The organism is uncultured Allobaculum sp., from assembly GCF_948576815.1.
Classification (GTDB): domain Bacteria; phylum Bacillota_I; class Bacilli_A; order Erysipelotrichales; family Erysipelotrichaceae; genus Allobaculum; species Allobaculum fili.
Genome location: NZ_CAPAEZ010000012.1, coordinates 1 through 43,079, shown reverse-complemented (window position 1 = coordinate 43,079; position 43,079 = coordinate 1). Strand labels below are relative to the sequence as shown.

33 protein-coding genes, 4 tRNA genes, 1 CRISPR repeat array, 1 riboswitch and 1 other annotated feature are annotated in these 43,079 nt (G+C 50.6%); of the genes, 32 read left to right on the top strand and 5 right to left on the bottom strand.

Annotated elements, in window-relative coordinates:
• Positions 1 to 175 precede the first annotated feature (175 nt).
• From rbr to Q2J39_RS02895, 5 genes are all read left to right on the top strand, one after another.
• Complete coding sequence (gene rbr / locus Q2J39_RS02915) at positions 176 to 739, top strand: rubrerythrin (RefSeq protein ID WP_230268499.1); 564 nt, start codon at positions 176 to 178, stop codon at positions 737 to 739.
• Between the two features lie 181 nt (positions 740 to 920).
• Positions 921 to 1,187, top strand: a complete 267-nt coding sequence (locus Q2J39_RS02910) for a hypothetical protein (protein WP_230268500.1) — start codon at positions 921 to 923, stop codon at positions 1,185 to 1,187.
• Complete coding sequence (locus Q2J39_RS02905; protein WP_230268501.1) at positions 1,184 to 1,780, top strand: hypothetical protein; 597 nt, start codon at positions 1,184 to 1,186, stop codon at positions 1,778 to 1,780. Before Q2J39_RS02910 ends, Q2J39_RS02905 begins: the two co-directional genes overlap by 4 nt.
• 151 nt (positions 1,781 to 1,931) lie before the next feature.
• Positions 1,932 to 3,062 carry an exonuclease SbcCD subunit D gene (locus Q2J39_RS02900; protein ID WP_230268502.1) on the top strand — a complete coding sequence of 377 codons (1,131 nt, stop codon included), beginning with the start codon at positions 1,932 to 1,934 and terminating at the stop codon, positions 3,060 to 3,062.
• A complete protein-coding gene (locus Q2J39_RS02895; protein WP_288338725.1) occupies positions 3,049 to 5,688 on the top strand; it encodes an SMC family ATPase in 2,640 nt (879 codons plus the stop codon). Before Q2J39_RS02900 ends, Q2J39_RS02895 begins: the two co-directional genes overlap by 14 nt.
• A 1,516-nt stretch (positions 5,689 to 7,204) precedes the next feature.
• On the opposite strand, the gene Q2J39_RS02890 is transcribed toward Q2J39_RS02895, so the two are convergent.
• The 3 genes from Q2J39_RS02890 to Q2J39_RS02880 all read right to left on the bottom strand — a co-directional run bounded on the left by Q2J39_RS02890 (position 7,205) and on the right by Q2J39_RS02880 (position 8,154).
• Positions 7,205 to 7,280 (bottom strand) — tRNA-Ala (locus tag Q2J39_RS02890).
• 27 nt (positions 7,281 to 7,307) lie between these two features.
• Positions 7,308 to 7,384: transfer RNA gene (locus tag Q2J39_RS02885), tRNA-Ile, on the bottom strand.
• 203 nt (positions 7,385 to 7,587) lie between these two features.
• The gene (locus tag Q2J39_RS02880) at positions 7,588 to 8,154 is read right to left on the bottom strand and encodes a hypothetical protein (protein ID WP_288338726.1); all 567 of its coding nucleotides are present in this window, start codon (positions 8,152 to 8,154) and stop codon (positions 7,588 to 7,590) included.
• A gap of 275 nt (positions 8,155 to 8,429) precedes the next feature.
• On the opposite strand from Q2J39_RS02880, the gene Q2J39_RS02875 reads away from it, so the two are divergent.
• The 6 genes from Q2J39_RS02875 to Q2J39_RS02850 all read left to right on the top strand — a co-directional run bounded on the left by Q2J39_RS02875 (position 8,430) and on the right by Q2J39_RS02850 (position 12,919).
• Positions 8,430 to 8,506: transfer RNA gene (locus Q2J39_RS02875), tRNA-Ile, on the top strand.
• A gap of 27 nt (positions 8,507 to 8,533) precedes the next feature.
• A tRNA-Ala gene (locus Q2J39_RS02870) sits at positions 8,534 to 8,609 on the top strand.
• Between the two features lie 420 nt (positions 8,610 to 9,029).
• Complete coding sequence (locus Q2J39_RS02865; RefSeq protein WP_230268114.1) at positions 9,030 to 9,275, top strand: helix-turn-helix transcriptional regulator; 246 nt, start codon at positions 9,030 to 9,032, stop codon at positions 9,273 to 9,275.
• 159 nt (positions 9,276 to 9,434) lie between these two features.
• Positions 9,435 to 10,484 carry a CorA family divalent cation transporter gene (locus tag Q2J39_RS02860; protein ID WP_288338727.1) on the top strand — a complete coding sequence of 350 codons (1,050 nt, stop codon included), beginning with the start codon at positions 9,435 to 9,437 and terminating at the stop codon, positions 10,482 to 10,484.
• Between the two features lie 138 nt (positions 10,485 to 10,622).
• Positions 10,623 to 12,065 carry a S41 family peptidase gene (locus Q2J39_RS02855; RefSeq protein WP_288338728.1) on the top strand — a complete coding sequence of 481 codons (1,443 nt, stop codon included), beginning with the start codon at positions 10,623 to 10,625 and terminating at the stop codon, positions 12,063 to 12,065.
• 144 nt (positions 12,066 to 12,209) lie between these two features.
• Positions 12,210 to 12,309, top strand: a riboswitch (THF riboswitch).
• A gap of 49 nt (positions 12,310 to 12,358) precedes the next feature.
• Positions 12,359 to 12,919: a folate family ECF transporter S component gene (locus Q2J39_RS02850; RefSeq protein ID WP_230268111.1), complete on the top strand. Its 561-nt coding sequence runs from the start codon at positions 12,359 to 12,361 to the stop codon at positions 12,917 to 12,919.
• A 218-nt stretch (positions 12,920 to 13,137) separates the two neighbouring features.
• Here Q2J39_RS02850 and Q2J39_RS02845 read toward each other — a convergent pair whose 3' ends face one another.
• Entirely contained in the window at positions 13,138 to 14,334 is a 1,197-nt protein-coding gene (locus Q2J39_RS02845) for a folylpolyglutamate synthase/dihydrofolate synthase family protein (protein WP_230268110.1), read from the bottom strand.
• A gap of 104 nt (positions 14,335 to 14,438) precedes the next feature.
• Here Q2J39_RS02845 and ung point away from each other — a divergent pair, with 104 nt between their 5' ends.
• Entirely contained in the window at positions 14,439 to 15,110 is a 672-nt protein-coding gene (ung, locus tag Q2J39_RS02840) for a uracil-DNA glycosylase (protein WP_230268109.1), read from the top strand.
• A 479-nt stretch (positions 15,111 to 15,589) separates the two neighbouring features.
• Here the strand turns inward: ung and uvrB are convergent, their stop codons facing one another.
• Positions 15,590 to 17,566, bottom strand: coding sequence for an excinuclease ABC subunit UvrB (uvrB, locus tag Q2J39_RS02835; RefSeq protein WP_288338729.1), 1,977 nt, complete (start codon positions 17,564 to 17,566; stop codon positions 15,590 to 15,592).
• 483 nt (positions 17,567 to 18,049) lie between these two features.
• Here uvrB and ispG point away from each other — a divergent pair, with 483 nt between their 5' ends.
• The 20 genes from ispG to cas2e all read left to right on the top strand — a co-directional run bounded on the left by ispG (position 18,050) and on the right by cas2e (position 42,638).
• On the top strand, positions 18,050 to 19,099 hold the full coding sequence (gene ispG / locus Q2J39_RS02830) for a flavodoxin-dependent (E)-4-hydroxy-3-methylbut-2-enyl-diphosphate synthase (RefSeq protein WP_230268107.1): 1,050 nt from the start codon (positions 18,050 to 18,052) through the stop codon (positions 19,097 to 19,099).
• Between the two features lie 120 nt (positions 19,100 to 19,219).
• On the top strand, positions 19,220 to 20,194 hold the full coding sequence (gene pta, locus Q2J39_RS02825; protein ID WP_288338730.1) for a phosphate acetyltransferase: 975 nt from the start codon (positions 19,220 to 19,222) through the stop codon (positions 20,192 to 20,194).
• A 162-nt stretch (positions 20,195 to 20,356) separates the two neighbouring features.
• On the top strand, positions 20,357 to 20,845 hold the full coding sequence (locus Q2J39_RS02820) for a hypothetical protein (RefSeq protein WP_288338731.1): 489 nt from the start codon (positions 20,357 to 20,359) through the stop codon (positions 20,843 to 20,845).
• 208 nt (positions 20,846 to 21,053) lie between these two features.
• On the top strand, positions 21,054 to 21,323 hold the full coding sequence (locus Q2J39_RS02815) for an ACT domain-containing protein (protein ID WP_230268104.1): 270 nt from the start codon (positions 21,054 to 21,056) through the stop codon (positions 21,321 to 21,323).
• A gap of 8 nt (positions 21,324 to 21,331) precedes the next feature.
• Positions 21,332 to 22,687, top strand: coding sequence for a PFL family protein (locus tag Q2J39_RS02810; RefSeq protein WP_230268103.1), 1,356 nt, complete (start codon positions 21,332 to 21,334; stop codon positions 22,685 to 22,687).
• A gap of 123 nt (positions 22,688 to 22,810) precedes the next feature.
• Positions 22,811 to 23,006, top strand: a binding site (T-box leader).
• 87 nt (positions 23,007 to 23,093) lie between these two features.
• Entirely contained in the window at positions 23,094 to 23,900 is an 807-nt protein-coding gene (locus tag Q2J39_RS02805) for a transporter substrate-binding domain-containing protein (protein WP_230268102.1), read from the top strand.
• Between the two features lie 20 nt (positions 23,901 to 23,920).
• Positions 23,921 to 24,592, top strand: coding sequence for an amino acid ABC transporter permease (locus Q2J39_RS02800; protein WP_230268101.1), 672 nt, complete (start codon positions 23,921 to 23,923; stop codon positions 24,590 to 24,592).
• A 34-nt stretch (positions 24,593 to 24,626) separates the two neighbouring features.
• Positions 24,627 to 25,358: an amino acid ABC transporter ATP-binding protein gene (locus tag Q2J39_RS02795; RefSeq protein WP_230268116.1), complete on the top strand. Its 732-nt coding sequence runs from the start codon at positions 24,627 to 24,629 to the stop codon at positions 25,356 to 25,358.
• A 30-nt stretch (positions 25,359 to 25,388) separates the two neighbouring features.
• Positions 25,389 to 26,513, top strand: coding sequence for an aminotransferase class I/II-fold pyridoxal phosphate-dependent enzyme (locus tag Q2J39_RS02790; RefSeq protein ID WP_288338736.1), 1,125 nt, complete (start codon positions 25,389 to 25,391; stop codon positions 26,511 to 26,513).
• Positions 26,514 to 26,924: 411 nt separating this feature from the next.
• Positions 26,925 to 27,590, top strand: coding sequence for a metallophosphoesterase (locus Q2J39_RS02785; RefSeq protein ID WP_230268099.1), 666 nt, complete (start codon positions 26,925 to 26,927; stop codon positions 27,588 to 27,590).
• Between the two features lie 98 nt (positions 27,591 to 27,688).
• Positions 27,689 to 28,579, top strand: coding sequence for a hypothetical protein (locus Q2J39_RS02780; protein ID WP_288338739.1), 891 nt, complete (start codon positions 27,689 to 27,691; stop codon positions 28,577 to 28,579).
• Between the two features lie 157 nt (positions 28,580 to 28,736).
• Complete coding sequence (locus tag Q2J39_RS02775; RefSeq protein WP_288338741.1) at positions 28,737 to 32,501, top strand: beta-N-acetylglucosaminidase domain-containing protein; 3,765 nt, start codon at positions 28,737 to 28,739, stop codon at positions 32,499 to 32,501.
• A 284-nt stretch (positions 32,502 to 32,785) separates the two neighbouring features.
• A complete protein-coding gene (cas3, locus tag Q2J39_RS02770) occupies positions 32,786 to 35,578 on the top strand; it encodes a CRISPR-associated helicase Cas3' (RefSeq protein ID WP_288338743.1) in 2,793 nt (930 codons plus the stop codon).
• Between the two features lie 504 nt (positions 35,579 to 36,082).
• Positions 36,083 to 37,765 (top strand): type I-E CRISPR-associated protein Cse1/CasA, encoded by a 1,683-nt coding sequence (gene casA / locus Q2J39_RS02765; RefSeq protein ID WP_288338745.1) that lies wholly within the window; start codon positions 36,083 to 36,085, stop codon positions 37,763 to 37,765.
• On the top strand, positions 37,743 to 38,354 hold the full coding sequence (gene casB / locus Q2J39_RS02760) for a type I-E CRISPR-associated protein Cse2/CasB (protein ID WP_288338747.1): 612 nt from the start codon (positions 37,743 to 37,745) through the stop codon (positions 38,352 to 38,354). The genes casA and casB overlap by 23 nt, the downstream gene beginning before the upstream one ends.
• 42 nt (positions 38,355 to 38,396) lie before the next feature.
• Positions 38,397 to 39,479 carry a type I-E CRISPR-associated protein Cas7/Cse4/CasC gene (cas7e, locus tag Q2J39_RS02755; RefSeq protein WP_288338749.1) on the top strand — a complete coding sequence of 361 codons (1,083 nt, stop codon included), beginning with the start codon at positions 38,397 to 38,399 and terminating at the stop codon, positions 39,477 to 39,479.
• The gene (gene cas5e, locus Q2J39_RS02750) at positions 39,479 to 40,174 is read left to right on the top strand and encodes a type I-E CRISPR-associated protein Cas5/CasD (protein WP_288338751.1); all 696 of its coding nucleotides are present in this window, start codon (positions 39,479 to 39,481) and stop codon (positions 40,172 to 40,174) included. The genes cas7e and cas5e overlap by 1 nt, the downstream gene beginning before the upstream one ends.
• Complete coding sequence (cas6e, locus tag Q2J39_RS02745; RefSeq protein WP_288338753.1) at positions 40,171 to 40,806, top strand: type I-E CRISPR-associated protein Cas6/Cse3/CasE; 636 nt, start codon at positions 40,171 to 40,173, stop codon at positions 40,804 to 40,806. The genes cas5e and cas6e overlap by 4 nt, the downstream gene beginning before the upstream one ends.
• Complete coding sequence (cas1e, locus tag Q2J39_RS02740; RefSeq protein ID WP_288338755.1) at positions 40,799 to 41,767, top strand: type I-E CRISPR-associated endonuclease Cas1e; 969 nt, start codon at positions 40,799 to 40,801, stop codon at positions 41,765 to 41,767. The genes cas6e and cas1e overlap by 8 nt, the downstream gene beginning before the upstream one ends.
• A gap of 4 nt (positions 41,768 to 41,771) precedes the next feature.
• A complete protein-coding gene (gene cas2e / locus Q2J39_RS02735) occupies positions 41,772 to 42,638 on the top strand; it encodes a type I-E CRISPR-associated endoribonuclease Cas2e (protein ID WP_288338757.1) in 867 nt (288 codons plus the stop codon).
• 23 nt (positions 42,639 to 42,661) lie between these two features.
• Positions 42,662 to 43,055: direct repeats of the CRISPR family, unit length 28 nt; unit sequence GTTGTCCCCGCATCCGCGGGGGTGATCC.
• Positions 43,056 to 43,079: the final 24 nt, after the last annotated feature.

The window sequence follows — 43,079 nt, the reverse complement described above, 5'->3', positions numbered from 1 at the left end:
AAACTAGAAAGGCAAGGCACTGCTCACTTGTGAAGCTTAAGTGAACAGCATTGCTGAGAATCCTTTAAAAAGAGTGTGAAAAAGACGTATGAAAACGCGAATCTTTTTTCCTGAAGGTCAGAGGAAGTGCGGTGGGGGTTTGGTGTTATACTGGAACAAATGGAGGTAATTCCCAATGGAACTGAAAGATTCTCAGACCTGGAAAAATCTCGAAGCTGCGCTCGCAGGTGAGTCCCAGGCATACACCAAGTACCAGTGGTTCGCAGCCCAGGCGAAAAAAGAAGGCTACAACTACATCTCTAACATTTTCACAGAAACATCCGGCAACGAAAAAGCTCATGCGAAAGTATGGTTCAAGTATCTGCACGAAGGACAGGTACCAGATACGCTGACCTGCCTGCAGATGGCTTGGGATGGTGAAGACTACGAAACCACAACCATGTACGCAGACTTCGCTAAAGTCGCTCGTGAAGAAGGCTTTACCGAAATCGCACGCAAAATGGAACTGATCGGTGAAATCGAAGCCCATCACAGAGACAGATACGGCGACATGATGAACCTGATCAAGAACAACCTCGTGTTCGAGAAACCGGAAGAAGTAAACTGGATCTGTCTCAACTGCGGCTATGTAACAAAAGCAAAAGCTGCACCGAAAGTATGCCCAGTCTGCAAACATCCGCAGGGCTGGTTCGAAGCTGTTGTTGACTACAACCAGAACCTTGCTAATCCTTCCCACTAGTTCGGTTTAACCCGAAAGAAAATACAATCGGAAGACACAAAGCCGCTTGCGCAAAACGCTGGCGGCTTTTTCTATGGAAAGAGAGATTGAATTTTTCATCCTTTTCGTGCAGTAAGCACGACGGGGGCAGTATTGAAAAAGTGGCTGATTCTTTTGGCATGGGTTTTGGTACAATAGCCGTATGACTCAGGATATTGTTCGACAGGCCGAGCGGACGATGCGATGGCTGGAAGAAGGCCATACGCTCGTCTTTTCCAATCCGCGCCTTCTGGCTCGAAAAAACGGCGATACGATTGCGATCAGTGCACCCGGCTATACGCTTCGTCTGCGTACTGAGGACTTTGTTTCGCTTTACGGCCATCTGGAATGCGCCGTGCTGAACGAAAAGGAAGGCATCGACGAGCAGAAGGATGAAGAATACTATGCCTGGAGGAGAATCAAGCAATGAAAAAAGAGAAAAAACCAGTACCTGTTATTTATACGACGACCGCGCGCGGCTCGCTGTTTCGCTCCGGATCCGTCAATTCGACGCTTTATTTTGCGATCAATCCGGATCCCGAACTCTTGGAGTCGGAGCCGGAGTACAGAGAATACTTTGAGGAAATGAAGACGAAGGAAATCCCGCAGGCCATCGTCAACAAATTTGTGGTCAGCCAGCCGTTATACATTACCAACGATCGGATTCCGTTTGTGATCTTCAAATCCAACATCGACGAATACAGCCTGAAGGAATTCTGCAAAGCCATCCTGCAGGAATTCAGCTTCCATACCGGAAAGGCGCATACCGGCGTATACGGCTTTGACAAAACGATGTTCCTGGAAATTGGCAAGGAACCGCGTTTCTCGTTTACCCAGCATGGCGACAAGCTGACCCGCAGCGAAGAGATGGAACGCTTTAAAAATCCGCTTGCCTTTGAAGGCGACATGCAGGATCAGGGCATCATGGTGCCGTTTTATGCCTGGAAGGAAGAAAAGAGACGTCTGGCCATTCAGGAGCAGGAAAAAGCAGCCAGCGAAGAGGAAGAAGTCGTTTCCTGGTAAGGCTTTTTCAGACAGAATCAAAACGGCGAACCCGGCGCGGTCCGCCGTTTTTTTACAGGACGGTTTTCGTTTTTAGCCCAGTAAAATCCGAACAGGGAAACGTCCCTGTATCGTAAAGACAGGTTTTACTGGACAGGAGAGGAATGGAATTATGCGAATCATTCATCTGGCCGACCTTCATTTAGGCAAGAAGGTGTTCGGCTACAATCTCGAAGAAGAACAGCGCGACATGCTTGCGCAGGTTTTAGCGCTCGTGGAAGAGAAAAAGACGCATGCGGTACTCCTTTGCGGCGACATTTACGATACCGCCATGCCGCCCGTCAGTGCCGTCGAGCTGCTGGACTGGTTTTTAAACGAGCTGCACAAACGGGGGCAGAGCGTGCTGATGATCAGCGGAAACCACGATTCCGCCGGCCGTCTGAGCTTTGGCTCGCAGCTGCTCGAAGCCTCCGATCTGCATATTGCCTCGGTGTATGACGGATCTGTCCCGTTTGTGGATCTGGAAGAAGGCGAAGAGCGGGTGCGCGTCCATATGCTTCCGTTTATTAAGCCCGTTACCATTCGGGCGGTCCACGAAAGAGAGTGCGCGAGCTGGGATGAAGCAATGGCGATCGCGATGGAAACTGTCGAGCTCGATTCGAGCGTGTCCAATATTCTGATGAGCCATCAGTTTTACATGGGCAGTGAAACGAGCGACAGCGAAACTCATTCGGTCGGTACGCTCGATCAGATTTCGACTTCTTTTCTCGAGCCGTTTGACTATGCGGCGCTCGGTCACCTGCATAAGCCGCAGGCAGTCGGCGATGAGCGCTTTCGCTATCCGGGAAGCCTGCTCAAGTATTCCGCTTCGGAACTGGACTGGCCGCGCGCGTTTACCGTACTGGAAACGCAGCCCGATCACTCGGTGAAAATTGAGCGGATTCCTGCGGTGCCCAAACGGGATTTTGTGCGTCTGCAGGGGACGTTTGATGAAATCGTCAGCCGGGAATTTCGACAGAGCGTCAATCCGGAAGACTACGTCTATATCGTTCTCGAAGATGAGCAGGAAGTGTTCCAGGCGTTTGAAAAGCTCTCCAGCATTTACGAGCGCCTGCTGAAAATAGAATATTCCCATCTTCATAAAGGCATCAGCGAGCAGGATCTTCAAAACGTTCAGACGAAAATGAAATCCTTTGAAGAAATCGCCTGCGAATTTTTTGAACTTCAAAACGGCATCGAACCGTCGCCCCAGCAGAAAGAGGCGCTGTTCGATGCCTGGGAGGCTGTCCATGAAACCGATTAATCTGAAAATGAGCGCGTTTGGTCCGTACGCCCGTACGGAAGAGATCGATTTTCGCGTGTTCGAAAACAAGGGACTCTTTCTGATCAGCGGCGATACCGGTGCCGGCAAAACGACAATTTTTGACGGAATCGTCTACGCGCTTTACGGCGAACTGTCCGGGGATGTACGCAAACCGGGCATGCTTCGTTCCAAATACGCCGATCCGTCCACGGAAACGTATGTAGAACTGGTGTTTGAAGTCGGCGATCAGACGTATACGATCCGCCGTTCGCCAGAATACGAACGCCCAAAAACGCGCGGAACCGGCATGACCAAGCGGCCTTCCAGCGTGGAAATGATTCTTCCTGACCACAAAGCCCTGACCAAGCAGATGGAAGTCAGCGCCAAGGTGCAGGATCTGCTCGGGCTGGATATGAAACAGTTCAAGCAGGTCGCCATTCTGGCGCAGGGCGAATTTCTGAAACTGCTGCTGGCCGGGACGCAGGAGCGTACGGTAATTTTCCGGGAACTGTTCAATACGGTTGAGTACGACCGGCTTCAGAAGGAAATCGCCGAACAGGCCAAAGCGTCCGCCCAGACGTGCACGGGCATGGAAGACGACCTTCGGCGCGCCCGTCAGGCGCTTGAAGGGGTGGATGAGGAAACCCGCGAAGATACGGCCTTGTTAAAAGCCTGGCTCATCCAGCAAAATGCCCGCATGGACCAGCTGGCACAGCGCTTTGAAAAGACCACCAATGAAAATGATGCCCTTCAGAAAAAGGCAGGACGTCTGGAAAGCCAGTCTCTGGAGTACCAGAAATGGAAAAAGGCACGCAGTGCCTGGCAGAGTGCAAAGCCGCAGTTTGACCGGCTGCAGGAAGAAGCACAGAAACTCGAAAGCCAGAAGGAGAAATTCGAGCGCCAGAAAACCGAAGAGAAAAAGCTGGAAGAACAGATCACCCGCTATGATGAAGCCCAGACGGCCAGTACCCAGGCTGCTCAGGCGCAGGCGAAAACGAGACAGGCGGCCCAGCTGGCGGAACAGATGCAAAAGCAGCTCGAAGAACGCACTGGACAGATCCAGGACACAAGAAAATCGCTAGAAGCCTTTTCGCAAAGCGAAGTGGAGCTGGAAAAAGTCAAAGTTCTCTTCGATCAGTTTGAAGAAATCCAGAGTCTGGAAAAGAAGCGTCGGACCGAACAGAAAACGCTGGAACAGGAAGAAGGAAACTGCGGCCGCCTTCTTCGCGAAGCCGATCAGGCTATGGAAAGCTACCGGCAGGCCAGTTCTCTGTTTTTAGCCGGGCAGGCCGGCATTCTCGCCAGTCATCTCGAAGACAGTCACCCATGCCCCGTCTGCGGTTCTCTTTCTCATCCATCGCCGGCTGTTTTGCCGGACAATGTCCCGGATGAAAAAACGGTGCAGAAACTGGAGAAGGCCTCTTCGGCAAGCCGCAATGCGGCAGTGCAGGCCTCTCAGACATGCGCGGTACTGCGCAGCCGGATCGGCCAGTCGGATACGCAGATCGCGGCGCTCAAGGAAAAAATCCCTGCTGAGGAAAGTGCAGAGAAAATTACAGCGCGCAAGGCGGAACTCGAAAAAGAAATTCAGCAGAAAGCCAGACTGAAAAAGCAGCTCGATCAGCTGGAAGCTGCGCAGGAAAAAGAGCAGAAGCAGCTCGAAAGCCAGAAAACACAGCTTGCTTCCCTGCAAAGTCAGGAAGCAGCGGCCGTGCAGAAAGCCAAAGTCCTTCGGGAGCAGCTGAGCATTGAAGATCCGCAGAAAGCGAAGGAAGCTCTGGACAGCCTGCGAAAAGAGCGTGCAGTCTATGAAAAAAATGTGAAGGAAAACCAGGCCCAGCTGCAGCTGGCCCGTCGAGAGATCGACCAGGCGCAGGGCGTGCTGTCCACCTTTGAAAAAGAACCGGAAGATCCTGCCAAAGAGCTGGAGAAAACCAGCTTGCAAAAAGAAGAACTTCGAACCCAGCTGTCCGCCTTGCGAAAAGAGCAGCTCAATCTGCAGGCTCTGGTGCAAAACAACCAGCGCCAGCTGAAAATCTGCGAAAAGATCGAAGCCGATCTGCCGGCCGCACGCAAGGAAGCCGGCATGCTGAAAAATCTGTCCGATACGGTAAACGGTTCGCTGAAGGGCGTGCAGAGAATCAATCTGGAAACGTATGTGCAGACTGCTTTTTTTGAACAGATCATCAACCGCGCCAATACACGGCTTTTCACCATGACCAGCGGACAGTATGAATTGAAACGCGCACAGGACGAAGGCGGCCGTGCCAAGTCCGGTCTGGGCCTGGATGTCTGCGACCATTTCAACGATTCCGTACGGCCGGTACGAAGTCTGTCCGGCGGCGAACAGTTCCTGGCTTCTCTCTGTCTCGCATTGGGTCTCTCGGAAGAGATTCAGGCAAGCGCTGGCGGAGTTCGTCTCGAAACGCTGTTTGTCGACGAAGGCTTTGGATCGCTGGACGAAGAATGCCTCAGCAAAGCAATCGACGCGCTGGGCCAGATTGCATCTTCCCGAATGGTCGGCATCATTTCCCACGTCGAATCTCTGATGAACCGGATCGACAATCAGATTATGGTGCGCAAGGATCCGTCCAAAGGCAGCTATGTGACCATTCAGACAGCCTGAATCTGTTCGTAAAGCGAGGAAAGAAAAAGTACCTCGCCGGGCGGCTGCATAAACTTTCGAAAAACGATAAAGCTTTTGGCCAAAGATAAAGCCAAAGGCTTTTTGTCTGCCAGACTGAAGGGTTATCCCAAAACGACATAGAAGCTTTAGACGCTGCGGGGATTGTTTTCCTCCCTTCGAAAGAAGGTTTCGACGATGAAGCTAAGGAATTTCTCGAACAAGTCAGAAATTTAGAGGTTGAATATGCGCAGGATTATGACAGCCCGCGAGAGAAATTGTTCTGAATATGCGGTGATCTAGCCGATAAAATCCAAGATCAAATCGCCCCATAACGGATCAAAGTCAGAAAAATGTGGCAGCTCTGGTGAAATAGAACTTAACAAGTTTAGGGCTCCAGTCGAATCTCTCGAGCATGCAGCGGTACGAACGTCATTAAAGACAGACGGTTTTAGCTCTTTTATGTTCAGTGCACTTCTCCCGGCATTTTACTGCCGGTCGATTTAGATGTAGACATTTTTATGAAAAGTAAAGTTTCGTAGAATGGATTTGTTCTGTCCGTTCGCTGACAAAAGCTTTATTCACCGCGTTTCTGGCAATAAAGTAAGGCAAGATCAAAAGCGGCTCTCAGAAAAAAACTCTCTACGGGGAGAAATTTGAAAAACGAATGCACTGTATGGCGTTAAGTTCGTTGTTATGGCTTTAACCAGTACGAACCGGGTTGAGACGCCTCCTGGGAGTACCGGTTAGCATGCCGCTCCATTCTTTTGCAGAAAGGGGAATAATCTTGGAATCTTTTGATTAGGATTTGGTTGAAAGATACGTACGATTGTTTTTACCAACGGCGATGCTCGGCGGGTATGGATCGGAAATGTGACAAAAGCTGGCGATCATCCTATCGAAACGGATGACACGATAGGTGTCACGGAAGCTGATGAGAGCTTTAATGCTTATTTCCCTGATGAAATAGAATCCATTGAATTTGTGGACCCCTAACCGGGTCTTTTTCTTTCGGTAGAGGCTGTCTGTTTATGTGCAACAGAACCAATTCGATCCGACAGTCCCTGAATAAGTGCGCTTTGATGGAGCCATAGAATTTGAGGGGAATTGAAATTCTGAGTGCTTTAAAGGATGGGTATACAGTTGGTTGAAAACTGCTCATAGTTCTGTCTCTGCGGTTTCCAAAAGATCTATTTCTTTTGAGTAACAGACCGAACAAACCGTTCGCAGTCTTGCTTGTTCCCCGGTCTTAAGGCATGAACTTGAAATTTTGGGTAACCCCCGTAAGAAACGAAACCGTTCTGGAAAAGCCGTCTTCTTAAGGCCAAAACGGGCCGGGTTTTACCGGCAGAAATAAGCATCGCGTTCGGCAGAGATAACTATCGACGAGAAGGATAAAAAGAATTTTATGCTTCAGAAGATTCTGCATTTCTGTTTCCGTTCATCCAAAATGAAGCCTTCTACGATCAAATGGGTATAAAAAAACCTTCAGGCAGTTACCTGAAGGTAAATTTACGAATGGTGGAGCGTAGGAGGATCGAACTCCTGACCCCCTGCGTGCAAAGCAGGTGCTCTCCCAGCTGAGCTAACACCCCACATAGAGTAAGAAAAAATAAATAAAATGGTGGGCCTGAATGGACTCGAACCAGCGACCTCATCCTTATCAGGGATGCGCTCTAACCACCTGAGCTACAGGCCCAATTGCTTAACGCCTGATTAGAATATCATCGCCTTAAGAAAAGGTCAAACATTTTATTTCATTTTCCATAATTGTTTTGAATGAGGCGAGCGATGAAAACCGTCCATGCCGCTGCTCCCCCGGCACACCATGGATACCGCAGGTGCACCCGGAGGCGTATCAGGAGGCTGCATCGAACGCAACGAAACATCTAGAAAAGCGCATCAGTGACGGAAGGCATCCAGATCGATCGCGGCACCGATCGCGTCCAGAATCCAGCCCAGCGACACTTCTACCCGGCTCAGCAATTCTGCAGCGACGATTCCTTTATAGCCGTACGTGTAAAAGTCGCCGCCAAACGTAGTGGAAGACAGCGGAGAGCCGGCGGTTCCGATTCGAAAAATGCCGATCACGATAATAATCGTTCCCACGATCAGGCGGATCCGTCTGTACCGGGCCTTAGAATCGTTATCGGTTGTCTGTTCGGCTGGATCCTGTACATTCTTTTCCAGACTGGGATTGGGATCTTTGGAATCGGATGAATCCGCCGCCTGCTGATCCGGAACAGACGGCATTTTGGACTCCGACTGTGCAGAAGCAGGATGGTCTAAAGTGACATCCGCCGTGCAGGGCTGTTCCGGGCTTTCGGACACGTCTTTCTTCTGTTCTGCAGGTGCCATTTCCTGCGGAAGGGAGGATCTGGCTTCTTCCTGGTTTTTAAAAGAAGCAGTGCAGGAGAGGCAAAACGAAGAATTGTCTTCAGCGACAGCACCGCATCTTGGGCATTTCATATTTTTTCTTTCGCTTTGATCGCGCACAGAAAAGCAGAACTGCCCGCCGCAATCGACAGCAACTATTCTATATTGATCGGAATCCCATCTTATAAGAATTACGAAACATAGATTATTGCGTATTTCACGGAAAGCGAAAGAACGGACACCGTTTTCCCTCCGCCCTGCGCTGTTCTCCGTTTCCATTCCCCTCATTCGATTTTTTTAGATTTTTGAAGCATTTTTGTTTGACCCGCATGGGAGCTTTTGTTAATATGATTGAGCAATCGGGAAACGGGCCTGTAGCTCAGGTGGTTAGAGCGCATCCCTGATAAGGATGAGGTCGCTGGTTCGAGTCCATTCAGGCCCACCATTTTATTTATTTTTTCTTACTCTATGTGGGGTGTTAGCTCAGCTGGGAGAGCACCTGCTTTGCACGCAGGGGGTCAGGAGTTCGATCCTCCTACGCTCCACCATTTTTAGAAACTATACGGATACCTTTCTCGGTTCATGGAATTAAAGAGGTATCCGCTTTTTTACGATCAGGTATTCGTTTTATTTTTTTAACTGGCGATTTTCTTCGAATCCACAGATCGAAATCGGAAAGTGCACGTTTTGTTCGCTTTTTTGAATGTTCGGTCTGGTCCGAATCCGACTGGAACTTGTAAAAATCGGCAGAAAAAAGTGTCGGGAAAGATTTACCGGATTCCTTTCAATGTATCCGAAATCGTTGCTTCTTTTGTCCGTTTTGCTTGTTTCAGTCAAGTTCAGACGTACTGTCGATGATTGGCACGATTGTATTAATATGATTGAACTCAACTTATTTGTGGAAAAAATAATATTCAAATCAGATGAAAACTGTATAATTCATATCATAAGGACAGGAGAAGTTGATCATGATACGGAACAATCTGGAGGTTGACATTAAAGTCAAGTGCGTGGAAGCAGGGCTTGTTCAGCGTACACTCGCCGAGAAACTGGGCGTGACGTCGCAGTACGTCAATCACATCATTAAGAAAAAAGACGGGCTGGTGAATAAGACATTTATTCAGATCATGGAAGGTCTCGGGTATGATGTCGAACTTCGATATGTTCCCAAGAGTGAACGAACCGAAGAGGAAGAAAGCAGGAACGGAGGATGAATTTCCTCCGATTTTTTTTGCTTATTTTTCTTTGGAAAAGACAGAGAAGGTACAGCCTGAATCTGTATCGATTGGAACGGCGATCTGCTTTTTCGGTTTTCACAGCCTTCGCGCCGCTAAAAGACAGGTAGAGTGGACTTAAAAAGAGGTGTGCATTTTATGAATATCTGCTGGAACAGGGCGCATCCCGATCAGGCGCTGCTGATTTTGAGCAGCGAGGAAGCCTGCAAGAGAAATCCGGAATATTTCACCGGCGAAACGCTGCCGGATCTGAGTCATCCGATTCGCTTCTGCCGCATTCTGTACGATCGCGGCGTGCTTTCGGGTACGTTTGTCATTCCGCGCAAGGAACAGCCGATCGCGGATCGCATGAGCTTTGCGTTTGTTCTGGAAAATGACAGTCTTTGCTTTATCAGCGACGAAAAGGCGTTTCACAGCTATTTGCAGGCGTTTATGGACGAATACACGCTCGATATCTGCAGCGCCTTTCAGTTTCTGCTGCGCTTCATGAACTACATGATTCAGGAAGATGTGTACTTTCTTGAGGATTACAACGAAAAGCTCGAAACGATTGAGGAAAACATTTTCGAAAACAAGGAATCGGGCATGGAACGCTACATCATGATGACACGGCGTGACATGAACATTCTCGGCAACTACTACCTGCAGCTGACCGCGGTCGGCCATACGATGCAGGAGACGATCATCCCGCAGGATCAGCCCAATGAAAACGCGATGATCTCGCTGTTTCTGGCCAACAGTACGCAGCTCGAAAATCTGGCAAGCACGATCAAGGACTATACGTCCCAGATCTGGAATCTGCGGCAGACGCAGCTGTCGGACCGCCAGAACAAAGTCAGTACGCTGCTGACGATCATTTCGACGGTTTTCCTGCCGCTGACGTTCCTGACCGGCTGGTACGGCATGAACTTCCAGGACATGCCGCTGATCAAATACAGCCATGGATATGCGGTCATTATTGTAGTGATGCTGGTGATTGCGGCCGGCGAAATTCTGTATCTGCGCAAGCGGCGCTGGCTCGGATCGGACAAGGCGAAAAAGGAAAACGTCTTCCATCATGACAAAAGCCTGGATAAGAAGCTTCACAAAGCGATTCGTGAAGATCATAAGCAGGCGCGCAAGGATGAAAAAGCCGACGAGGCGCAGGCAAAGGCGTTCCATCCCAAAGACGACCGTCCCGGCGAGTAAACCGAATTGAATTTACCAAGCGTGCCCTTTCGGGCACGTTTTGTTTGAAATACGGGCGTGGTATAGTGCATACGGGCTTTTGCCTGTGCGCATGGATCGGCGCCCTGAAAGCGCAAATCCGTGCCAAGGAGGTCTATTTTGAAGAAAACGATGCATTCAATCGTAAATCGAAGCCTTTCTCTGACACTTGGCGTGCTGATGAGCTTCTCTCTGGCGGGCTGTTCCGGCTATCGCTTCATGGGAGCGGCCAGCGAGGCACAGGCGGTTAAGGATACCACCAAGTATGAAGAAGTGAAGAACATTCTGGAAAACGAATGGTACTACGGCGCCGACAACCCGAATCTCGACAGCGAGCTGACGGAAAAGGCGCTCGAGGGCATGACGAGTTTCGAAAACGATCCGCATACGATGTACCTGCCGCTCGATCGTTCGACCGACTACAGCCAGCAGCTCGCTGGAAACAATGTCGGCCTGGGAGTGGTCTGCTATCAGAACGCCGGGCAGCCGATGCGGCTGAAATCGATTTTTATCAATTCGCCGGCGGATGAAGCCGGACTGAAAGCCGGCGATGAAATTTTGAAAATCGATGATCTTGACGGAACGGGAACGCCGCTCGATCAGATCATCGAATACATTAAGGGCAAGCCGAATACATCGGTGCACCTTACGGTGCGCCGCGACGGCCAGACGCTGGAAATGGATCTTACCCCGGCCCAATACGATTCCACAGTCGCGTTTGATGTCGAAGACGGCTATGGTCTGGTGAATCTTTCGTCCTTTTCCCAGAATTCGGGAAAAGACGCGGTTGAGGCGTTCAAGCGCCTGGAAGAAGCCGGCACGAAAAATCTGATCCTCGATCTGCGCGGCAATACCGGCGGCTATCTGCACGCCATGCAGACGATCGCTTCCGCGTTTCTGCCTGCCGACAGCGTGCTGTTCAAGGAAAAGCTGCGTGACGGCACCGTGCGCGAAATTACCGTCGCCGATGACAGCTATCAGGCGAACTTTGATCACGTGTACATTTTGCAGAACGGGCTGACGGCCAGTTCCTCGGAAGTGCTGATCGGCGCTCTGAAAGATCAGATCCCGGACAAGGTCACGACGATCGGATCGAAAACGTACGGCAAGGGCACGGAACAGCTGAACAAAGTCTTTGATGACGGAACTACGCTCAAATACACCGTCGCCGAATGGCTGACGCCAAACGGAACGTCGGTCAACATGGTCGGCATCGAACCGGACGTACCGGTTGAAGTCGAAGAATACCAGAGCGTCGGCTACCGGCTGATGAACGAAGACGAAGAGCCGATCCGGCCGGATACGGTGAACGACAACGCCGCGGCGCTGCAGATTTTCCTGCGCGAGCTCGGCTATCCGGCGGTACGCGGCGACAATTACTATTCGCCCGAAAGCGAAGCGGCTCTGCGCCAGTTCCAGAGCGATAACGATCTGGAAACGACCGGCGAAGCGGATGCGAAAACGTTCGCGCTGCTCGTCCAGAAAGTCTCGGAAAAGATCAATACCGAAGGCTACGACAGCGATACGGTGTTCCAGAAAGCGCTCGAGCTGATGAATTCCTGAAAAAATAACGCTTTGTTCCTGTACAGGCGGTCTATTCGGAGTCTTTCGAAAGGCCGCCTGTTTTTTGATACAAAGCGAGTCGGAACTTGCACGGTCCGGCGGGCTTCGTTGACAGAGTGGAGAGCCTCTGGCTATAGTGCATGCGACAGAGTAAGGAAACAGGCGTCAAGTGTGCCGGAAATGGGGAGTCGGTCCGGCAACGAAAAGGGTTACCCTTGCGGTTTGTTTCCTGCATCCCGCTGCACAAGAAGGAACCCTCCTTTTTTCTGCAACGAGGAAAGGAGGAATATGTCATGAAAATCAAATCGCTTTTCGAATGGAAAAGCGCCCGTCTGTCCGTCCGTTCCATCGCGGGCATGGCGATGCTTTGCGCCCTGTATGTGGTGCTCAATATGTTTTCGATTTCCCTGAGTGCGACGCTTGAGATTCGCTTCTCGTTCATCGCGCTCGCGCTGAGCTGCGCGCTCTACGGGTTCTTGCCCAATCTGATCTTCTGCTTCGTGGCGGATCTTCTCGGCTTTCTCGCCCATCCGACCGGACCGTACATGCCGTTTTATGCGATGGTGCTCATGGTCAAGGCGCTCATTTACACCCTGTTCTTTTACGGACAGAAAAATGTGAGCGTATGGCGCATCGTTCTCGGGGAGGCGGTGGCCATTCTGGTCTGCAACGTGATTCTTACCCCCCTGGTGCTGACCATGCTTTACGGCACGCCGTACTGGATTCTGGTGACTGGCCGCCTGCTGAAAAACCTGATCGCCTGGCCGCTCAACTCCATTATGCTGTTCTTGAGCATGCGTCTGCTTCCAGCGCTCAGTGCCCGCACGCAGCTGCGCTCCTCGCATGCAGCCTGAAGCCGATCCCCAAAGCGAGTACATAAACCGAAAACAAAGCGGAAAGTATACGAAAAATACAAATAAAACCGATAAAAAAGACGCCTCTTCGAACCGACCTCGAAGAGGCGTCTTTGCCTAGAAACAGCAAGTCACCCGGGATGCAGCAACGCAGAATTGCAGAATCGCGGAAATGCCGGAATGAGGGGAAGCCGGATCCGCGCAAGTCCGGCTTTGACTCAGGCAGAGGGGGCCTGGTCAATGGCCGCATGCAGAGCCTGAAGAACTTCTCCTGCAAAATAGAGCGAACCGCATACGAGAGTATTTTTATTCGTGCTTTTCAGGCGCTCAAGCAGCGTATCGAAGGAAAGAACATCGAGGTTTTCCTTTTGCGCGAGCGTATCGAGCCGGGCCAGACGCTGCGATTCGAAATGGACAAGATGAATGTCCGGCGCAATCGTTTGCAGCCTTGCGATCATTTCGCGGGCCTGCTTGTCGGCAAGAACGGAAAAGAAAATCTGATCGATGCTCCAGCCGCCTTCCTGAAGACTTTTGCAGAGGGCGTCTATGCCGTTGGCGTTGTGGGCGCCATCTACAAAAAGCAGCGGATGGCTGCGGACGATCTGAAAGCGGGCGGGCCAGAAAAAGCGATCGATGGCCTGTTTCTGCTCGTCTGGCGTGAAAGAGAAGCCGGCCTGTTCGAGCAGCGTTCGCGCGCAAAGATAGTTTTCTTTCTGATAGGCGGGAAGTGCCGGATTCCACAGGGGATCAAGCGGGGAAAAATCGCGCGAAATTTCGATCAGAGTCGCGTGCTTCGTTTTGGCGGCGTCCTGAAATACGCGCAGGCAGGCGGGATCCTGCTCCGCGGTAACTAGAGTCATGCCTTCCTGAATGATGCCCGCTTTGGCCTGGGCAATCTCGGTTTTGGTCGAACCGAGCAGCCCCATGTGATCCAGGCCGATCGATGTGATGATGCCCCACGGATAGTCGAGAGCCGTGGTGGCGTCGCGCGTTCCGCCAAGACCGGTTTCCATGAGGACAAAATCGGGGCGGACTTCCTGAAAGAGGGCGCAGGCCATGAAGAGATCCATTTCAAACATCGTCATGTCGCGCGCTTTAAACGTTCTGGCGTACCGGTCGTAAAGTTCTTCCCATCGATCCATGGAAATCGGCTTCTGATTCAGACGGAACCGCTCGCTGTGAACCACTAGGTGCGGGGAAATGAAAGCGCCGGTGCCCAAGCCTTTCTGGGCGAGCAGCAGTTCCAGCCAGGTGATGACGGAACCTTTTCCGTTGGTGCCGGCGACGTGAATCGAATGGGGGAAAGGGGAGGGGCCAAAGTCTTCGGCCAGCCATCCTCTCAGCTGATCGAGAGAATGGTTCAGGCCTTTGTGCCGTTCCATTTCCTCGACTTTCTGCATGCATGTATTCGTCATGGCTATAATGATAAGACGAGGCACAGAAAACAGCCAGCCGGCAAAGCCCCCCCCTTCCAAATCGAAGGGGCGTGTACAGACGTGCTGGAGAAGGGAGAAACTGCATGGAATGGAAAGATGTCATGGAAGAAGAACTTCAAAACGGAACGTTAGGACCGATTCGGGCGTTTCTCGAACAGGCGTACGCGTCTTCTCCCGTCTACCCCGCAAAGGAAAACATTTTTAAGGCACTGGAAATGACTCCGCTCGATCAGGTCAAAGTCGTGATTCTCGGTCAGGATCCGTATCACGAACCGGGTCAGGCGCAGGGATATTCCTTTTCGGTGCCTTCACAGGTGCGCATTCCGCCTTCCCTGCAGAACATTTACAAGGAACTGAGCGCGGAATATCAGGTTCCGGTGTATCGCACGGGCAATCTGTCCGACTGGGCGGCGCAGGGCGTGCTGCTGCTCAACTCGATTATGACGGTGGAGCAGGGCAAGCCGCTTTCCCATTCAAAAATCGGCTGGCAGAAATTTACGGACGATCTGATCCGGGTGCTCAACAAACAGGATCAGCCGATCGTCTTTCTGCTCTGGGGCGGTCACGCCCGCAAGGCGAAGGCGCTGCTTGACAATCCGAATCATCTGGTGCTGGAAGCCGCGCATCCTTCGCCGCTTTCGGCCAACCGCGGCTTTTTCGGGTGCAATCATTTCGTGAAAGCCAACCAGTTTTTGCAGGAACACGGAAAGGAACCCATTTTCTGGACTGAGGATAACAGGCAAATGGCCGACTGACGGCAAGCCCTCTTTTTACAATGAAGACAGAAATGCAAACGCCTGTCTGAAAGAGAGGGAGACCTATGAAAAAGAAAACGCCGTATGGCAAATGGATTTTCTGGACTGTGATCGGCATTGCCGCCCTGATCGGTCTGTATTTCAGCCTGATGCCTCATTAAGAAAGAAACTGTCCCTTCGCAGCAGTTTTGCGAAAGGAAACAAGGACATAAAAAGAAACAGAAAAATGGTGCACGCTCCATGGTTTGGAGAATGCACCATTTTTTAACGGGAAATCGAGGAACTTGGCCGGATTCCTGCCGGCACGTTCCTGCGGGATCCTTTTTTGCGGGCTGTGTTCTGCAGGTCTGGCTGTCGGACGGATTTTCCGTGTTTTCTGTTTTTGGATTTTCCGGCTTTTCGTTTATTGCTTATTGCTTATTGCTTGCTGCTTATCGCTTTTTGCTTTTCTGATTTTTGGATGCAGGCTTCGTCTGATATCAGGCGTCGGCCTTGAGCTCGAGAATCATGTCGCGCAGTTCGGCTGCGCGTTCGAATTCGAGATTGCTGGCGGCCTGCCGCATTTCGGCTTCGAGTTCCTGAATGTATTTGGCCGTATCCTTTTTGGAAAGCTTCTGCTTTCTTCGCAGGTAGCGGGCCGTCATTTCCTTCGTTTCCTTGGAATGAACGACTTCGCGGATCGGCTTGATGATCGTTTTCGGCACGATGCCATGCTCTTCGTTGTACGCCATCTGAATGGAACGGCGACGGGCGGTTTCGTCGATCGCGTAGCGCATGGATTCGGTAATGGAATCGCCGTACAAAATGACTTTGCCTTCGGCGTTTCGCGCGGCACGGCCGATGATCTGAACGAGCGAGCGCTTGGAGCGCAGGAAGCCTTCCTTGTCCGCGTCGAGAATGGCGATCAGGGAAACTTCCGGAATGTCGAGGCCTTCTCGAAGCAGGTTGATGCCGACGAGCACATCGTACTTGCCGCGGCGCAGATCCTGAATGATCTCGGTTCGTTCGATCGTTTTGACTTCGTGATGCAGCCAGGCCACCTTAATGTCGAGATTTTTCAGATACTCGGTGAGGTCTTCGGCCATGCGTACCGTAAGGGTGGTAATGAGCGTGCGCTCGCCTTTGGCGATGCGGTCGCGGATTTCGCCGACGAGGTCGTCGATCTGTCCTTCGGTCGGGCGGACTTCAACGATGGGATCGAGAAGACCGGTCGGACGAATGATCTGTTCGACGATTTCGCCTTCGGTCTGTTCGAGTTCATAGTCGCCGGGCGTGGCGGATACGTAAATGGACTGCGGGGCCTTTTCTTCAAATTCCGAAAACGTCAGCGGACGGTTGTCGAGAGCGGACGGCAGACGGAACCCGTAGTCGACCAGCGTCTGCTTGCGGGCGCGGTCGCCGTTGAACATGCCGCGGATCTGCGGCAGGGAAACGTGGGATTCATCGACGATCATCAGAAAGTCGTCGGGGAAATAGTCAAAAAGGGTGTACGGCGTTTCGCCCGCTTTGCGGCCGTCGATGTGCCGGGAATAGTTTTCAATGCCCGGGCACACGCCGAATTCGCGCAGTGCTTCGATGTCGTAGCGGCAGCGCTGTTCGAGGCGCTCCTTTTCCAGCGGCTTGCCGGCGTCTTCAAAATATTCCAGACGGTCTTCAAGTTCCGCCTCGATGGAATTGGCGGCGCGTTCCATGATGTCCATGCTCGTGGCGTAGCCGCTGGCCGGATACAGGTTATAGAGGTTGTACGCCTGAATGAGCTGGCCGGTGAGCGGGTTGACTTCGCAGATCCGCTCGATTTCATCGCCGAACATTTCGATGCGGATTAAAAAGCGGTCCGTATAGCCCGGGGAAATTTCGATGACATCGCCCCGCACGCGAAACGTACCGCGCGCCGGTTCCATGTCGTTGCGCTTGTACTGCTGGGCGATCAGACGGGAGAGCAGGCTCTGACGGTCAATCTGCTCGCCGACACGGATCGTGTCGATCATGTTTTCGTACTGGGCCGGGTCCGAAGCACCGTAAATGCAGGCGACCGAAGCGACGATGATCGTATCGCGCCGGTGCAGAACGGAGTTGACCGCGGCCATGCGAAGCATGTCGAGCTCTTCGTTAGTTTTCGTGTTTTTATCGATGTACGTATCGGTTTTGGGCATGTACGCTTCCGGCTGGTAATAATCGAAGTAGGAAACGAAGTATTCCACCCGGTTGTTCGGGAAAAATTCCTTCAGCTCGGCGTACAGCTGGCTGGCGAGCGTTTTATTGTGGGCGAATACAAGCGTGGGCTTGTTGACCGCCGCGATGACGTTGGAAATGGTGTAGGTCTTGCCGGTACCGGTGGCGCCAAGCAGAACCTGATGCTTCTTGCCGGCCTGGATGCCTTCGACCAGCTCGGCAATGGCCTGCGGCTGATCACCGGCAGGGGGATAAGGAGAAACAAGTTCAAATTTTTCGTCCATAGTTCATCCTTTCTAGTCAGGCAGACCGCCATAGGCAAAAAACGCGTCTGGACCGATGCCTCTTTTCTGGATGGCGGGCTTTTCGCGGCTGCACTTGCGATCTGCAGGATTCGAAGAAAAAGTCTGTCTCTGTCTGCACGGCGTCGTTTTGTCCGGCAAGCCGAAGGCGCAGAAAGGAATGCGCCCCCAGACAGGCTATACTTAATTTTAGCAGAGCCGTCAAAGGCGCCCGCCTGCGGCCCTTTCTTAAACTGCGCATAGAGGCAGGCTATGGAGTTTCCAGCAGATTTTGCCGGTTCCCTTGCGGAACGGCCGAAAAAATACTGCTTTTGCGGCCAGCTGTTTTAGCCAGTGCAGGAAATTTTATGCGCCAAAGAAGACTTTGCGAAAACCAGAGGAAAAAATAGAAGACAAAGTGATTTTCCAAGAGGAATGCCTGCCCTGCAGGCCGTAAAATAGATTCAGGAAAGGCGATGATACCCTGTGCACAGAACGAAAACAAGACCGGTATTTGCGGGAAATGTGCAGATCGGCGGAAACAATCATGTGGTGGTGCAGTCGATGTGCTCCATCAAGACCGATCATACTGACGAAGTCATTTCCCAGATTCTCGAACTTGAAAAAATGGGCTGCGAGCTCATTCGCGTTTCGGTGATGGATTTCTCCGATGCGCGCGCGATCGAAACGATCCGCAAGGCGATTCACATTCCGCTTTGCGCCGACATCCATTTCGACTACAGACTGGCGCTGGCCGCCATTGAAGCCGGCGCGGACAAAATCCGGCTCAATCCAGGCAACATCGGCAGCCGCGCGAACGTGGAAGCCGTCGTAAAAGCCTGCAAGGAAAAACACATCCCGATTCGAATCGGCATCAACTCCGGTTCGCTCGAAAAGGACATTCACGACAAGTATGGCAAGCCGACTGCCGAAGGCATGATTGAATCGGCGCGCCGCCACGTGGATATTCTGGAAGATCTCGGCTTTTACGATATTGTGCTTTCCTTCAAGTCGAGCGATCCGCTGCTCTGCATGGAAGTGTACCGGCTGGCGAGCGAAACGTTCGACTATCCGCTTCATCTTGGCGTAACGGAAGCCGGCACGCAGATGACGTCGGCGATCAAATCGACGCTCGCGCTTGGCCCGCTTCTGCTTGAAGGCATCGGCAGCACGATTCGCATTTCGGTCAACGGCGACGCGCAGAAGGAACTGCCGATCGTGCGCGAACTGCTCAAGGACTGCCGGCTGCTCGCCGACGTGCCCAATCTGATCGCATGCCCGAGCTGCGGCCGGACGGCGTGGGACATGAAACCGGTCGTCGATGAAATGGAACAGTGGCTGCAGACGCTACGCAAACCCGTTACCGTAGCCATCATGGGCTGCGCGGTTAACGGACCTGGCGAAGCGCGTCACGCGGACATTGCAATCGCGGGCGGAAAAGGCGAAGGACTCTTGATCCGCAAGGGAGAAATTATTGAAAAAATCCCGGCCGATCAGATGGTCGAACGCCTGAAAGAAGAGGTCCTCAAGTTCTGAAACCATCCTGTTTTTCGGGGAAAATAAAGCAGTTTGTGAAAGAATGGACCAATTAGGCAAATCAACAGCACAATGGTATATTGGTGGATGGAAATCCATACACACAGAGGTAAACAGAACATGATTATTTCAAAATTAGCTGAACGGATCCGCGGCAAGGATGTCCGGATCGTATTTACAGAAGGCTGGGACAAACGCGTTATGGGCGCTGCCGTTCGTCTTGCGAAAGAAAACATCCTGAAGCCGGTCCTGCTCGGTGAAAAAGAGCAGATTGAAGCCTGCGCAAAGGGAAACGGTTTTGATCTCACCGGCATCGAAATGATCGCTCCAAGCGAATTTGCGGACAAGGAAGCCATGATCACAAAAATGGTTGAACTCCGTCGAGGAAAAATGTCCCGTGAAGCCGTTGCGGAAGCGCTGAGCCACACCAACTACTTCGGCACGATGCTCGTTAAAATGGGCTATGCGGACGGTCTGCTTGGCGGTGCGACCTATTCCACAGCCGATACCGTACGTCCGGCTCTCCAGCTGGTAAAGACGGCTCCAGGTCAGTCCATCGTTTCTTCCACATTTATTCTGGTTAAAGGCAACGAACAGCTGTTCATGGCTGACTGCGCCATCAACCGCGACCCGAACCCGGATGAACTCGTAGAAATCGCCATTCAGACAGCAGACACTGCCCGCAAGTTTGGCGTAGAACCAAAAGTGGCCATGCTTTCCTACTCTTCCTTCGGCTCCGCTACCGGTCACTGCGTAGCCAAGATGGACGAGGCGACGACTCGTCTGAAACGTATGCCGCTCGACTTTGACGTAGACGGCGAAATGCAGTTTGACTGCGCCGTTGTACCGGAAGTCGCTGCACTGAAAGCACCGGAATCCAAAGTTGCCGGTCATGCCAACACCTTCATCTTCCCGAACCTTTCTTCCGGAAACATCGGCTACAAGATCGCTGCCCGTCTGGGCGGATGGGAAGCTTTAGGCCCAATTCTGCAGGGTCTGAATGCGCCGATCAACGACCTTTCCCGCGGTGCCAACGAAGAAGAAATCTACAAGATGGCGATCGTTACCGCTGCGCAGAAAGCCCTCGGTATCTAGTCGATTCTTCCCCCGTTTTTCATGGAGAAACTCCATGGATCGAATTTAAAAAGTATATCCATAAGGCTGCGGCTCGAAAAGCTGCGGCCTTTTTCTTTGCTCTGCAGAGAACGGGCGGTATGAACGGTACGAAATGAAGCGGGGCGCCGTATACTGAATAGTATGAAAAAACTGGAAAAATTCCCCTGGCCGATTGAAGAAGGCGCCGTTGCGGATTTCGCGGACGGCGAACTGATTCTGGCGGTCAAGGATGACGAATGGAACGATGCCCAGCTTGAGCGGGCGGCCGAACCGTTTACGGTCGAAGTGTGCGAGACCAATGGCATTGTGATTTTCTTGATGGAAGGCGGACCGCTCGATACGTGCGACTTCTATTTCAACATTCAGGACTGTGAAGCCAAAGACGAATTCCTGGCGCAGAAAAATCTGAAAGTGCAGGCCGTCCTCATGGACAAGGAGGATATTATCCGCATTATTAAAACGGCTTCGCTTTCCGAAGAAAAAACAAAAGAAGTAATCGATCTGCTGAAAAAACAGGAAAACTTTGAATTCATGCCCGGTGAGTACGACTGCAATGTGGAAGGGCTTCAAAGCGCTTACGAACCGACGGAACTGGCAAAATACGCGAAAACTTCATTTGAACTTCGTTGATTGCCTGTACATTCGGTAAACTTGAACCTGAACGAGAGCATCCAGACGATGCTCTTTTTTAACCCGGCTGTCCGCTTTGGAACAGCCGTCGCGGCGGTCTGGAAATCGGATCGCTAGGAAAGGGAAATCGAAAAGGCCGCAGCCGGCTTCTTTCCATAAGAGCGGCTGGCGGCCAGAACCCGAGAGAGAAAAATAAGGAGACAACGAGATGAAAGCAGTTATCAGTGTAGTCGGCACGGACCGCGTAGGCATTCTGGCGCTGGCCGCCAATGCCTGTGCCGATCATGGCGTCAACATTCTGGAAGTCGCGCAGACCATTCTGGACGGCATCTTTTCCATGACCATGATCGTGGACATGGATCGCATGGATACTACCTTTGATGAGTTTACACAGGGCATGGAAGCGATCGGACTGGAAAATGAACTGGTCATCCGCGTCATGAACCAGGAAATCTTTGAAGCGATGCATACGATTTAGAGGCCGCCATGCAGACAAAAAATATTCTTGAAACCATCAAAATGATCGACGAGGAATGCCTGGATATCCGAACCATTACCATGGGCATTTCTCTGCTCGACTGTGCGGACGCGGACATTCACGCCTCCTGCGCGAAAATTGAAGAAAAAATCTGCCGTCTGGCCAAGAATCTGGTCAAAGTCGGCGACGATATCAGCCGAGAATACGGCATTCCGGTCGTCAACAAGCGCATTTCGGTTACCCCGATCGCAATGCTTGTGGCCGCTTCCGGCGGCGATCCGGTCGAATACGCTCTGACACTCGAGCGCTGTGCGCAGAAGCTAGGCGTCAATTTCATCGGCGGCTATTCCGCTCTGGTGCAGAAAGGCTATTCGCACGGGGACAACGAACTGATTGAAAGCATTCCCCGCGCGCTGTCGCAGACGGAGCACGTGTGCTCTTCCGTTAATATCGGCTCCACCAAGGCTGGCATCAATATGGACGCGGTCAAGCAGATGGGCCGCATCATCCGCAGCTGCTCGGAAATCAGCGCGGATAACAGCTGCATCGCCGCAGCCAAGCTCGTTGTCTTCTGCAACGCGCCGGAAGACAACCCGTTCATGGCCGGCGCCTTCCATGGCGCAGGCGAAGGCGACTGCGTCATTAACGTCGGCGTATCCGGCCCGGGCGTCGTCCGTGCCGTTCTGGCCAAGGCCAGCAAGCACGCCACGATGGATGAGCTTGCCAACCTGATCAAGCGCACCGCGTTTAAAATTACCCGCATGGGCCAGATGGTCGGCAAGGAAGCCAGCCGCCGTCTGGGCGTTCCGTTTGGCATTGTCGATCTTTCGCTGGCGCCGACTCCGGCTGTCGGGGATTCGGTTGCCTATATTCTCGAAGAAATGGGTCTGGAAACGTGCGGCGCGTACGGCACCACCGCCTGCCTGGCCATGCTGAACGATGCCGTGAAAAAAGGCGGCGTCATGGCGACCAGCCACGTCGGCGGTCTGTCCGGCGCCTTCATTCCGGTTTCGGAAGATGCCGGCATGATTCACGCAGCCAGCACCGGCTGCCTGCGTCTGGAAAAACTGGAAGCCATGACCGCAGTCTGCTCCGTCGGCCTCGACATGATCGTCGTGCCGGGCGATACGAGCGCGGACGTGCTGTCCGGCATGATCGCGGATGAAGCCGCGATCGGCATGGTCAACACGAAAACGACCGCTGTACGCATCATTCCGGCCATCGGCAAGGAAGTCGGCGACGTTCTCGATTTTGGCGGACTGCTGGGCAGCGGCCCGGTTATGCCGGTCAATCAGGAGAAAAACAGCGTGTTTGTCAACCGCGGCGGCCGTATCCCGGCTCCGCTGCAGGCCCTGAAAAACTAAAATGGGAAACCAGTCCTGAAAATCAAGAAAAAAAACGATGAAAAAAACGCTTAAACGCTCTTTTCCGATAAAAAGCCGCTCGTCCGGGTTTGCCTTTTGAAGGGCCTTGTGTTTAAATCGTTGCATAAAACGAAGAAGAGAAGTAGTAAAAGCCGGAACCTTGCAGAGAGACCGCGGCTGGTGAAAGCGGTCAGGGATAAAGCTTTGAACGTGTCTTGGAGTGCGGACTAATCCCCGCCGTAATCCGCGTTAAGGATGAAAGAGCCCTGGCTATTGCCGGGGAAGTAAGGTGGTACCGCGTATAATCTGCGTCCTTTCGTCAATTTCGAAAGGACGCTTTTTTTATCGGACCGCTTCCTGATTCTGATCTTCTATATGGGCCGATGCCCAGGAAAGGAATAAAAAAATGAAAAAGACTGTATCGATCGCATTAAGCGCACTGCTCGCCTGCGGCATTGCCGGATGCTCCTCCGCACCGGCCGAAACATCCAGCAAGGCCGATGCTTCCAGCACCGCGGCCAAAGCGGACGCCAAGGAAATCCTCATTGGTATTTCCCCCGACTATCCGCCTTATGAATCCAAGGATTCCAGCAACCAGATCATCGGTTTTGACCCGGATATGACCGACTGGATCTTCAACTATCTCAACGAAAACGGACACAACTACACCTACAAGTTCGAAGAACTTTCCTTCGACACCATTATTTCCGCGCTGCAGGCCGGCCAGATCGACCTCGGCATTTCCGGTTTCACCTACGATGAAGACCGTGAAGGTATCTTCTCCGATTCCTACTACGATTCCGCACAGGTTATCGTTGTCGCTTCGGATTCCGAATTCACTAACGCTGACGATCTCAACGGCAAAGTGGTAGGCGCTCAGCAGGGAGCTACCGGCGAAGAAGCCGCTGCCATGATCGAAGGCGCTCAGGTACAGGCCGTATCCGATGCCAACCTCATGATGGAAAACCTGAAAGCACACGGCATCGACGCAGTTGTCATCGACAAGGCTGTAGCGGACCAGTACGTAGCCAACGGCGATTTCAAAATCATCGGCGACGCTCTGATGGATGAAGAAAACATCATCTACTCCACAGAAGACCACAAGGAACTGATGGATGAAATCAACGAGGCGATCAAAGCCTTCAAGGAAAGTGACGAATACACCGTTCTGACCGAAAAATGGTTCGCTCCGGCGGACAAAGACGCCGAATAAGTGAGGAGATGCCCTGACGAATGGAAAAAATTCTCACCCAGGAAAACCTGCTTTTCCTGCTCAAAGGCGCCGGCATTTCGCTGCTTTTAGCCCTGGGTGCTCTGCTGATCGGCATGGTAATCGGTATCCTGCTGGCAGCCGGCCGTCTTTCCAAGGTTAAAATTCTCAACTGGCTTTGCAGCATATATGTAGAAATCTTCCGCGGTACGCCAATGCTTCTGCAGATCATGTTCTTCTATCTCGGCATTCCGGTTCTGATCCGGATGATTACCGGGGTAAGAGTTCGCATGGATGTGTATGCGGTGGCGCTGACCGCTCTGTCGCTCAACTCCGGTGCATATCAGTGTGAACTGTTCCGTTCCGGTATTCAGGGCGTTGACAAAGGACAGTGGGAAGCGTGCGAAACGCTCGGCATTTCCTACTGGCCGATGATGTTTCAGGTCATTCTGCCCCAGGCGTTCAAGCGCATCATTCCGCCTCTGGTTTCCGAGTTCATTACCCTGATCAAGGACAGTTCTCTGGCCAGCTGCATCGGTGCCGGCGAACTGATGCGCAACGCGCAGACGCTCGGTGCGCAGTACTATAACTATCTTGTTCCGCTAATCGTGGCCGGCATCATGTACCTGTTCATGACGCTGATCATCAGCTGGCTCTCAAGAAAGCTGGAAAGGAGGATGGCTGTAAGTGACTGATCCAAAAACAAACGAAGCGAAAGCTTCTGGCATCATGATCGATGCCTCCCATCTTTCCAAAAACTTCGGAAAGCTGCATGCGCTGCACGATGCTTCCCTTCAGGTCAAAAAAGGCGAAGTCGTCTGCCTGATCGGTCCTTCCGGTTCCGGCAAGTCGACGTTCCTTCGCTGCATTCACGGTCTGGAAACACCGGATGAAGGATCCGTTACTCTTGACGGCAAGCGCATGGATCCGAAAAACAAGGCGGAATACCGCGAGCTGCGCAATAAAATGGGTTTCGTTTTCCAGCACTTCAATCTGTTCCCGAACAAAACCGTTATCGACAACTGCAAGCTTGCCCAGACGACGGTTCTGAAGCGTTCGGATGAAGAAGCCGAAAAAGTGGCGCTCGAATATCTGGGAAAAGTCGGCCTGCTCGAAAAACGGGACAGCTATCCCAACCAGCTTTCCGGCGGACAGAAACAGCGTGTGGCGATCGCCCGAGCGCTGTGCATGAATCCGGAAATCATGCTTTTTGACGAACCGACTTCCGCTCTTGACCCGGAAATGATCAAGGAAGTACTGGAAGTTATGCAGGATCTGGCTGCCCAGGGCATGACCATGATCGTGGTTACCCACGAAATGGGCTTCGCCCGCAAAGTCGGCACCCGTGTTGTCTTCCTCGAATCCGGAAAGATCGTGGAAGAGGCGGATTCCGAAACATTCTTCACAAACCCGCAAAGTGAACGGGCAAAAGAGTTCCTGTCCAAAGTTTTCTATTCCTGATCAGGAACCGCCCTGCAGGAAAGGAATTTTATGAACATCAAGGATTTTCTGACTGAACAGTGGATGAACGACTATGAACGTCAGGCGCGTTTCAACATGACCGACACATCGGCTCTGCCGATGGGCATGGAGGAACTGCTGGCGTTTGAACCGGATCTTTTTAACGGTCTCGTTCTGGATTACGGATGGATTACCGGTGATCCCGCTCTTCGTCGGGAAATCCTTTCTTTATATGAAGACCAGCGCGAAGAAACGCTGACCATGACCAACGGGACGCTTCAGGCCAATGAACTGGTCATGAACATTTTGCTGAAAGCGGGCGATCATGTAGTGACCATCACGCCGGGCTACCAGCAGTTTTCCGATTATCCCCGCTGGCTTGGATGCACCGTCAGCGAACTGCCGCTCATTGAAGACGGCTGGACGCTCGACTGGATGGCGCTGGAAGAAGAATTTCAGAAGGGCACGCGCCTGATGGTGTTCGCCTCGCCGAACAATCCGACCGGGACCTGGCTCAATCGCGAAGAGGTCCTGCGTCTGCGCGATCTGGCGCGAAAATACGATGTCTGGATTCTTTGCGATGAAGTGTACCGGCAGTACGACGCGGACGAATGCGCCATGAGCGATGTGTATGAAAAAGGCGTCAGCACCGCTTCGCTTTCCAAGCTGTTCGGTCTGGCCGGCGTACGACTGGGATGGGTGAAAGCCTGCCCCGAACTCATCGCGCAGATTAATGTGTTCCGTGACTATACGCTGATCTGTGCCGGACCGCTTTCTGAAAAAGCGGCCTGGGCCGGTCTGCACCACCGTCAGGAAATACTCGAACGCTCCAAAAAGAAAATCGCCGAGAACAAGAAAATTCTGGCGAAGTGGCTGGAAAAATCTCCGTGGTTTTCCTGCCAGCTGCCGCGCAAGGGAACGGTTTCCTTTCTGAAACTTCCCGAAGGGCTGTCCAGCCGGGAATTTGCGAAAGGACTTCTGGAAGAAACCGGTATTTTCTTCGTTCCGGGCTGGTGCTTTGGAATGGATCAGTATGTCCGGCTTTCCCTGGGCCGGAATTTCGAAGATCTCGAAGGCGTTCTCGATCGGATCGATGTCTGGACCGCAAAGAAGATGCAGGAAAAAAAAGAGAAGCTGAGCACATCCGGGCAGTAAATCCGGCGTCCGGGTGAAGGGCGAAAGAAGTACGAAAATGGGAAAGAGAACCGTTCGCTTTCTATATCCGCTTTCTATATATAGTGGATATCGACATAGACTCGGATTGGACTTTTCTGAAGACCATAAATTTCCCATTGGACAGTTTTCGAAGACAAAAGCGCGCAGCCTGAAAATCCATCTGTACACATGTGGCGGCTTGAACAGCCGCTTTTTCTGTCGAACGAAAAAGAAAAATGAACCGGCTGAGCAGGCTCGCCGGTACAAAGAGAAGGGGATAATTCGGCAGTTTCCTGTCCAAAACGGTAGGATAGAACCGGATGCAGCCAGGTCGCCGGCCCAAGAGCAGGCGCCAGGAAGCCGTACAAACCGGCAGATGGAGGTCATCCAGAAATTTAAGGGGGTTGAACGATGCGCTACTACATCGCGGACTGTCATTTCTTTCACCGCTCGCTGCTGACCAAAATGGATCAGCGCGGGTTTGAGAGTGCAGAAGAGATGAATGAATATATGATTGAACGATGGAATCAGAAGGTAAAACGAAATGATGAAGTCGTAATTCTGGGGGATTTTTCGTGGGGAAACGGAGAGCAGACGAATGAACTGCTCGAACGGCTGAATGGCCGAAAATTTCTGATCAAGGGCAATCATGACCTGTATCTGAAAGATAAAACCTTTGATCCGAGTCATTTTGAATGGATCAAGGACTATGCGGAACTGCATGACAATCGAAGAAAGGTCGTTCTTTCGCACTATCCGATGATCTGCTACAACGGGCAGTATCGAACGGACGAGCAGGGAACGCCGACGACGTGGATGTTATATGGACATATTCATAACACCCACGATCAGGACAATCTGGATGTGTGCTGCGACTATATCGCCAGACAGACGCATGCCAGAATCGGAACCGGTGAAATCGCGCAGATTCCGTTGCAGATGATCAACTGCTTCTGCATGCGTTCGGACTATCAGCCGCTGAGTCTGGACGAATGGATTGAAACAGAAAAGAAGAGGAGAATGCCAAAAGCGGATTTGGCCGAAGTACTCCATGCGCAAGACGTATCCAGTAAATAAGAGGCGTACACAATATATAGAAAGGCGAAAAGCCGATTTCTGAGGGAAGAGACGCTCAGAAGGGATGAACGATACCGGCTTTTGATTGGCAAAAACGTATGACACTGACCGAACGAAAGCGTCTGCTCAAAAGCATGGACGGTGCGAAAAAGGATGAGCTGATCCTGACGTATTTCAAACGGATGGATAAGCAGGAAAAAGAACTGTTTGATCTCTATATCCAAGCCGTGGCGGAAGGTAAGGAACCACCTGACGCGAAAGCGAAAATCATAGATGTCAAAAAGGCTCGAACCAAGGCGGAGAAACTGATCGACCGGATGCTGGGCTGGAGAAGATGCCGCGGCGCGACCCGCACCAAAATGAAAAATGAGATGAAAAGCATTCTCAAAGAACTGCCCCTCATGCCAGAAGAAGCCGTAGAGTACGATCTCGCCTGCCAGACGTATCTGGAAATCGCCCGGCAGCTCTGTGTTGTGGATGAACGGTCTTACTACTGGAGCGGCTGTCTGGAAGAAATGAATCTGACCTGGACAGAGCTGTATCGAACCGCCTGTTCCATGTATATGGCCAGAGGAATTCGCGTCGAAACGTTTGAAAAGCTGTGCGATGCGATTTTGCTGATGGCAAACGGCGACTGGATCATTCAGGATGAACTGCTCGACGTTCTGATGGGTTATATCCGAAACGGCGATCTGCGCTTTGATCTGATCGACGACTACGATCAGAAAATTCGTGCGCTCCATGCCGAAGACAGTGCCCAGATTCAAAAGAACCGAAAGCGGATCGATCTGTACGAACATTTTTATATTCGTCTGATGGAAGCCGACGGCCAGAAAGAAGCCGCTCTCGCTCAGGTGCGCGCCTGGGAAGGCAGCGAGCGGCATAGCGAAATCCGGCGCCTGCTCGAAACGGCGGCGCGGGAAAAAAAGCGCGAAGAAGAAGAACGCTTTGCAAGTCTGGCAAGGGAAAAGGAAGACGAAAGCGATTGAACCCACAGACCGGGAAAACGAACAGCGGTCATTCTGCATGAAAACGCATACAGGATGACCGCTTTTTTTACGACGTATTTGGTAAACTAAAAAAGAAATAAACTCCCCGTTCGGGCTAAAAGGGGAGCCCGTTTCAAATGAGAAAGGAAATATTGGGATGAAAAAATATACCTCGCGTCTGCTTGCGGCTCTGGTCAGCGCAGCGATGCTGCCGCTTCCTTCTGCACCCGTGCTCGCTGTGGAAACGCCGGAAGCAGAGCCGGAAACAGATCGTTATGAAATCTATCCGATTCCGCATTCCGTGGAATATCCTGCATCGGACAAGTTCACCGTTTCAAACGAGGTGAACGTTGTCTATGAAAATGATATTGATCAGTACACCAAAGACTATCTTCAGGAAATTCTGAAAGAAAACGGACTGACCGCCACAACCGGAAGTGAAGCTGTGAGCGGAAAGACGAACATTCTTCTGGGCGTTCATGATTCCAACGGTGCCGCTGATGCCTGGTTTGATGCCAACGAACAGCTGAGTGCCGATCTGTTTGAAAAGACCGACGCCTACGCGCTTGATGTCGATCAGGATGGAAACACGAGTGTAATTGCGATTGTGGGCAAGGACACCGATGCTGCTTTTTACGGTCTGTCCTCGCTGGAAATGATGTTCTCTTCCTTTGAAGGCAATCAGCTTAAGGAAGTATCGATTGAAGACTATGCCGATAAGGAACTGCGCGGATTTATCGAAGGCTTTTACGGCGGATTCAGCTACGAAGGCCGCGAGACGCAGATTCGCTTTCTGCGCAAGGTAAAAGGCAATATGTATGTCTTCGCGTCCAAGACCGACCCGTATCACGGCGGTTCAAACTGGCAAGCGCAGTATCCGCAGGAAGAGCTCAATCAGATTAAGCACCTTGTCGATGTGGCCAAAGCCAGCAAGGTTCGCTATGCGTGGTCGTTCCATGCCGGAAAATCGGCCTTTTTAAACGGTGCTTCGCCGCAAAGAGACAGTGCAAACTACGGTGTATATCAGGAGCGGCTGGCTGCACTGCTTGCAAAATTCCAGCAGCTGTATGACATCGGCGTACGCGATTTCCACATTTTGAACGATGACTACAACAGCGGAGCCCCCGCGGATATCGCGCTCTTTCTGAACGATGTAAACGCCTGGCTGAAAGCAAAGGGTGACTGCGGACCGCTGGTTTACTGCCCGATCAACTACAACCGGACCTGGGCAGCGGAAGCCACAGTTACCAATGAGCTGAACGCCTATAAAAATAATCTCGACGACGATATTCTTCTGTACTGGACAGGAGAACGCGTAAACTGCCCAGTAACGCAGACGGATATTGACTGGGTCTACGAACGATCCGGTCATGAAATCGTCAACTGGCTCAACTATCCGTGCTCCGAGCACGATAAAGCCGGTATTTATCTCGGCAATATCGATTTTTATTTCTCGACCGCCGATAATCTCCAGCATACAAAAGGTCTGATGTCCAATCCGGTCAATTATCCGGAAGCGAATAAGGTCGCTTATTTCCAGCTTATGAGCTGGCTGTGGAATACGCAGAACTTTTCCGAGAACGTCGATACGATCTGGAAAAACAGCTTTAAGTACATCGAACCGGAAGTGGCAGACAGCTATGCGGTTGTGGCAAGACATCTGTCGAACTGTCCCGATTCCGGACGCTATCCAGGCGGTTTCCCGGAATCGGAAGATCTTAAAGAAAGTCTGGAAGCGCTTCAGAACAGACTGAACAGCGGAGTCCCCGCAGAGGATTCTGAAGAGTTTGCGGCCGTGTATGACGAGTTCAAGGCCATTACGGCAGCCGTTGCCGATATGAAAGCCAACGGAAGCGAAGCACTTCTTTCGGATCTGAATCCGTGGCTCAATTCGCTCGACGCGGTGGCGAAAGCCGGCATCGCGGCCATGGATGCCTATACGGCGTTCAGCGCAGGCGATATGGAAAACGCCTGGATTCACCTCAGCAAAGCCAACGAAGAATTCGCCAAATGGGACGATAACAGTCCGCGCGAATATGCCGATAAGACGGCTAAGGGCGGATCGAAGCGGCTCTATCCGTTTGTGAAGAATCTGCTGACGAAAATGTCCAATGAAATCCTGCTCAACCTGAATCCGGACTACGACGGCTTTACGCCTTCTGTAATTTCCAGCTTTGGAGAAAACACCAATACGCAAAAAATGATCGACGGCGATGAAACGACGTTTGCTTCCTGGAATAGTGTGCAGACCGCTGGTGACTACTATGGTCTCGATTTAGGCCGTATGCTGAATATCCATGATGTGGAAATTATTCAGGGCGAAACGGATACGCATCATGACCGCTTCCACGAATCCACTCTTGAATACTCTGCAGACGGCGAAAATTGGACACCGATTGAAGAAAATATCAACGAAAGCCGTATCGTACGCAAAAATCTGGATGTTCGCGCCCGCTACATTCGACTTCGCGTTACTGGATTTACAGACCCGAACAACCCGAACAAGCACGATTTCTGGACCCGCGTTCGCGAGTTCACGGTAAATAAGTCCGCTAACACCCCTGCACAAATTTATTCGACGCAGGAAAATGCCGGTTCAGCTTCGATTGAATCGACAGACAGCACAGTCACACTGAAAACAAATTCCGCTTTGACTCTTGAGGCGGGTCAGTCCATCGGTGTGAAACTGACCGATCCGATCTTCATTTCCGCCTTGCAGGCTGCACAGGCCCCATCGGGCTGCGTCCTGGAATACTCGCTGGATGGTACAACCTGGAGCAGTGAGACGATTTCCGGACGAGAGACCGTTCGTTTTGCGCGGGTACGAAATGCTTCTGATGCGGCAGTTGTGCTTCCAGCTGATTTTGCCCTGAACCTGATGAAAACAACGGGTGTGGTTCCGACGGTTACTTCCGATTTACCGCTCAAAGAGGGCTCCTGGTCTGCTTTGACCGACGGCAATTTGACGACGTATGCATGGACAAGCGTCAATCAGGCGGCTGGGCAGAGTATCATGATTGATCTGGGCCGCGAACTGCCGTTTAACGCGCTTTCGATTTATATGGCCGAAAATCGCCCGCGTCTTTACCATGGTGATATTTCGGTTTCCGCCAATGGAACAGACTGGAAAAAAGTCATGACTGTCAATGCCGCGGATGACAAGACCGTAATTGACAGCGCACTGCGCTACCAGCGTACAGAAGGTGACGGCTCGCGGATTCGTTACATTCGAATCGATGTTACGGACAGTGCCAAAGAGGAAGCAACGGAGCAGTCAGCCTACCTGAAACTGCATGAGATTTTACTCAATGATGCACCGCTTCCGGAAGACGTTCCGTCTCTGTTTACAGGTACGGAAGAAAATATGCAGCTTGCGGCAGACAACGATCTGACAACATGCTTTGAACCGAAATCGCCGGCAGGATCCTTTGAGTATGTCATTCCCGAAAAGAACGAGCTGCCTTGCCTGACTATCGTGCAGGACGCGGAAAACTTCTCCAATGCGGCTGTTAAAGTCCTCTATGAAGGAGATGAAGAGTGGACAGATCTGGGAACTCTGGAAAAATCGGTGAACCGCTTTGCGCTCGATGGTACAAAGAAAGCCCTTCGTGTGCGTGTAAACTGGAGCTCCGATCAGCCAAAACCAAAAATCTACGAGATCGTGATGACCGGGGACACCGCAGAAAAGTCTCAGCTCAGCACAGTGCTGACTGAAGCCAAAGGAATCAAACTTTCCGACTACGCACTTGAAGGCCAGGCGTTGGAGCAGTGGACTAGTCAGATCCGCGCTGCGCAGACCGTTTATAACAATACGAATGCTGATCAGGCTGCAGTAAATGCGGCCGCTAAAGATCTGAATCACGCGGTTCTGGCTTTACGCCTTGTCCCAGCTACGGAAAAAATCGAAGATTTAAATCGCTGAGCCGCTGATGTTGTGAAGAAACGGCAAGCAGAAACTTAATCCTGTTTTACGCGAAAGCGCAGTGACCGATTGACCGGTGTCACTGCGCTTTTAATGTCGCAGAAAAAATTCTTTCAGGAAGGCGAATTGCAGGTTTCCGCATTTACAAAAACGGAAATAGTAAATGAAATCTGCTTAATGTTTCCTAAAAAATGCGATTCATTCATGAACAATAGAGAAAACACAGTTCGAATACGTATGAGGCGTTAGAAAATATAAATCAGAAAACGAAAGGGAGAAAATTCATGAATTGTGAAAAGCGGGAAGCCGCTGAAAAATTAAAACAAATTTCGGACTTCTGTATTGCCAAGGCGGGAAAAACAGGAACGGGTGGAGGGTTTCTCCCGTTCTGGATGCACGCGCTCGATACTGCAGGGGTTTTGAAGAAGCTGTTTGAAGAACGAATCCCACAAAATGTAAAGGATAGCTTTACTGAAGCCTGCGGATCCGCCGAGAAAGCCTCAGCCTATTTTGCTTTCCTCGGACTGGTGCACGATCTTGGAAAAGTTACATCGTCTTTTCAGGCTCAGATCTACCAAGCGGGAAAATTCTCGTTTTCTTTCCCTGTTTCCTTTCTGGACACGCTTCAGTACGGATCGGATGGGCGAAAAGCACCTCATTCTCGGCTTGGGGAAATCATTCTGCGTTATGAGGGCTTTTCGGAAGCCGCCGCTTCGGTCGTTGGGGCCCATCATGGAAGAACACAGGAACCTGAACAGGACTGGAAACCGGATCGGCTGCCGTACGAGCTGCGCAACGATTTGAGGGGAGATGCCGGGCAGGAAGCGTTCTGGACTTCGCTGTGGGAAGAATTGATTCAAATTTTTTTGGAAGTGTCCGACTTTAAAAGTCCCGAAGATCTTCCAAATCTTGATTGTGCTCATCTTATGGTCGTTGCCGGACTGCTGTCCCAGGCGGACTGGATCGCTTCAAATACGGCGTACTTTCCGTTGGTGAACTGTTTTGAGGAAGCCAATCTGCGCTGCTATCCCGAGCGCGTGGAAAAAGGATGGGAAAAAGCTGCACTTCCTTCCCGATGGTTGTGCCAGAATGCGCATTCTTTCGAGAAAATGTTCGGATTTGTACCGAGACCATTTCAGAGTGAGCTGCTCCGATTTCTGGAGGAGGTGAAAGATCCCGGCTTGATTCTTATTGAAGCGCCAATGGGACTTGGAAAAACGGAAGCGGCACTGATGGCCGCCGATCAGCTGAGTCGACGCTTAAAAACGGGAGGCGTTTTTGTGGGGCTTCCAACGCAGGCGACAGCAAATGGTCTTTTACCGCGTTTTGCCGAATGGTCTGCCAAAGAAGCAGAAAATTCTTCCGTAACCTTTCGGCTGTCTCATGCCGCCGCACAGCTGAATGCGTTTTACAACAGCCTGCCGGGGGCTGATTCCTGCCCGGTCGGAGAAGATGAATTACCGGGAGCTGAAAATAAAAAGAAAGTATCGTTATACATTCATCCCTGGATGAACAGTGCGCGGCTCGCTTTATTCTCAGATTTTGTGATCGGCACAGTGGATCAGGCACTGATGGCGGGATTGGATCACCGGTATGTCGCTTTGCGCCACGCGGGTCTTGCTGGAAAAATACTGATTCTTGATGAAGTCCATTCCTACGACACGTATATGTCTCAGTTTATGGACAGACTGCTGGAGTGGATGGGGGCTTATAAGGCGCCGGTGATTTTACTTTCTGCAACTCTGGCTCCATTGCAGCGCGATAAACTGGCAGCTGCCTATTTGAAGGGACGCGGCTTGAAAAAAGCATCCATCCGAAAAGAGCTGGCAGATTTACCGGAAACAGGCTATCCGTGCCTGACGTGGGCAGATGGTCAGAAGGTTTACAGAGAAACCCTGCCTTATTCTGGCACCCATACCCGCGTAACGGTTGAAACGGCTGTCTGTCAGAACCTTCAGCAGGAACTGGAAAAGACTGACGAAGCCTTGAGACTTCATCTGAAGGATGGAGGATGTGCGGGAATGGTGGTGAATACAGTACGAACAGCACAGGAAGTCTATTCGTATGTGAAAGATCACTTGGAAGGAAATGTTTTTCTTATCCATTCGGGTTTTACCGGAACGGATCGTCGAAAGAAGGAACAGTGGGTTCTGGAACGGGCAGGAAAAGCCTCTACAGCAGAACAGCGAGATCGGGTGATCATAATTGGAACACAGGTGATCGAACAGTCACTGGATATAGATTTTGATTATCTGATTTCAGAACTTGCACCTATGGATCTTCTTCTCCAGAGAATTGGACGCCTGCATCGACATGCCTTCCGTCTTCGACCAAAGTCGGTTGCTGCTCCTGAAGTGCTGATTTTAAAACCAGAATCCGTTACCGACAGAACGATGCAAACCGTATATTCGGAGTGGCTTCTGGATCGAACACAGAAATGTCTGCCTGCTGCCATTACGATTCCGGACGACATTCCTGATCTTGTTAACGAGACATATGCGGAACCGGATCCGTCCCGGCTTACAGCTGAAGAAAAAGAACTTTACGAGAAGCGCCGTATTCTCATAACTGCGCAAAGCTTTAAAGCGGATGCTCATACCCTGAATTCGCCGCAGACAGGAAGAATGTCGCATCTGGGTCTGGATGGTTTGATGAGATCGCAGACAATTCACAGCCTGAGTACAGCGGAGAACTCAGTTCGCGATATCGAACCGTCTTTACAGGTAATTTTGCTGAAAGAAGAAAATGGTGGAATTAAATCGGCGGATTCCGAACTGTTTTCGGGACTGTGGAAACTTGGGGAATGTCCGAAAGCGTTACATGAAGCAGAAATTCTGGCAAAAAGGGTACGGATTCCTGGAGTGTACAGCCTGGATGAGGCCGAAGCGGAGATCAGAAGCCGGATGCAGACGAACGGAATCAAACTTCCGGAGTCATTGCAAGGAGAGATGCATCTTCGGATTGATTCCAATGGCACATTTGAGCTGCAGGGCTGTTCCTATCGCTATTCATGGGAGAAAGGGATAGAAAAGCTGAGTGTAGAAGATCCAGTTCAAACTGAAGAAAGACACGAATAGGAAGAAATCCAGATGAACTGGGATGGATTGAACTGAGTATAATGGGAATGCCTGACTGTTCGTTGCTGACCCGACTTCTCGGGTGTGATCCAATAGAGATTGACGAAATCAGATCAGGAATATTTTGTATCCCCGCTGAGCGGGGCTGGCGGAGCAATCCGCCTTTTTTCGTATATAGAGATGGAACGTAAAGGCAAAACCTGTTTTTCAAAAGACATAGTAAGTGGAATCATCCGTTAAATAATGGCAGATCCATTGCACTTTTTATAATATGGTTAAAAAGACATAAAAAATGTCGCATTCAATAAACCGAAAGCAAGAATGCAAAAGAAGTCTGGAAGTATTTTGATTCATAAAAAAGGATGGGTTGGACGAATATTGTTATGATTTTGATCTTATTTATTCATCAATTTCTATATTTCTTGATATAAGCAAAAAGAAGAGTAAGGTGAACTTAACAGTACAGATCTGCTGCATAGATCAGTGCTTGGAAAGGAGAAAAAAGTGGAAAGTAAGTTCAATTTGTTGGATGAACCATGGGTACTGGTGCGCAAACCGGATGAAACAGTGGAAACCGTAAGCCTGACCGAAGCCTTACTTAATGCGCAGACGTATCTGGATCTGGCAGGCGAAACTCGAACGCAGGATGCAGCTGTTCTTCGTCTGCTTGTTGCCATTGTTCATAAAGTCATTCTCGAGAACGACTTGGATGGAGTGCCGAGTCTTCTTGAAGATCCGGATGAATGTTATGACCGATGGGACGAAGTCTGGTCTTTGGGACATCTTCCTGCAGCATCCATTCAGAAATATCTTGAAGCCAACAGAGATAATTTCTGGCTTATAGATGAGAAAAACCCTTTTATGCAAAGTTTAAAAGCCAAACATGGAACTCATTACGGAGCCTCAAAGCTATTTGGAGATTTATCGGAATCGGCAAACAAACTAAGATTATTTCCTGCCCGCGCGTTATCAGGAAAACAGAGTATGAGTTTTGGCGAAGCTGCTCGGTGGGTTCCAACCTTGCTGGCCTATGATGATACGAGTGGAAAATCAAAATCTAAGTCGAGCGATAAAGAAGCACCCGGAGTTGGGTGGCTGGGAAAGATCGGCCAAATATATGCGAAAGGCAGGAATTTGTTTGAAACACTCATGCTTAATTGTGTTCTTGTCCAGTCTAATGGAGAGGTTTATCCTCCAGACCATTTGAGCTGGGAAGAAAACCAGGAAAGATGGGAGGAACGTCACAAAGTCCCGCAGCCGGAAGATTTTGGTTCACTGATGACACTTAGATCTAGACTGATATTACTGGAATCAAATAAAAATGAGATTACTGGATACGGGCTTCTTGGCGGAGAGTTTTTCGATCAGGAGGATTGCTTTGCTGAACCGTTCACTGTGTGGTGGCCTTTGAAAAAAGGAAAGTTAAACGTATTTCTGCCAAAACATCATTCTGTCACAAGGCAGCTGTGGAGAGACTTTTCTTCGATTTTCGTTTTATCTCCAGAAAATGAAACTGTTAGGCCTGGCATAGTGGAGTGGATTGATCGCCTGATTAAAGCAAAGGCATTGCCGTCAGGATATCTTGTGAGGTTTGAAGCCCCCTATGTCACCTATGGGAAACAGAATTCCGCTATTACGAGTATTAGCAGCCAGAATTTGACTGTATGTACTGGCATCTTTGACGTTATGGGTTCTGCTTGGGTCAAAGAAATACAGTCTCAAATTACGAAAATCGATAAAATTGCTGCCTGTGCTGGATATTTCTATGCAGATATTGCAGAAGCAAGAGGCGGAAAAAAAGAAATGCGGGATGAAGAGAAGGCCAGAGGTACCTCAGAAGTGTATGCGATGCTTGATCAGCCGTTTACATCCTGGGTCAGCAGTATTGATCCGGTCCATGATAATCAGGAAAAGACGATGAAAGCCAAGGCGGATGAGTGGATTCATGAAGCCGCTGTACTTCTGACACGTTTCCGCCAAAAGAAAATCGAACGCTCTATGAATCTGGCCGATCCCGGGTCCGTTTTCGGCCGCGTGATTAAAGAACAGGAGAGCGGTAAAGACAGAAACATATCCATATTAGAAGCTGATCAGCGGTTTGCTGGCCAAATTCGAAAATATTTTCCGGATATGAAGCTTTTTGGCCGCAAGAAAGAAGGTGTCGATGCAAATGATGAACAGGAATGAGCAGGCGGACCGGGCTTATATCGCAGTGAGCCGTCAGATCCAGGAGCTCGAAAAGATCAGAGGTACAGGGGAGGAAAAAGCACTGCTGGCAAACTTGCGAAGAGCGGCTGGGAAAAGTCCTGCTGAAGTGCCAGAAGTGTGGGGGGCAATACTCAGTAATCTGGATACAGAAGAACCAAGCCGCCGTTCCCTTACTCCGGAGGAGAATGCAACATTCCTTGCGCTGACTTTGTACGCGATTGCTTCCCAGGGGAGAGACAGCAAAGGTCATGAAGTACAGCAAAACGGAATTAGCCTTGGTAAGGCGGCCGGTCTTGTTGTACGCAAGGATGCTGAAAAACTGAAAAGCATGCAGTCCCGAATGAAAAGCGTGCTCGCCAGCCGATACTATCCTGAAATCGGAGTAAAGCTTCGAACGTTGATCCCGCTGCTTACAGCGGACAGCGGACTGGATTTTCCGATGCTGGCTAAAGATTTAGTCTTCCTGAGTGATCCCCATACAAAATCGCGCGTTGCCATCTTCTGGGCAAGAGGATTTGTCAATGCAATGAATTCAGGCAAGAAAACGGAAGGCGAAACAGCGGAATAAAACTGAGTCGGGCAATGCCTCTGAAACAAGGCAGCCCGGATAATGGAGGAAAAAATGCAGAAGAAAAACATTTATGTTGATATCAACATCATTCAGACGGTCCCAGCAAGCAACATTAACCGGGACGATACCGGTTCCCCAAAAACGTGCATTTACGGGGGAGTGACCCGCGCGCGGGTATCCAGTCAGGCCTGGAAAAGAGCAGTGCGTCTGGCATTCAAAGACATGCTTCCTGAAGAAGCGGTCGGCGTAAGAACCAAGAAAATTGTGGGAATGGTAGAAGAGGAACTGAAAAAGATCAAACCGGATCTGACTGATAAAGAGCTCGAAAAGAAAGCCATGACTGCGCTGTCTAACGCCGGATTGAAAATCAAAAATGCACAGGCACGTACAGACGCACTGATGCTTATGAGTAAAAAGCAAGCGCAGAAACTTGCGGAACTGATCGCGGAAGATGAAACCGATAAAAAAGCGTATAAAGCGGCGCTGGCGAATGAACCGAGTGTGGATATGGCACTTTTCGGCCGTATGGTTGCTTCTGACCCAAGTCTGAATTACGACGCTGCTTGTCAGGTTGCGCATGCAGTATCAACCCATGAAGTTCAGACTGAATTCGATTATTTCACTGCTGTGGATGACCTGAGTTCTGATGATACTGCAGGGGCAGGCCATCTGGGAGTAGGGGAATTTAATTCTTCGACCCTCTATCGCTACGCTACAGTGAGTTGCGGAGAGCTTTATCGCAGCCTTGGACAGGCAACGCCGGAAGTGGTCAGTGCTTTTGCAAAAGCATTCATTACATCTATGCCAACAGGCAAGCAAAACTCGTACGCTAATGACACTCTTCCAGATGGTGTATATATCGCTGTCAGAACGGATCGCCCAGTTTCTCTTGTTCCTGCATTCGAGAGTCCAGTGCTTCCGTCGGATCAGGGATATGTCCGTCGATCTCTGGAAAAAATGGCGTCCTATGCTTCAGATTGTGAAGCGTTTGTAGACGAGCCAGCCGCTTCCTTCGTGATTGGCAAAGGTCTGGAAGATCTTGGTAAGCCTGCCCGTCTTTCAGATGCGCTTGAACAGCTGCGTAAAACCGTTGCTGATCTGCTCTCTGACGGAGAACAGTAATGCCTACCCTCCTTTTGCGTCTTACTGCCCCGCTTCAGAGCTGGGGGTCGGATTCAAAATTCGAGACTCGGTATACCGAAAACGCACCTACCAAAAGCGGCTTGGTAGGGATGATTGCGGCGGCTTTTGGACGCCGTCGCGACGAATCGTTGGAAGATCTGACAGCTTTAAAGTACGGAATACGGACAGATCAGCCAGGCGAAGTGCTGGAAGATTTTCATACCGCGCGTAAAGATGCAAAAACTCCCTATATTACTCGACGATATTATTTATGCGATGCAGTTTTTGTCGGAGGCATTGAAGCTGAAGACAGAACGAAACTCGAAGATATCGAAGATGCTCTGAAGCATCCGGAATTTCCTCTTTTTCTTGGACGTCGATCCTGTCCGCCAGATCCAAAGCTTATTTTGGGGATTGTTGACAGTCCTCTTCGCGAGGCACTGGAAAACTATCCTCTTCAAGGACGCCAGCGGCCTTCTTATCGCCCTTTGATTCAGCTGGAAGGAACCGGCGAAAATGGATTCAGACGTATTATGGATGATCCCGTTTCCTACAACCCAAAAAGAAGAGAGTATCGATCCAGACTCGTCTCCAAATATCCGCTGCCTGGACTTGCGAAGATGAATCTTTCCAAAAATAACGATGCGCGGGAAGAGCACGATCCATTTGCAGAACTGGAGGAAATACGAGAATGATTCTTACACGAGTAAAACTTGATACGGGTCTTCGTAAAACCCTGAAAGCTTTGTCGAATCCGAATGTTTTTCATGGCGCTGTTGAACTTAGCCAGACGGGAAATAGAGATAGGCTCTTATGGAGAGTCGATATCCTGAAAAAACAGTATTATCTGCTGATTTTGAGTCGACGACCGCTTGATGGTCGAGTACTCGCTGACCAGTTTTGTCGTTCCGACTCGGACGTGGAGTCGAAAGACTATTCTCTTCTTCTTGACCGAGTGACAGAAGGATCAAAATGGAGATTTAAACTGGCTGCTAATCCAACTTTTTCTGTACCGCAAGATAAAGGGAGAGAGAGAGGAAAGGTAGTGTCTCCTTTTCGTCGTGAGGATCAGCTGAACTGGCTTAAAAAACACGCAGAAAAAAATGGATTCACTCTTGAGGAAGGACAGTATGATGTTGCGGCTGTGCGTCAGTTAAGAATAAAGAAATATGGGCAGAAAAGTGCTGCAGCTCTTCAGGAAGTGGTGTACGAAGGTATGCTCACCGTGAGCGATCCAGAAAAGCTAAAACTGGCTTTAGTTAATGGAATTGGTCGCGGCAAAGCGTATGGAATGGGCCTGATGACGCTGGTTTCCTGTCATGGCTGAATCAGAGCACCAAAGCAGGTTTCCGGGAGCGGATAAACCCGCTCTTCGGGAACTGCCGGCAATTAAAGACCGTCTGACTTTCATTTATCTGGAAAAGGCGAAAATATCCCGCAAGGATAGTGCGTTTATTTCAACAGATCAGGAAGGATTTGTGCTCATTCCGGCACACTCTTTCCTGGTCGTTCTTTGCGGACCAGGAACTTCAGTGACTCATCGGGCTATGGAATTGGCAGCGGAGGCTGGGGTAACTTTCGCCTGGGTGGGAGAAGGAAATCTTCGGTTTTACTGTCAGGGACGCCCGTTGACGGATGGAACGGCACTTTTGGTACGTCAGGCGAAATACGTCTCGACGCCTCGTCTTCATATCGAGGTTGTGCGAAAACTCTACTCTCTCCGATATCCCGATGAAGATTTAACTGGTCTAACCTTGCAGCAGCTTAGAGGAAAGGAAGGCAGCAGGATGCGTCGAACCTACCGTGAGCAGGCTCAACTATGGGGAGTGGAATGGAAAGGGAGACGTTATGACAAAGATGATTTCTCACAAGGCGATCCGGTAAATCGAGCGCTGTCGGTCGCAAATACCTGCCTTTATGCGCTGTGTCTTTCTGTTATCTACGCGATTGGTCTCGAACCGGGGCTTGGCTTTATTCATGTTGGACACCAGAAATCGTTAGTTTATGACATAGCTGATCTGTACAAAGCCGAGATAACGATTCCGTTGTCTTTTCGGATTGGCTCCAAGAATCCGCCCCATCTTGAAAGAGTTGTTCGGACGGAACTCAGAAAAGAGTTTGTTGCTCTGCATCTGATTGAACGCATCGTAGCGGATCTGAAATATGTTTTTGATGTGCAGGATTCTGAACTTCTGGAAGAAGAACCGCTTTGTCTTTGGGATAACCATCGTCCATGTAAAGAGGCTGGAATCCAGTATTTTCCTGCAGAAAAGATGCAAATGGAATAATCATATGCTCGTTATTGTTTTATCTGCAGTTCCGCCTTCAACTCGTGGAGATATTAGCAAGTGGCTGTTTGAAGTCCATCCTGGAGTTTATGTCGGTTCACCGTCCAGACAAGTAGGGGATAAGCTTTGGGAAAGAATTGAAAGGTCTATAGGCAGCGGGGCCGCTGTGATGATTCGATCGGATCGTTCAGAACAGGAATACGAGATAAAAACGCTCAATTCAGGTTGGAAAGTCGTCGATTTTGACGGTGTGAAGCTGATGAAGCGACCAGTAATAAAAAAATCGAAAAATGGGGCATCTGAGGCTGAAAAGAAGAGCTCAGACAGAAACGCTCCCAAAAAGCGGTTTCCCCAGGAATTTATCGTTCTGGATCTGGAAACGACAGGTCTTGATCCGCTCACGAATTCAATTCTTGAGATTGGGGCGCTGAAAATCAGCGGGGATCAGATAGTTGACTCTTTTCAGACGTTTATTTCTATTGAAGAAACGGTCCCCGAAAACATTAGAAAGCTGACAGGGATCACAGATGAAATGACAGCGCAGGGGATTTCTGAAGGGGAAGGATTGTATTATCTGGAAAAGTTTTGTGACGGTAAACCGCTCGTTGGCTATAACATTGATTTCGATATCAGCTTTTTGATTGCTGCAGGAAATCTATATGACTTATCTTTAAATGTAGAAAATCCTATAGATGTGTTAAAATATGCACGAAAACAACTTAGGGTTATAGAAAACCACAAGTTATCCACAGTCGCTTCACATTTTGGGATCAAATGTGAAACGACACATCGAGCTCTAAAAGATTGTGAAGTAATTCTATCTGTGCTTGAAAAAATGAAGAAAAATATTCTGATAGAGCAGACGGAGTAGGATATATAAAGCAGTCTTTTAGTGTTGTCCCCGCATCCGCGGGGGTGATCCCTTTGTCATATTCTTCACCTGAAAAAATAATGGGTTGTCCCCGCATCCGCGGGGGTGATCCTCTGTTCTTCGCATTCCTGAATCTTCTTCTTTGGTTGTCCCCGCATCCGCGGGGGTGATCCTCTTCTCGTTCATCTTTCCCCTCCTCCTCTTTCGTTGTCCCCGCATCCGCGGGGGTGATCCGTCGGATATCGGACGCGCTTTAGGAGTGACTCCGTTGTCCCCGCATCCGCGGGGGTGATCCTGTGATGTTCGTTATCAAATCCGAAGTCGTTGAGTTGTCCCCGCATCCGCGGGGGTGATCCCACGAGGGCGTCATGGGGAATTCCGTATGCTTTGTTGTCCCCGCATCCGCGGGGGTGATCCTACGGCCAAAAAGGCTATTCTTTC

Coding starts and splice junctions, on each gene's coding strand:
- Q2J39_RS02820 (WP_288338731.1), top strand. CDS start 20,357: ATGAAAAAACTGGAAAAATTCCCCTGGCCGATTGAAGAAGGCGCCGTT.
- Q2J39_RS02865 (WP_230268114.1), top strand. CDS start 9,030: ATGATACGGAACAATCTGGAGGTTGACATTAAAGTCAAGTGCGTGGAA.
- cas7e (WP_288338749.1), top strand. CDS start 38,397: ATGGAGGAAAAAATGCAGAAGAAAAACATTTATGTTGATATCAACATC.
- Q2J39_RS02800 (WP_230268101.1), top strand. CDS start 23,921: ATGGAAAAAATTCTCACCCAGGAAAACCTGCTTTTCCTGCTCAAAGGC.
- Q2J39_RS02775 (WP_288338741.1), top strand. CDS start 28,737: ATGAAAAAATATACCTCGCGTCTGCTTGCGGCTCTGGTCAGCGCAGCG.
- uvrB (WP_288338729.1), bottom strand. CDS start 17,566: ATGGACGAAAAATTTGAACTTGTTTCTCCTTATCCCCCTGCCGGTGAT.
- rbr (WP_230268499.1), top strand. CDS start 176: ATGGAACTGAAAGATTCTCAGACCTGGAAAAATCTCGAAGCTGCGCTC.
- Q2J39_RS02815 (WP_230268104.1), top strand. CDS start 21,054: ATGAAAGCAGTTATCAGTGTAGTCGGCACGGACCGCGTAGGCATTCTG.
- cas5e (WP_288338751.1), top strand. CDS start 39,479: ATGCCTACCCTCCTTTTGCGTCTTACTGCCCCGCTTCAGAGCTGGGGG.
- casB (WP_288338747.1), top strand. CDS start 37,743: ATGCAAATGATGAACAGGAATGAGCAGGCGGACCGGGCTTATATCGCA.
- Q2J39_RS02795 (WP_230268116.1), top strand. CDS start 24,627: ATGATCGATGCCTCCCATCTTTCCAAAAACTTCGGAAAGCTGCATGCG.
- Q2J39_RS02860 (WP_288338727.1), top strand. CDS start 9,435: ATGAATATCTGCTGGAACAGGGCGCATCCCGATCAGGCGCTGCTGATT.
- Q2J39_RS02900 (WP_230268502.1), top strand. CDS start 1,932: ATGCGAATCATTCATCTGGCCGACCTTCATTTAGGCAAGAAGGTGTTC.
- Q2J39_RS02880 (WP_288338726.1), bottom strand. CDS start 8,154: ATGAAATGCCCAAGATGCGGTGCTGTCGCTGAAGACAATTCTTCGTTT.
- Q2J39_RS02910 (WP_230268500.1), top strand. CDS start 921: ATGACTCAGGATATTGTTCGACAGGCCGAGCGGACGATGCGATGGCTG.
- Q2J39_RS02785 (WP_230268099.1), top strand. CDS start 26,925: ATGCGCTACTACATCGCGGACTGTCATTTCTTTCACCGCTCGCTGCTG.
- Q2J39_RS02790 (WP_288338736.1), top strand. CDS start 25,389: ATGAACATCAAGGATTTTCTGACTGAACAGTGGATGAACGACTATGAA.
- cas2e (WP_288338757.1), top strand. CDS start 41,772: ATGCTCGTTATTGTTTTATCTGCAGTTCCGCCTTCAACTCGTGGAGAT.
- ung (WP_230268109.1), top strand. CDS start 14,439: ATGGAATGGAAAGATGTCATGGAAGAAGAACTTCAAAACGGAACGTTA.
- pta (WP_288338730.1), top strand. CDS start 19,220: ATGATTATTTCAAAATTAGCTGAACGGATCCGCGGCAAGGATGTCCGG.
- Q2J39_RS02810 (WP_230268103.1), top strand. CDS start 21,332: ATGCAGACAAAAAATATTCTTGAAACCATCAAAATGATCGACGAGGAA.
- Q2J39_RS02805 (WP_230268102.1), top strand. CDS start 23,094: ATGAAAAAGACTGTATCGATCGCATTAAGCGCACTGCTCGCCTGCGGC.
- Q2J39_RS02850 (WP_230268111.1), top strand. CDS start 12,359: ATGAAAATCAAATCGCTTTTCGAATGGAAAAGCGCCCGTCTGTCCGTC.
- cas6e (WP_288338753.1), top strand. CDS start 40,171: ATGATTCTTACACGAGTAAAACTTGATACGGGTCTTCGTAAAACCCTG.
- Q2J39_RS02780 (WP_288338739.1), top strand. CDS start 27,689: ATGACACTGACCGAACGAAAGCGTCTGCTCAAAAGCATGGACGGTGCG.
- cas3 (WP_288338743.1), top strand. CDS start 32,786: ATGAATTGTGAAAAGCGGGAAGCCGCTGAAAAATTAAAACAAATTTCG.
- cas1e (WP_288338755.1), top strand. CDS start 40,799: ATGGCTGAATCAGAGCACCAAAGCAGGTTTCCGGGAGCGGATAAACCC.
- Q2J39_RS02845 (WP_230268110.1), bottom strand. CDS start 14,334: ATGACGAATACATGCATGCAGAAAGTCGAGGAAATGGAACGGCACAAA.
- Q2J39_RS02905 (WP_230268501.1), top strand. CDS start 1,184: ATGAAAAAAGAGAAAAAACCAGTACCTGTTATTTATACGACGACCGCG.
- Q2J39_RS02895 (WP_288338725.1), top strand. CDS start 3,049: ATGAAACCGATTAATCTGAAAATGAGCGCGTTTGGTCCGTACGCCCGT.